Raw genomic sequence first — 57,671 nt, forward strand, 5'->3', positions numbered from 1 at the left:
CTCAAAGCCCCGGACGCCGCTGTTTTTTCCTTATTTTGCAGAGCGGACGAATAATTTCTGCAGCCCCACATATCTCGCACGCAGCCACTGGATCAGCAGCGCTTTTTTCTTCTTCGCCAGCACCGCCAGCCCCGCGAGCAGAGCAAGAACGACGACCGCCCCGAAGGAGTATTGGGTAATCAGATGCAGCAGTTGCTCGATCTTCGCTCCAAAAATATGGCCCACTGTCACATAAGTCATGACCCACAAAATCCCGCCGATCCCGTTGTAAAGCAGAAGGGTGCCGAAGCGGACCTTGAGAATCCCGGCGACATAGCCCGTAAAGTGCCGCAGACCAGGGACGAAATAACTGACCAGAATGAGCTTGTCTCCGTATTTCCCAAACCATTCCGTCAATTGGCGGAGACGCTCCGGCTTAAGGAAGAAGTACTTGCCGTATTTTTCAAAAAACGGAGTGCCGAGCCGTCGGCCCAGCATATAGGTGACGAACGTTCCCGTAATTGCCCCGAGATAGGACACGAGGATAATCGATGTCAGTTGAAACGTGCCCAGAGAAGCCATATGCCCTGCGATGGCCATAGCCAGTTCCCCTGGAAACGGCAGCGCCAGTGATTCGGCGAACAATCCGAAAAATAAGACGAAGTAACCGTACTGTCCAAACATTTGACTAATCCATTCCATGATCAAGCTCCTTATCGACAAAATTCCGTCTGTCTATCAGCTATTTCAAGTATAGCTGGATGACGGACCGTCAATAACGGCCTTAGGGTTAGTTTTGGAACTGGCCTTTGGTCTTGGTAAGCCTGCGACTTAAAGACAGTTAGCAGATTTGCCCTGTCGAAACGACGATGTCCTCTTGATAGCGGATCGCCGCCCCGATTCCTGCCTCCAGCCCTTTGACGATAGCCTCAAGACTCATGCTCGGCTGTCCTTTATGCTGTACGGCTTGTTCCGGCAAGAACGGAATATGAATAAAGCCTCCGCGAACCGCCGTGTTGCCCGTCGTGGCCAGATGATGCATCAAGCCGTAAAACAGATGATTGCAAACGAACGTGCCAGCCGTATGCGATACGGAAGCCGGAATGCCGTGATCGTTCATCTCCTTCACCATGGCTTTGATCGGAAGCGTAGACCAGTAGGCGGCGGGTCCCCCGGGGATGACCGGCGTATCGATCGGCTGCTGCCCGTCATTGTCGGCAATCCTGGCGTCGTTGATATTAATGGCGATCCTTTCGATCGTAATATCCGGCCGGCCGCCGGCTTGACCGACACAAATGACGAGCTTCGGCTTCATTTCCGACACAGCCGCAAGCAGCCGCTCGATCGATTTATCGAATACGGTCGGGATCTCGCGGGTTTCCACGCGATGGCCTTCCACCGTGATTCCCTGCAGTCTCCTGACGGCTTCCAAAGCCGGATTCACCCGCTGCCCTCCGAAAGGATCAAACCCGGTAACAAGAATGGTTTCCACTGTCATATCCTCCTCGCTATATAAAACCTGGTTTTAAAGCTGGAATGTATTTTCATATTTTAATATAATTGAAGCAGCGTTCCGATATACGGAATCAGTTGGAGGTTGCCATGCAGAATAAAAACAAGACCGTCGTCAAAGCCAAAGAGATTCTGGATCTCTTTCTAACCTACGAACAGCTATCTTTGCAGGAAATGTCGACGTTATCGGGACAAGCGAAAACGACCGTGCACCGCATGATCGGGTCGCTCGAGGAAATGGGCCTGCTCGCCAAAACCGCAGAAGGAAAATACGAGCTCGGCTTTATGTTCCTGCAATTCGGCCAGTTGGTCAAGGAGCGTCTCGATATCCGCAAAATCGCCCTGCCGGTCATGAAGCAGCTGCGGGACGATGTGGAAGAGGCTGCCAATCTGGTCATCCGGGAAGGAAACGAAGCGATCTACATCGAGAAGGTGGATACGACCCAGCCGGTAAGGGTGTTCACCCAAATCGGCCGCAGAGCCGCTCTATACGCCGGAGCCTGTCCGCGGATTCTACTCTCGTTCATGCCGCAGCAGGAGCTGCAAACATATATTGAAGAAACGCCCCTCGTCGCCTACGCGGACGGCACGATCACCGACAAGCCGAAGCTTCTCGAATCGATTCAAGAAGCCAAAGCGCGCGGCTACACGATCAGCCATTCGGAGCTGCGCAATTTTACTTCGGCCGTAGCCGTTCCTATTTATAATTATAGCGGACAAGTGATTGCGGGGCTAAGCATCTCCGGATTGGAAAACCGCTTTACCGAGCAGCGTCTGCCGGAATTAATCGAGAAGACCGTGACCGCAGGCAAAGCGATTTCCAAAAATATGGGATATTTAGAGCATTGATACGATGTGCGTCGGACAGCCGCTAAAAAGCGAGAACATACATCAGTACGATATTGGCCGCCAACAAAATCAACGCTGTCGGCACTTGGGCCTTGATGACGCTATACTTGGGCAGATCGAGCAAAGCGGCCGGTACGATGTTAAAGTTGGCTCCCATCGGCGTCATCAGCGTCCCGCAGTAGCCGGACAGCATGCCGATGGCGGACATGACCGCCGGATTGGCCCCATGCATGCCTACGAGCAACGGAAGGCCGATGCCCGCCGTCATGACCGGGAACGCGGCAAAAGCGTTGCCCATGATCATCGTAAATACGGCCATCCCGATGGAATAGGCGGCTACGACGAGCAGACGGTTGTCTACCGGAATGGAAGAACCGACCAGCTCCGCGATCACTTTGCCGACGCCCGCTGCCGAGAACAGCGCCCCCAAGCTCGCGAGCGTTTGCGGGAGCACGGCAGCCCAGCCGATCGAATCGAGCAGGCGCCGCGATTCCTTCACCGGGACGATGCTTTTTTGTTTGGTCAGCGTAATGGCCGCGACGAATGCCAGCACACACGCTACGCCAAGGGCTGCCAGCGTTACGTTGGACTTGTCCAGCAGCCGCAAGCCGCCGATGGTCACATCCTTGAGCAAAGTGGCTCCGATCAGCGTGAGGAGCGGAATCATCAGAATCGGCAGGAACAGCTTGTTTTTATATTTCGCCGCCGAAGCCGCCCGTTCTTCATCCGCCACTTGCTTATGCTTGCCCGGTCGAACGCCCCCAAAGCCTGCGATGACCGCCATAATAATGACGATGATTCCCATATACATCGGAGGAATAAGCTTGCCGAAAGCGAACGATACGGCGAAAAGCGCCCAAAACGCCGCCGTCAGCAGCCGTCTCGGATTGCTTGTATCCTTCAAGCTGAGGCCTGCGATAACGATCAAAAAGACCGCGGCTACATAATAAACGTATTCCAGATTAACGAGCATGGCTCTGCACCTCTTCCAAGGTTTCTTCGGACGAGCCGGACGGCTCCGAATCGATCATCTGCTTGATTTTACGGTCCAGCAGGTACAGCCTTGTGCCATGAATGAGAAACGCCGCGATTGCCGTCGGGATCCCCCAGACGGAGACGTGCAAAGGCTCCACTTGAACGCCATTTTGCGCTAAGAAGCCTTGGATCAGTAATACGGCGCCAAAAGCGATGAATACGTCTTCTCCAAAAAACAGGCCCACATTGTCTGTCGATGCGGAATAAGCTTTGATCCGGTCGGAAACGTTTTTGGGCAAAGGCCCGTGTCTGTGCGCGGCCGCGCCTTCGGCCATCGGAGAAACAAGCGGACGAACCATCTGGGCGTGCCCGCCAAGGCTGGTCAGCCCAATGGCCGCGGTCGCTTGGCGGATCACCAGGTAGACCAGCAGCAGCCGGCCTGTCGTGGCCGCTTTAATTTTGCCGATCAACTGCTGCGACTGCTCCTTCAGACCGTACCGTTCCAGCAGGCCGACAACCGGGAGCGTAAGGATAAACAAGGACAAGTAGCGGTTGGAAACGAAAGCATTGCCGAAGGTTGTCAAAATTTCGCCGAAGGACAGATGGCCGGCAATTCCCGTTACAATCCCGGCCGCGCAAACGACAAGCAGCGGATTAAAGCGCAGGGCGAAGCCGACGATGACGATCAGGACTCCAAGCAGCGTCAACATAAATGTATTCCTCCTTTTAGATGTTGCGGTTATCGTGAGCCGGCACTAGTGTAATTCCTTCGGCTTGGAGCATGTCCCGTATGCCGCGGGCGAACTCCACGGCATGCTTCCCGTCGCCATGGATACAGATCGTCTCGGCCAGGATGGGAACATCCGTCCCCTGCTGCGATCTGACCGTTCCTTCCTTCACCATGGTCATAATTTGCTTGACGGCGGCCGACGGATCGTTGATCATAGCGTCCTGTTGGCTGCGCGGAGTCAGGCTTCCGTCCGATTGATAGGTCCGGTCGGCAAACACCTCGCTTGCCGTCAGCAAGCCGAGCTTGGCTCCCGCGCGAATCAGCTCGCTTCCGGACAGGCCGTACAAGATCAGCTGCGGATTCACTTTATAAACGGCTTCCGCAATCGCCTCGGCCAGCTTGGCGCTGCGGGCCGCCATATTGTATAATGCCCCGTGCGGCTTGACGTGACGCATCACGCCCCCTTCTGCTTGGACGAAGCCGTTCAGCGCCCCGATTTGGTAGACGACCATATCGAACGCCTCCTGCGGCGAGATCTCCATATTCCGCCGGCCGAAGCCGATTAAGTCCGGAAGCCCCGGATGGGCGCCGATGGCCACCTTGTTATCCAGCGCGGACTTGACGGTTTGACGCATCGTGCCGGGATCTCCGGCGTGGAAGCCACAGGCGATATTCACCGACGTGACAAGCCGCAGCATTTCCTCGTCGTTTCCCTGCTTATAGGCCCCGAAGCTTTCCCCGAGATCGCAATTTAAATCCACCACATACATAGGCTGCGCCTCCTTTCAAATTTCAGCGGATAACGCACCGCCGGGCGTCACTCATCGGGCCTTCAAATAAAGCTTTATCGCCCTGGTCAATCGTTCGAATTCCAGCTCTTTCCGGATATAAAGCTCCTCGGCCTCATGCAAAGAAACTTCGGCGAAACGGATGCTGTCTCCGGGCTTGGCTTGGGCCAAAACCGGAAGATCCGCCGTGATGACCTGCGCGATTCTTGGATAGCCTCCGATCGTTTGCCGGTCCGCCATCAGCACAATCGGATTCCCTTCGGGCGGCACCTGCACGGTACCGAATGAAACCGCTTCAGAAAGTGTCTCCAGCGATTCCTTAAAAGCCAGCGCCTCCCCCTGCAACCGGTAGCCCATCCGGTCCGACTGCGGCGTAATCCGGAAGGGCCGGGTGACAAACGCGGTTTGGCTTTCTTCCGTAAAAGCATCGTATTCCCGGCCCCGGATCACTCGGATCACGGGTTCTTTAGCATAGGCGGGGAGCGCTTCGTTCCCGATAAACCATTCCGCTGCCAGCCACCTCCTCGCACGTAGAGCAGACTGCCGGGCTTTCAGATACCCGGTTGCCAGTTCGGTTGGAAGACCGAGGCCAAGCCGGTCGCCGGCCTTCAAGGCTCTCCCTTCGTGCCCTCCGATTTCCGCCCGAAGGTACGTGCTGCGGCTGTGCATCACCGGCGGAACATCGATTCCGCCCGCTACCGCCAAATACGCGCGGGCGCCCGACCGGCACGGCCCGAATTCGAGCGTTGAGCCTTGTTTGATCAAGAGGGGCCTCCATAAAGGAAGCGGCTCTCCTTCAATTGTGGGCGATAAATTTCCGCCACAGACGGAAATGAGCGAATCGGCTTCAAAGCAGATGGCCGTTCCCATTAACGTGACTTCCAAGGCAGCTGCGTTCTCTTCGTTGCCGACCAACACATTCGCCGCCCGAAGCGCGAACGTATCCATAGCCCCGCTGACGATAACTCCCTGCCGTTGAAATCCGAACCTCCCTTTATCCTGTATCGTGGTCAAGAGTCCCGGATTGACGATCTGCATGCTCATGTGCTGTCCTCTTTCCACTCTTCGAATTGTTTAAGCCCGATCGGCTGAAATCGCACGATATCTCCCGCCTTCAACAAACTGGGCGAAGAATCGTCGGGGCGAAATAACGGCAGCGGCGTTCTTCCGATCAACTGCCATCCTCCCGGCGTGGAGATCGGATAAATTCCGGTCTGGTTTCCTCCGATGCCTACCGTTCCCGCCTCAATCTGCAGCCGCGGCGTGCCTCGCCGCGGGGTGGCGATACGTTCGGACAGCCCGCCTAAGTAAGGAAAGCCCGGAGCGAACCCGATCATATAGACCAAATAATCTTGCGACGAATGAATTTCGATGACTTCTTCGGGAGTCAATCCGTGATATTCGGCTACGCTGTTCAAATCCGGCCCCAATTCGCCTCCGTAGCATACAGGGATGCGAACAATATTCGAAGCGCTTTCAAAGGTATTATCCAAATTAGCGGCCGCCCGCTTGACGATGCCTCGGACGATCTCATACGGGGAGCGGAACCCGTTGCCGTCTCGTGCTCTGCAGCTTTCCCCCGTTAACGGGTCCATCAGCTTCAAGGGATCGTAAAAAACGGTAACCGTCACAAAGGCTGGAACGATTTCGATCAGCCCCGGAAACGGATGCCGCTCAAAATAGGCGGCCAGAGCTTGAACTTGGCGGTGCGTCTTCGGATCGATGCCGCTGCCCAATTGGACGGAAACCGCAGCATCGCCCAGTGGATATATTTCCGGCTCCATCCGCTCTTCGCGCTGGTTGTCAGGCATGCTGCCCACCTCTTTTCATCGATGTTCGTTCGCGGGTCGTTCCGGATGGATTTCATGCGTTTCCAGAAACTTGGTATCAAAATCGCCCGATACGAACGTCTCGTGCTCCATCAATTGCCGATGAAACGGAATCGTCGTCTTAATCCCGTCGATCACAAACTCGTCCAGGGCCCTTCTCATACGGCGAATGGCATCCTGCCGGTCTTTGCCCCATACAATGAGCTTCGCGACCATGGAATCGTAGAACGGCGTAATCTGGTAGCCAGCATACACCGAGCTGTCGACCCGAACGCCGAAGCCTCCCGGAGGCGTGTAAGCCGTAACTTTGCCCGGCGAGGGCATGAAATCTTGCGCCGGATTCTCGGCATTGATCCGGCATTCCATCGCCCATCCGTTGATGCGGATGTCCTGTTGACGGAACGAAAGCGAGCATCCTGCCGCTACGGTCAACTGTTCTTTGATGAGGTCGATCCCGGTGACCATTTCCGTGACCGGATGCTCGACCTGAATGCGGGTGTTCATTTCCATAAAATAAAACCGACCATGCCGATCCAGCAAAAATTCCACGGTGCCTGCGCCACGATAACGGACCGCTTTGGCGGCGGCGACGGCCGCAGCGCCCATTCGCCCCCGCAATTCGGCGTCGATCGCAGGGGACGGTGCCTCTTCCACCAGCTTCTGATGACGTCGTTGAATCGAACAATCCCTCTCGCCAAGATAGACGACTTGGCCCTCTTGGTCGGCCATAATCTGCACTTCGACGTGCCTTGGACCTTCCAAATATTTTTCCAGATAGACGCCGGAATTGCCGAAAGCCGCGTCCGCTTCTTTCCGCGCTTGCTGGATCACCTCGGCCAGTTGCTTTTCGTCCTGGGCGACCCTCATCCCTTTGCCTCCGCCGCCGGCGGTTGCTTTTACGATCACCGGATAGCCGATTTCCGCCGCCATCCGAAGGGCGTCTTCCACCCGATCGATGATGCCGTCCGTACCCGGAACGACCGGAACGCCTGCCTCCCGCATCGTTTCTTTGGCCACGGCCTTATCGCCCATCTTGCGAATCGCTTCCGCGTCCGGTCCGATAAACGCGATGCCGTATTCTTCGCATGTTTCCGCAAAATCGGCATTTTCGGACAGGAATCCGTAGCCGGGATGAATCGCGTCGGCCCCCGCATGCAAAGCGACGGCGATCAGACGGACCACATTCAGATAGCTGTCTTTGGCGGCCGTCGGCCCGATACAGTAGGCTTCGTCCGCCATGCTCACATGCAAGGAAGACTTGTCCGCTTGGGAGTAAACTGCAACCGTTTTCATATCCAGTTCTTTACATGCCCTTATAATGCGAACGGCGATTTCTCCGCGATTGGCAATCAATACTTTCTTAAACATGAGATGCTCCCTTCCGTCCGTTTGATTCACGCGATTACTCGGGTTTGACGATAAAGAGCGGCTGCCCGTATTCTACGAATTGCCCGTTCTCGACGGCGATCTCGACGATTTCCCCCGATACCTTGGCCGATACTTCCGTAAACAGCTTCATGGCCTCCAGCACGCAAACCACTTTCTCCGGAGTGACCTTGTCTCCAACCTGCACGAAAGGAACCGCTCCCTGCTCGGCGGACGTATAAAACGTGCCGACGGTTGGCGCGACGATCTCGATGAGCTTGGGAGCATCCGGCTCCGCGTTCTTTTCGGCCATGGCCGTCTGCGCGCCGTCGGGTTCCGAAGGCTTCGCACCCGCAGCTTCCGCATGCTCCGCCATGGGCTCCGACGCCGCTTTCGTGCTGCGTTTGTCCGCTTTTGGCGGTAAGGCGGCGTTGTCTTTCACAATTAGTAATTGTGCCGTCCCATCCGAATATTTAAACTTCTGAACGGGTGACCGGCCAATCAGTTCGATGATGTCTTGCAGCTCTTGCTTCGTAAACACGTTGCCGCCTCCTTGAAAGGAATTCGTCGAAATGATGAGTCAAACTTTTGTTGTACCGAATTTCGGAATTTGAATTCCGTTTTTTAATAGTTTGATTGTAACAACATCTTTCTAAAAAAACAAGATGCTATGTGATGTTTTTTAACATCATTAAATCAAAAATTTTTTGGTTCGAATTCACCAAAAAACATAAAAAGAGCTTCAAACCCGCCGATAACCTCGGGCTTGAAGCTCTTGATTTTTTAGTTCACGGGAACGACCCGCTTCACCATATGATCGTATAAATGGCCGCTGACCTCCAACTGACCGTCCGCTTCGTAGCCTTTGGCCTCGTACAACCGTCTCGCTTTGTCGTTGCTTTCCTCGACGATCAGCGATACCTTGTCGTATCCCCGCCTTGCGGCTTCCGCTTCGAACGCCTCCATCAAAGCTTTGGCAATGCCCTGCCCCTGATGGGCCGGATCGACGGCAAGCGAATCCAAATAAAATTCGTCGTCCCGCGCTTCTTTCGTAAGCTTGACGTCGAGTTGACCGATCCCGGCCAGCCGCTCGGCGAGCGGCCGGTCCAATTCGTCCGTACGGCTGCCGTGGTAGAACAAAATAAAGCCGACCGGACGACCGTCCCGCTCCGCAACGAGCGTATTCTCATAGCTGAGGCGGTTGTCCCGGCGCTCATAAAATTCGCGCAATATTTGCTGCGCCTGCTCCGGGTCGGTGGTACCCGTCAAAGTAAACGCAATATCGCCGATGGCGGAATAAATGAGCGGTATGACGCAAACGGCGTCCCCCGGTTGAGCTTGTCGTATCATCGGAATCCTCCTCAGGCTTCGGCCGTGCAAGTCAGTCTTACACGGACTGCAGCCAAACATTTTTGAAATCGATCCAGCCGAGCGAATTAATCGTTACCCCGCGCAAGGACGGGTCGTGCACCGTCTGGAGCCCTTTGAACAAGAGGAACAGCGCCACATGCTCATGATTCAGAAGCGCCTCCAGCTCCTGCATCCGGTGCTTGCGGTATTCGGGCGAAGGAGAGGCCAACAGGTCGGACGCAATTTTGTCTACGCGCGCGCTCAATTCTTCGTCCATGACGAGGCGGATGTAGCTGTCTTCGCGCAAATACAGCTCCAGCAGCGACACTTCTCCTTCGTCGATCACGAATTGATGCAGCAGCGCCTCCGCGTTCAAAGTACGGTCCCGGACACGCCGGGCCAGCTCGTCGATCTCGTAGCAGACGACCTCCGCCTCGATCCCGAACTCCCGGCAGCGGTCCCGCAGCCAGTGCGCGTCCGCCAGATGCTTCCAAATAGCTGCGATCCGAAACGGCTCTCCCGTATACCCCATCTCGTCCAAAAGCTTCCGGGCGACGGACGGATCAAACGCATGATCCTCCTGCCCCAAATAATTGTGAGGCTGCATTCCGGTTGCGGGAAAGCGGCGGTTTTCGCCCAACTGCTCCACCATGCTCTTCCGGTCGACCAGATGATGCAGCGCTTTGCGAAAGCGAACGTCCTGCTGCGGTCCGCCCTGCTGCATATTATAGGACAACATCGAACAGCCGTTGTTCAGCAGCTCGATACGCTCCCAGTGATGCCGCACCGGATAGGTGACGCCGTCATGATTGCATAGCATTTTTTCGGAATCGGTAACTTGAAAGCTGTGCAATTCTTCCGGAGGCAGGAACACCACCTCGACCCGGTCCAAGTGCGCCCGGCCCTCGAAATAGGAGGGGTTCGCCGTCAGCACGCACCGATTCTCGTTCCACAGCTCCAAGCGGAACGGGCCGCTGCCGACCGGAGCCAGCGTGAACGCCTCTTCCCTGCCGTCCACCAGCTCTTCGGGCAAAATGCTGGTGGCAGGGAAGCACAAATAGCGAAGCAGCAAATGATTCGGCGAGCGCAACCGGATTTCGACGACCCGCTCGTCCAGCACGCGCACTTCGTCGAAGCCTTGAACCAGCCAGCGCTGCGTCAAAGGGTCCGTCTCGCGCATGAGCCGCCGCAGCGAAAAGGCGACGTCGTGAGCCGTTAATTCCCGACCATGGTGGAACATAATGCCTCGCCGTAAGTAAAATTTCCATGTGAGGTGGTCCGGACTGCACTCCCAGTAGTGGGCAACCTTCGGCTCCACCGTCTGGCGCTGCTCGTTAAAGATGACCAGCGTATTATACAGCTGCTTCATCAAATGCACCTCGAACGCATAGATCATCCGCCCGGGATCAAGGGTCAGAATGGACCGAAACACCGGGAAGCGCAGCGTTTCAACCGGCTTGCTGTCCGCTGTTTCCTTCTTGTAGCCGAAATAATCGGACAGCCACGCCATGAACCGTTCCTTCGTATCCGTTCCCTGGCCGAACCGATCCAGCCACTCCAGCGCGTCATTCAGCCGGCCTTCCTGCATCGCCCGTTTGGACAGCTCCAGCAGCAGCTCCTGCGGTTCCATAAGAAACCGGATCCGGGATACATGCCCGCGGCCACGGCCCGGGCTCCACTCGATCCAGCCGGCGCTTTCCAGCTTTTTAAGAACTATTTTCACATTCCGCTCCGTACAAAGCCAGAGCCCTGTAAGGTTGGCCACCGACACTTCCGGCCAAGCTTCCCCCGGCATATGGAAGGTACGATGCAGCTCAAAGTATTGGATTTCCAGCATGATCGTTTCAGCCGCTTTCGTTTGGGTTAAGCTTATTGTACTTCTTTTTGGGCTTGGGGTGAACCCGGGGGGGAATGCTTGCGGGATGCGGGGGCTAGACGAGCTGGGCCTTGGCCCGGTGAAACTGCTGGAAATCGCTTGTCAATCGGTACAGCTTGGCTTCGGTTTTTTTCACGAATTTCGGATTGGTGCTCTCCAATATTTCGTCGATATGCCAGTCCAGCTTCCCTTTTAGCTCGACAAGCCAGGAAGCGGGACGATCCTGCCGGAGCCGCCGCAAATCGTCCGCGAAAGCTTCGGATAAAAAACGGAGCTTCGGCGGCTCCAGCCAGCCACGGACGGCAAAGTGGCGCGGGGTCGTATCATACCGGAACTGCTGCCCCGGCACTTGATCCCAGAACTCTTCCCATTCCCGGATCAAGTCGGCTTCGTAATAGATATACTTCAAGAAACCGCACAACCAAGCCGTACAGCTCGTATTACGCTGTCCGCAGCCGACGCCGTCTTCCAAAAACGGGCAGCCTGAGCAGCAGGAGCCGCCGCCCGGAATGCAAACTTTACAGATCAGATCCGCTCCCACACCTTCGAGGTAAGCCAAACCCGCTTCGATCACTTCTTGTTTGGTCGTCGGGCGTGCGAGCTCTTTTTGTTCCCAAGTCCAAAAACCGGACATACGCCATCGCCTCTTTCTACGAATAACCGCTCAAATCTTTGATTATTTGAATATAACAATATTATACGCTCACGGTTTGTTTTACAACCGGCTTCTTTTCTGTGGTATGATATTCATATATTCAGACGTTCAACGTTTTAAGGGGCTTAGATCCATGAATCGTGAAATCCAGCAGTTTAAAGCGGAGTTTTTCAAGGCGTTGGCGCATCCTATGCGCATCCGGATTCTTGAGGTACTGTGCGAAGGGGACAAAAACGTCAACGAGCTGCAGGCTATTCTGGGAAGCGAAGGCTCCGCCGTGTCGCAGCAGTTGGCCGTGCTCCGCAGCAAAAATGTGGTCAGCGGGACCAAAGACGGAACCTCCGTTATTTATTCTTTACGCGATCCTCTGATTAAAGACCTCCTCGGGGTAGCCAGACAAATCTTCGATAATCATTTGGTGGACGCCATCTCGCTGCTTGAAAACATACGCAACGAATAATTATGCCGACGAACGATTGCAAATGTCAAAAAACCGGTATCCTTGTGCTTGCAAGGAGCCGGTTTTTTGGTCGTTATCCGTTGATGCGGCGATAAACCTCGTAGCTGCGCCGGGCGCATTCCGAAATCGCGATCGGATGAAAGCCGTTTATTTCCGAATATAACGTATCGTTCAGCTTCGCGGTCCAACGCTCCGGCAGCCGCTTCGCCCCGTCTATCGCGCCCATGATCGAACCGACGGTCGCGCCGTTGCAGTCGGTGTCCCAGCCGCCGAGCACCGCTGTCGTGACCGCGGTCTCGAAATCGCCGCGGCCGAAGACGAGCGCTGCCGCGCATAAGGCGGCGTTGTTGTTCGTATGCACCGGATGGTAATGCTTGAACGCTTCCCAGATCCGGTCAACCAGTTCGACCTGGTCTTTCGCTTCCCGGGCGATCGCCACCGCTTGACGAATATCGCTAGCCAAGCGGCAGTGCTGCGGAATTTCGCTCAAGCCGATCTCAACGATCCGCTCCGGGTCGCTTTCGACGAACGCCGCGGCAATCATCGCCGCCACAAACATGGCGCCATAGATGCCGTTCTTCACGTGGGAGAACGAAGCGTCCCGCCAAGCGAATTCGGCGGCCAGTTCGGGATGCCCGGCCGCACCGTAGGCCAATCCGTCCACGCGAATTTGCGCGCCGATCCATTCTCGGTAAGGATTCAAATGCATCCGCACCCATTCCTTTTGCGCATCGGAATCCGTTTCCCGCTGCCACCCCATCTGGCTGTTCAGCACCGTAAAGTTGACGTAGGACCGCGCCTCGGCGGTGAACACCTTATGAAACGGCAAATGCTTAAGCCACAAGCCGCCGACGTCCCACGAGTCCCATTCCTTCCCCTTCTCCTCCAGCAGCAGCAGACCGAGCACCGTATAGCGGATATCGTCGTCCGTTTCCATATACCGGATACGCTCCAGCTCGCTTTCCTTTCCGTAAGGGGCAAGTGCGAGACCATATCGCTCCTGCGCCCGCGACTGTCCCGGCGTGTAATCTCGAATCGGCCAAGCATCCGCTCCTTCGAACCACAGCTTCACGTTGGCCCAGCCGGGATGACTATCCGTGCCGTACAGGAACGGCCCAATCTCCAGCGGTTTGCCAAGCGCGCAGCCGACGCTTCGTCCGAGCCACGCGCCATAAAACTTATCCTTCCACTGCTCCTCCGTCCAATCCGCTTGCAGCTTGCGCGGACCTTCCGGACGTGTCGCCCGGATCTCGTCCAGCCCGTTCGGCTCCGTATACGGGAAATCCGCCGCGATCGGCAATGCGGACAATTCCTCGTAAACGGCCGTCAGTCTGACGGCATCTTCCCCAGCCTCCTCCAGCTTCGCTTGAAAACCCTCAACGTCGCAGCCTTCTTCCTTCCGCTGCTTGATTTCGTCACGCAGCAAGCCTTGCAGCGCTTGCCAGCCCCAACCTGCCATTTGCTCTCCCCATTTCCGTATCGAATGTACACCTGCCTGACCTAAGTTGTACTTTCATTGTAATCGGCGGGAGAGCGCGTCGTCGTCTTATTTTCACCCGAGTCATTCTCAAAAACGGCTAACTTCCTCGATAGCTCGCGATATTCCAGCGGAGCGGCGCCGACGATTTGCCTAAACGCACGGTAAAACGGCGCATGGCTCTGGAAGCCGCTTGCAAACATCACCTCCGCCATCGGCAGCTCGGTGCTTGCCAGCAACCGCTTGGCTTCGTTCACGCGCAGCCGGAGCAAATACTGCTTAAACCCGACGCCCAGCTTCTCCTGAAAAAGATGCCGCGCCCGGGACGGGCTTAAGCCAAGCCGGGCAGCCGCGTCTTCCAGCGTCAGCGATTCTCGAAAACGCTCGTCGATATAATCGAGCGCCGGTTTGATCCGGTAGTAGGACGAGAGGGTTCGGTTCCATTCCGCAGACGACGTTTGTTCGCTGTAATGCCTGAGCAGCAGCGCGCAAATCTGCAAAATTTTCCCCCGCATCATGCCATGATAGCCCGGCCGCTTGTCCCGCTGCTCGTCTGCGAGCTCATGGAACAGCCCTCCGATTCGGCGGGCCACGTCCAGTTCCCCTGGAATGCGGTTCTGAAACTTCGTCGGCAAATAAACGAACGGCAGCAGCAGCTCCATATCCGCCTGCTCGATCACCATCGGGTCAAAATATAAAAACAGATAATGGCTTGGATTGTCCGCATCCGACGCGGCGGCATGCCGCTCCAGATGGTTGACGACGAAGACGTCGCCTGGCTGGGCCGCATAGGCTTTTTGCCCGAAGTAAAAGGTGCCACTGCCCGATAAACAATAACCGATCTCCAAATGGTCGTGGGTATGAAACGGATCGATATGCACGCGCGGGGACCATTCGAATAGATGGATTGCCGGCTCTTTTCGCATACTTTTCATGTCGCTCCTTGCCTCGCGGGCTATTGTGCCCTGTAGGGGTTTCGTTCCTTTCATTATACCTGAGATGATGCAAAAATCGGCACTTGTCCGCCCATTGACAAGAACGGATTCCCGGGTGTATATTCCCCATATATTCAAATAATCAAATATATGAAAAGAAGGTCTTGTCATGAAGCGGTCGGGTAGATTTGACGGGTACAGCGCAAATGATTTTCGCCGGGATCTGATCTCAGGCTCGATTGTCGGGGTTATAGCCATTCCTTTGGGGATGGCTTTTGCCATTGCGGCCGGAGTCAAGCCTCAGTATGGCATTTATACGACGGTGATTGCCGGATTTCTCATCTCGCTGCTCGGCGGCTCCAAATTCCAGATCGGCGGGCCGACAGGCGCGTTCGTTCCTATTTTGTTCGCTATTGTGATGCAGTACGGTTATGAAAATTTGCTGATCGCCGGCGGACTGGCGGGAATCCTCCTTGTTTTGATGGGGGTATTCAAGCTCGGCGCGCTGATTCAGTTTATTCCCCGTCCGGTAACGATCGGCTTTACCGCCGGAATCGCCGTCATCATTTTCACCGGCCAAATCTCGAATTTTCTGGGGCTGAGCGGCATCCGCAAGCATGAGGATTTTATATCCAATATGAAAGAGATCGGGCTGCACCTGTCGACGGTAAACCTATACAGCGTCCTAACGGCGGTCGTGTGTCTCGCTTTGTTATTGGTGACCCCGAAGCTGCTGCCCCGGGTGCCCGGATCGCTCGTCGGCCTGCTGGTATCCAGCGTGCTGTCGGTCTTGCTGTTTGAGGGCCGGGTCGATACGATCGGGTCGACGTACGGCGCCATTCCCGGGACGCTTCCCCAGTTTCACGTGCCCGAGGTAACGCTTGAGAAGGTGATCCCGCTTCTTGGGCCGGCCTGCATCATCGCAGCACTCGGAGGAATCGAGTCGCTCTTGTCGGCGGTCGTAGCCGACGGCATGACGGGAAGCCGCCATCACAGCAACCGCGAGCTGATCGGACAAGGAATTGCGAACATCGTCACTCCTTTGTTCGGCGGAATTCCAGCGACGGGTGCGATTGCCAGAACCGCGGCGAATATTAAGAACGGTGCGGCGAGTCCTGTATCGGGGATGGTGCACAGCGTCTTCGTCCTGCTCGTGCTGATTGTGCTAGCCCCCTTGGCTTCTGCAATTCCGCTGGCCAGCATGGCGCCAATCCTGATGATCGTGGCCTGGAATATGAGCGAGCGCAGAGAGTTTGCTCATATTGTGAAAACAAGAACAGCCGATTCCGTCGTCCTGATCATTACTTTCTTGCTCACTGTGCTGACCGATCTGACGACGGCTGTGATCGCCGGATTGATTCTTGCAGTTGTCCTGTTCGTCCGACGAATGAGCGGCATGCTCAAGGTGGCCAAAGTTTTGCCTGATCCGGCTTCGCACCGCGGGAAAGTGGCTTCTCATATCGTAAACGACAGCCATGACTGCCCGCAGATTGCCATTATTTCGGTGGAGGGAGCGTTGTTTTTCGGAGCGGGAACGCTGTTTGAAAAATCGATTTCGGGGACGCTCGACGAACGGCCGAAAATTGTGATCCTGCGCCTCGGAAAAGTGCTGTTCATGGACACGACGGGGGAATCATATTTGGCCGGCGTGGTCCGGGATATCGTCCGGCAAGGCGGCGTCGTTCTCATCTCGGGCCTGCAGTCGCAGCCCCGGGACGTGTTGAAACGAACCGGACTCGACGAACTGATCGGAAAAGAACACTTTTTTGAACATACGGGCGAGGCGATTAACTACGCTTTGACCCGGCTGGAGCAACGGAAATGTCTGGGCTGCCGGCATTTTGCCTTTCGGGAGTGCGCCGCCTTGTCTCAACCGGATATTGCAAGCGAGCGTTAAAAAAGCAGCCCTGCCAAGTCGAGCTTGGCGGGGCTGCTGCATTATTGAACAGCTTAACCTTCTATTAAGCTGTTCAACGGAACCTCTTGCTCTTGCTCCGGCTGATCGAGCGGATAGATTCTGGCGGACTCCCGTTCTTCATCCACATGCTGGATATAAATCGGAACTCCTTCGTACGTCACGTTCGCCATCACCGGCGAAGCGGCGATTTCCTGGGCGCGCTGCTTATTCATGGCTATGACCTCCTTAGATTAGGTGACCGTCATAGTATGCGCCCAAGCGGCTGGAATATGCTTCCCTACTTCCCCGGCTACCGGATAATGACCGCGTATACCTTGCCCGGACCGTGGATGCCGATCGTCAGATCGTTCTCGATGTCGGCACTGCGGCTCGGCCCGGTAATCAAGTTAAGCGACGAAGCATACTGCGCCGGCAGCCGCTTGCCGCGGGTGATCTGCTCGAACGCCTCGCCCATCCGGTACACGAGCTGATCGGCCCGGAAGACGGCGAACAAAATTTCCGTCAACAAGCTCACCGAGCGGCCGTGCTGCGGGGAGCATTGGAGCACCAGAGTGCTCGTATTCGCTACGGCGAAGTCGGGCCAGACGATCCCGAGCTGGCAGCGCTCGGTTCGCTTCAGCAGCTCGCTCCGCTGCGCCCAGTTCGCGCCCCCCGCCGCCTTCGGCCATGCCGCGCTGTCATCCGCTTCCACCGGCCGCCATGGCGCGACGGCGATGCCTGAGGCAGCCAGCGCCTCGTCCAAGCCAAGCGCCGTCAGCCCTTCGTGCTCCCAGCGGGACACATGCGTAACGCCAAGCTCGGCGGCGATGTCGCGCAGCCAAGCGCCGACTTTGTCTGCCGCCTCGGCTTCATCCACCACCAGCACCTTGCCGGTCAAAGCCTGCCAGTTGCGGGCGAACAGCTCGATCTTTTCCTCCGTTGAAGGCTTGATCTGTTTGTAAAATTCCGGCGCACCGCGAAAAGGATGCGCCGGAGCCGCCGCCGGGACCTCCCGGCGTCCGAGCCTCGACGACAAATTCGCGATAAACGCTTCGCGGCCGCGGATCGTTCCGTTACTCATGGCGCCCGCCTCCTTTCGCTGAGCCATCCGCCTCGTCCCGTCCGGGCACAGCTTGCCCGCGGACTGCTCCGGCTTCGCTCCGGTCGGCCTGCTGCTTCAGCTCCTGCTGGAGCGCCTCCCAGCGGTCGCGGAACGACAGCTTCGGCTTCATTGGGAAATGGCGGGACTGCGTCCAGCCTGCTGCCGGACCCGGCGCCTTCTTGATCACGCCCTGACTCACGAAAGGCTTCATCATATAATAGGCGGACTTCGTCGCCATCTTGTACAGCGTGACGTTCCCGAACGTCGTCCGGAACGTCTTGAAGGCGGCGCGCTCCGCCAGCGGCGTTAACCCGAGCCGCACCTTGCGCGCCCGAAGCTGCACCAGCATGTCGTGCAGCGGAATTTTGACCGGGCATGCCTCGTAGCATGCTCCGCACAGGCTGGAGGCGTAAGCGAGCTGCCCCGCTTCCTTCATGTCCTGCTGGAGCAGCGGCGTCAGCACCGCCCCGATCGGGCCGCTGTACACGCTGCCGTAGGTGTGGCCGCCCACGTGACGGTACACGGGGCACACGTTCAGACAGGCCGCACAGCGGATGCAGTGCAGCACCTCCTGAAACACCGGATCGCCAAGCTGCGCCGACCGTCCGTTGTCCAGCACAATCAGATGCAGCTCCTCCGGCCCGTCGAGCTCGCCTTCACGTCGCGGCCCGGTAATCATCGACGTGTAAGTCGTCAGCTTCTGCCCGGTCGCGCTGCGGGCAAGCAGGTTCAGGACGACCTCCAGGTCGTCATAGGTCGGTACCAGCCGCTCCATGCCCATGACGACGACGTGGCACTTCGGCAGCGTCGTCACCATCCGCCCGTTGCCTTCGTTGGACACGAGCGTGATCGCCCCCGATTCGGCAACGCCGAAATTACAGCCGGTCAGCCCGATATCCGCTTCCAGGAAATAATTGCGCAGCCGCTGCTTGGCATACTTCGCCAGCACCTTCGTCTCCGGCGCAAACGTCTCGCCCGCTTCCTCCGAAAAAATATCCGCGATCTGCTGCTTGTTTTTGTGAATCGCCGGAATGATCAGGTGCGACGGCGTCTCCTTCGCGAGCTGCAGGATGTACTCGCCGAGATCCGTCTCGATCGCCTCGATCCCGCGTTCCTCCAAATGACGGTTCAGATGGATTTCCTCCGATACCATCGATTTTCCTTTTGCCACCAGCTTCGCCCGGCGCTTCTCCGCAATTTCCATAAACGTCTTGACCGCCTCGTCCCCCGTCTGGCAAAAATAGACGTGGCCTCCGGCTTTGGAAACGTTATCGGTAAACTGCGTCAAATAATAATCGAGATGCTCCACGACATGCTTCCGGATCTGTCTCCCCCGCTCCCGCCAATCCTCCCAATGGCCGAAATCGTCCGTCACCTGAAGCTTGGCCGTCTTCAGCTTGTCGGTCGTAAACGCAACCGCCTTGCGGAGAAAATCGTTCGCCAGCGCTTCTTCCGTACGCTTTTTTAAGCCCGTGCCGATCAATTCCTTCTCACTTGCCATGCCGCTCACCGCGCTTCACTCCTTCCTCCAGCAGTTGGGCCAGATGCATGACGCGCACCGGCTTGTTTTCTTTATTCAAACGGCCCCCGATGTTCATCAGACAGCCCATGTCCGTCCCGATCAACAGCTCGGCCTTCGTCGCGCAGACGTTGGCGGCTTTCTCGCATACCATCGCTTCCGACATGTCGGCCATCTTGACGGCAAACGTGCCTCCGAAGCCGCAGCAATCTTCCTTGCGGGGCAGCTCGACCAGCTCCAGCCCCTCGATATTCGCCATCAGCTCGCCCGGCTCCTCGCGCACCCCGAGCAAACGCATCGCATGGCAGGACGGATGATACGTCGCTTTGCCCTCGTACACGGCGCCGAGATCTGTGATTCCCAGCACGTTGACTAAAAACTGGGAAAACTCATACGTTTTCCCGATCAGCTTCTCCGCCTTGGCCTTCCACTCCGGCTCGTTCTCGAACAACTGCGGGTAATAATGGTGGACCATTCCGGTACAGGAGCCGGAAGGCGAGACGACATAATCGCTGTGCTCGAACGCGCGGATCAGGTTCCGCGCAACCTCTCGTGCTTCATCCTGGTAGCCGCTGTTGTACGCGGGCTGTCCGCAGCAGGTCTGCATCTGAGGAAAATCAACCTCGCAGCCGTATCGGTGCAGAAGCCTGACAACGCTTTCGCCGACTTCCGGGTAGATCTGGTCGGCCAAACATGTAATGAATAAAGAAACTCGCATACAGGTCCCCACTCCATCCCTCGGATTATGGTTTCTTCTCTTACTTGTCAGGTTATCAGATAAGTTGTTTTTTGAAAAGAGTCTTCTCCGTTAAGAGGCGAAACTTTTTACCGTGGAAGGCGTCGAATGAGGTAACGTCGAAGGGAAATTGAGGTGCTACGACGTTATTTTTCCAAGAAAGGAGTGAATTTCCGATGGGCAATCGTTTGAACAAAATTCTAGGTACGGTCTTCCTGCTCGCCAGCGGCGCCTACTACACCGCCGAGAGGATCGGGGCGAAGATTGCCGCAGCGATTCCTGTAGCCGGGTCGGCAACTCGAGGATCATACGATGCGACGCCGTCCAACCCGGCATTTTTTGAAAACTTTTTCGTATGGTTTTTTATGCTGGTCGGCTTCGTGCTGCTTACCTTCGGCTTTCCGAAAGACAAGGACGAATAGGCCGCTCGCTCGGCAACGGCCGGTCCTTCCCCTTGTCCTACTTTTTCAAATAACGGATCAGCACCTGCTCGACATGAAACAAATGCCGCCGCATCTCGTCCTGCGCAGCCCCCGAATCCTGCCGCTTGATCGCCTCGTACACGGCCTGATGCTCCTGCAGCAGCTGCCAGGACACCGTGCGGTTTGCATACATTTGCAGCCGGCGCGTTTCGCGGATTGCCGTCTGCATCTGCGTCGAGATCGATTCGATCATCCGCGCCATGATCGAATTGTGCGTCGCTTGGGCGAGTACAAGATGAAACTCGATATCCGCCCGCTCGCCTTCCTCTTCGTCGCCCAGATGCTCCTCCATCCGCTTGAGCACCGCCTCGAAGCGCCGCAGGTCGTCCTCCGTCCGCTTCTCTGCCGCCAGCGCCGCATTGGAAACCTCCAACGCTTGGCGCGCTTCGATTAGCTCCATCACCGTGTCCCGGCTCATCAGCAGCGAGTTGAATTCCGGCAAGTCCACGTCCTGCGAATCGATACTGCGCACGTAGCTGCCTTCCCCCTGGTGACTTTCCACTAGACCCATCGCTTTGAGCGCGCTGAGCGCTTCCCGGATCGTGGAGCGTCCCACTTGGTAGCTCTCCGACAGCTCCTTCGTGGAAGGAAGCTTATCGCCCGGCTTCAGCGCACCGCCGACGATCTGCTCTTTGATTTGCTCGGCGATGGCTTCGGAAATTTTGCGCGGCATAATTTTTTGAATATCCACCTTCCCGTCCCCCCGTTCGTCTTGACGCGTCAGTTCCATTATACCCGCTTTGGCAAGGAGCACAACCGGACGCGTCAGCAGTCCGTCCGGGAAGAACGGGAACAACGCGTCCTCCGGCTCATGAACCGATGTTTTGACGGGCCGTCTGCTCGTCCAGCCAATGGAGAACGTCCTGCATCACCGCATCGCGATTGATCTCGTTCAGCATCTCGTGCCGGCCTTGCGGGTACAGCTTGTACGTCACATGCCGCAAGCCCAGCTCCCGGTACAGGCCGGCCAATTCGACAACCCCTTTTCCTCTACGGCCGACCGGATCGAGCTCGCCGGAAAATAAATAGACCGGCATATCGACCGGAATCTGACGCATGTTCCGCTCATCGTGAATCTCTTGCAGCCCGCGGAAGAAATCGATCCAGAAGCCCGCCGTCATCGCAAAGCCGCAATCCGGGTCAGCTGCAAAAAGGTCAACCTCCCGTTCGTCGCGGCTAAGCCAATCGAACGGCGTCCGATTTGGCCGAAACTGGCGGTTATAGCTGCCGAGCGTAAGTCTCATCAGCAGCTCGCTGCGATGCTGATCCCCTTTGCGGGCCGCCAGTCTCCGGGCCAGCGCGCTGCCGATTCCGAGCAGCTTTTGCGGTCCGTTCGTTCCGGACAAGACGATGCCGTCCACTTTCCCGGGAAATAAGTACATATATTTTTGAGTCAAAAACGACCCCATGCTGTGGCCGAATACGTAAAAAGGAACATCCGAAAACTGTACGCGGATCAAATCCGTCAGTTGCCCCATCGCTTCCGCCATGCGTTGAAAGCCGTTCTCGCCAATGACGCCGAACCGCTCCGGGCTGCCGGCCGTCCGGCCGTGCCCTCGGTGGTCGTTGGCATACACCGCATAGCCCGCCCCCGTCAGCACCCCGGCGAATCGCTCGTAACGAGCAGCCGTTTCGGCCATCCCGTGCGCGATTTGTACCACGCCCCTCACCGGCACATCCTCTTCCGGCAGCCATTCGTATACGAATATCGCTTCCCCGTCAGCGTCGGGAAATGTAAATTGTCTGTCTCTCATCGGACTCCTCCGTTCCCCCGAATATGCTACCGTTCTATTATAGGACGAACTCCTCCCTCGGGGAAAGATGTCTCCGTCCATAAGAAAAGCTTCTTGTCGAAGCCCTTTCGAAGAAGATACATTCGTGTTTTAGAGGAAGCTTTTCTTGAAATGATAGAATGGTTCAGCTCCGCTGAAAACTTATACATTGTATCATTATAAAAAAACGCCCGATTTGCTCAGGCGCTTTACCTCAAGTGATTTCGGTCAAAACATTCGTGCAACCGCGTCCCGGCCCTTCATTCCCGGCACGACCCCAAGCGACTCGGCTCCGTAGGTGACCGACTCCAGCGGCGCTTCCAAAAGCTCCTCGATCGTCCGCACGCCCGTCGCCCGAGCGGCGATAATGCCCCGTTCCCTCAGTCGTTCATTCAGCAGTCCCACATCAAGCGCCCCGCACATAATGTACCCTTTGTCGGTCGTCACGACAAGCAGATTCGTCTTCGGCAGTTTCACCTCGATCGCCAGTGCCGTGTGCCCATCCAGCTCCACCGGTTCCATGCGCATCATTGACCCAAGCATCCCCTTTAACACCCGTATGCCTACACTATATGCCTATGGGCTTTCATCCGTGCGCGGGGTCGGGGAATTGTATTGAGACTGGCGAAATTGAATTCCGATCTATCTTAAATTTTTACTACTTTCTTAGCTGCGCAACTGCCCCGGCAATCAAAGCTTTAAACTCTTCAAAAGCTATCCCATATCCGTATTCTTTTAAAGTTTCGTTTACTTCCTCATTGCTCTCCATCTGTTCTATGCTTTCAAGCTGAGCTATTAATTGTTCCACAATAGGTCTCTCTTCCATCGTTTTATAAAGGTCGGCATATTGTTGAAGAGACTCGGAAGAAGGCGGAAGCTCGTAATTGCAGAAATACATCGCCATAAAATGCTCAAATGTGATCATGGATTCGGTCATGGTTATCCCCGCTTCTGTTTAACGTGAGGTTGAAATAAAATTCACGACGCCAATAACAATTAACAGTGAAAAATAAATGACGACCAGCCATAAAATGATTTTGACAATTCTGGCTAAAAGCGACTCTTTCGTTGGAGAACTCATTTTGCGATCAACTCCAATCCCGGACAGTCCCTCAAATGATATAACAATGCCCGATAAGCTGGGCTATAGACAATTTACCATACAATTGCAAATATATCCATAATTACTGAAGAACACAAAAAATTTGACATAGTTCTTTGGATGTAGTATTCTCGCATCATATTTAGTTATTAGGTCCTACCATTTTTATCCTGAACCTAGTTCCAACATACCGCAGCAGCATTCAGTCAATTTTGTCATCACCCGTCGTTCGGCCTTCAAGTTATTTCCATCGTATACGAACAGTCTTAGGATAATAATTCCAGTCTGTTTACTTCTATTTTCCTATAGCAAAAAATGATATAGTAAAGATTACGCAAGCATCAAATGAGGAGGAGCCGCCTGTGGAAGCCAACAAACTGCAAAAACGAAAGTTTTTGTTCAATGTAGACATCATGATTGAGGAAGATACCAACGGGCGAGCCTTGGAAAAGCTGCTGCATCTGCTCAATTCGGAACTTGTCACCGATTATCAAATCAAGCAAGGGGTAGAATTAGGTAAGACCATCGAGGCCTCGCTGAAAGAATCCATTCTCAAAAAAATCGACACGTCTGCAGAGCTGACGAAAAGCCGGCCGAACGCCGCTTCTGCTGAAACCGCCCCGAAAGCTCCATCTGCTGCGAACGTCAAGACAGCCAAGGCTGTGGAGGAAAAACGCCCGGAAGCCGATCCGTTCAAGCAGATCTGGGAAGAAATGAAAGCATTTCAACAAAGCAATACGCTTGTACGTTTGTCCATTGTGAAAGAGAAAGGGGTCAAGCTAAGCATGCCGTGCCGTATTCTAAATACGGACCCGCCCAGCGGAAACCTCACGGTCTATCATGTCGACGAGAAGAAAGTCTACCTGCTTAAAATTAACGAAATTGACGATTTTCAGGCCCGCTGAACCGGGCCTTTTTTAATTTATAGGGGGACTCTCCTCGCCGGCCGCAGCCTGCGCCGAGTAAAGCTTCATTAGATGCTCCGCGTCGGGAACGGCAAGGGGCGGGCTCAAATAAAAGCCTTGAATGAGGTGGCACTGGTTGTCATGCAAAAATCGGAGCTGCTCCTCGGTTTCGACGCCTTCCGCGATCGCTTCCATGTTCAAATGCCGGGTCATGGCGATGATCGAAGCGACGATGGCCGCATCGTTCGGATCGGTCATAATGTCGCGTACGAAGGAGCGATCGATTTTTAATTTGTCGATCGGGAATTTTTTCAAGTAGGACAACGAGCTGTAGCCGGTGCCGAAATCGTCGATGCTGATTTTGACCCCAAGCTTCTTGAGCTCATGCAGCAAATCGCTGGCATAATCGACATCCATCGTGCAGCTCTCCGTAATTTCAAGCTCCAGCAAGCCGGGATCGAGCCCCGTTTCCCGAAGCGTCCTGCCGATTCTGGCACACAGCTGATGCTGCATGAACTGCCGGATCGACAAATTGACCGACACCGGCACAACCTCCAGTCCGGCGTCCTGCCACTGCTTGTTCTGCCGGCAGGCTTCCTTCAACGCCCATTCGCCGATGGGAACGATCAGACCGCTGTCTTCCGCGAACGGAATGAATTCCCCCGGGGCAACCAGCCCGCGCTCCGGGTGCTGCCACCGGACGAGCGCCTCGAACCCGACTATGCGGCCGGTCGCAATATTGATCTGCGGCTGGTAATGCAGCAGCAATTCGTTCTTGGCCAAAGCCCGGCGAAGCTCGCTTTCCAAAGTTAAGCGTTTCAATGATACGGATTTCATCTCGCTGTTGAACAGTTGATAGTTGTTTTTGCCTTTTTCCTTGGCTCGGGTCAATGCCATATCCGCGCATTTCATCAGCGAATCCGCAGACTCGTCCTCCTGCGACAGCAGCGATATGCCGATGCTCGCCGTCAGGTGAACTAAATTTTGCCCCAGTACGAAGGGCTCCTCCAGCAAGTCGAAAATCGCCTTTGCGATCGTTCCCACCGGCTCCGCCTCTTGATCAGACACTTGGAAGAAAAACGCAAACTCGTCTCCTTCCGTACGCGCGAGATAATCGTCCGGGCCGACGCAGCGGGAAAACCGTTCCGCTACCTGCAGCAGCAGCATATCTCCGTAATCGTGCCCGAAGCAATCGTTGACGATTTTGAAACGGTCGATATCGACGAAGAGGACGGCCAGCGTTCGTTCGTGCCAGGACGCGGCCGCCATCGCGGCGTTCAAATGCTGCACGAACAGTCTGCGGTTCGGGAGCCCCGTCATATCGTCATAGTAGGCGAGATGCCGGATTTGCTCTTCCGTTCGCGTAGCAGACGTAATGTCCTGGCAGACGATCAGAACCCCTGTCGTGATCCCCTGCTCCTTCACCGGGACGACTGTCGTATCGAGATCGACGCGGTATCCGTCCTTATGCAAAAGCGACGTTTTGAACGAAAGCGGCGAGCCATGCAGCGCTTCGGCGAAAAAGCTGCCGGTCCTGCCGGACAACTCTTCCGGAAACAGGGTTCGCAGGTGCTTCCCTCTCAGCTCTTCCTCCCGGTATCCGAACATATGTTCCGCTGTCGAATTCCATTGCAGAAAATATCCCCCCGGATCGATCAGCCCTACGGCGCCCGGATGGTGATGGAATAACGCGTTCAATCGGCTGTCCGCCCTGCGAAGCCGTTCCTCCGCCGTACGGCTTCGGGCGTCCGATTCGGACACGGCCCGGGACAGCCGAATAATTCGATCCCACGAATAAGCCACCAACAGGAAGACAGCGATGCCGAATCCCCATAGGATAGCCCCTCCGACCCACCAGCAGACGAGGAATCCGACCGCCGTTCCTCCGCATGCGAACAGCATTGTTCTTTTTTCATCGTGCGGTTGTGTTCCATTTGCTGATTCGTCGGTCCTAGACATGCGGGCCTCCTTTCCCGGAAAGGTACGTTTGTCAGAGTATTCCATTTCCCTATCTTGTCCGTAGAAATTCTACGCACAACTGTCTTTTTCCTGCTAAATCGACAAAAAAAGCGAGTTATTCCAGAAAGGTAGGCATAAAAAAATTCGGCATGAAGACCTGCCGAATCTGGAGAAAGAGGCTTAGGACTTATTTTGCCCGAAGGGCCAGGACCAAGGATAGCCACCCGAACAAAAAGGCCACCCCGCCGATAGGCGTAATCGCGCCCAACTGCTTTATCCCCGTTATACTTAGAACATACAGGCTGCCCGAAAAAACGACGATCCCGACAAACATCGACCAGCCGGCCCGGCGTAAATGTCCGTTGGCCGGAAGCAGGGAGGCAGCAAGTCCAATGGCGATCAGCCCGAGCGAATGCATCATCTGGTACTGGACACCGGTCTGGAAATTCGCCAGCATATCCGCTGTGAGCTTTGCTTTCAGCGCATGTGCGCCGAATGCTCCAAACGCCACCGACAGAAATGCGCAAATGCCGCCAAGAGCCACAAACGTTCTGTTCATCAACTTCACCTCCCTTTCCATGATATAGTATTTTTTCCCCACTGCCAAATGAACAAAATAAGTCCTGCCTTCTCGCCGAATTCGGCTTTGTCAGCAGGACTTCTCACGTTATGCGGATAATGGATGCGTTGGCATTACAGTTGGCCGATATCGTGCTGGCCGACGATCAGCGTAACAGGCTCCAGAAAGACGCGGGTGATCGCAGGCTTCTTGAGCAAGTCAAACTCGATGTCGATGACCTTGAACCGCTCCTGCTTGCCTTCGCGCTTGTCGTACACCACTTCGAACTCTTTTAAGCCGAGCTGGTAGGAAACGACAGAGCAGCCGATCGATAAGGCCGGCGCCTCATGTTCTCCGTGGTCGAAAAGTACTTCAGCCATAATTTCTTCGTTCATGTCCACAATTTTGACTGTTTGGCAAATCGCATATTTCATTGCCATCCTCCTCCGGCAGGGGCGAAGCTGATCGTTGCCCTGTAGTGACGTGCCCCCGTTTCAAATGACGAATTCGACGTTCTGCGTCCAAACTCCTGCTTTTTTCCAACCGGATGCGGGACAAAAGTTCGTTATTTTTTTGAACGAATCCCGCCGCCGTCAGCAGGTTACACCGTACGCGGTCCCGATTCGCGGGCGCTTCCCCGCATTTTCCGCTCTTGCCGGGCCCATTGGAACACGATAAAGAGCAGCACGAGCAGCTGCGGAACGAACGTCTCCCAAGTCGGGTAGACGCCGAGCCAATTCCAGGAGGGAAGATAGCCAGGCACGTGCGCAGGAACCTGTCCGGCGATTTGCAGGGCGTGAATGCTCTGGCCCAAAAATTTGAAGACCAGATAATAGATCAAAACCGTGGCTCCCAGAAAAAACGGGCGGATCGGCAGCAGAACGCTTCCCCGGACGATGACGAAGCCGAGCAGGAACAGCAGCACGGCGGCCGAGCCGATGCCCAGCGCAAGCTGCGCGGGATCGATAGAAGGGGCCATACCGATATAGAAGATAGCCGTCTCCGCGCCCTCCCGCAAAATCGAAAGCGCCGCAACCAGAAAGAGCGACCACAGGTTGCCGCTGGCCAGAGCCATGCCGACCTGATTATTAATATACCGATTCCACGTATCAATATGGGATTTGCGGTGAAGCCATGCGCCCACGGTTAGCATCAGAAACACGGATACAAGGCCCATGACGCCCTCCAGCAGCTCGCGAGTGCTTCCGGAGGCCACATTGGCAATTGTGAAAGTAAGCACGACGGCCAAGACGCCGCTGGCAAGCAGCCCTGCCGCTCCGCCGCTCCATACCCATCCTTGCTTGGAGGCGTTGCCGGTCCGGCGCAAAAAGGCGAGCAGCGCGGCCAAAACGAGCAGCGCTTCAAGTCCTTCCCGCAGCAGGATAATCGCGGCATCCCAAGCCGAATAGCTCGTTTGCGCCGTGAACGGCTGAAGCTCCGTCTGCATCCCCGAGACGATGCGGCCCGCTTCCTCCGGCTGCGGCGGATTGGACAGCAGCCGGCTGGCCGCCTCCGTCATCTCCCGTTCGATCCGGTCATACGTGTCCGGAGCTCTTGTGCGAACTTCTCCTTCCACGGAAGGCCAGATCCGGATAAAGGCTTGAAGCTGATCGGCCGCTTCCTCGTTGCGGCCCGCGCCGATGGCGTCCGCGGCTTTTTGCAGAATCGCCAGCGCATCGGCTACCGATTGCTTGTCGGAAGCGGCGGCGTCCTCCCGGAGCTTGCCGCTGGCGTAATCGTCGATCAGTTGGATCAATTCGCGTATGCCCTTGTCGGCCGCTTCCGCCTTCGGCGGCTCCGCTTGCAGCGCGATCCGGATCAGGCTTAGCTTCGTCTCGATCTCGCCGTACACGCCGGACGGGTCCGACCGGATGGCCGCTTCGTTCTTGGACCACTGGCTGTCGAACTGCTTATAGTGGCTCCGTGCTTTATCCCAGTCGCTTTTTTGTATATCCGTCTGCGTCTGCCGCAGGATGGGAAGCAGCGCGCCTGCCGCTTGTTTCCCGTCCGCTTTCGACTCCTTTTTCGCTCCGGCCCCGACGAAACCGCCGACCGCCTTGGTCAGCTTGGACACGGCCTGGTACGCCTCGTCAGGCTTGGAAGCGGCGTCGGTCACCGCCTTCTTCGCTTCGGCCAGAGCCGACGCGACGCTATCCGCCGCTTCGCTGGATGGCGCGTTCTGCTTGCGCCATTCCGCCTCGAACTTCTCCAGCTCCGCGGCCGTTTCCTGCCACTTGTGCTCGCCCGCATGAACCAGCGCTCCGCCGACGAGCGGCATCAGCGAGTCGGGTGCCGCCGCTTCGGCGAGCGTGCGGCCGCTCCAGCCGAACAGAAGCACGACGGCAGCCAGCAGAAGGACGAAGAAGCTTTGTCTCCCGTGAGAGCATATCCCGTATGCTTTTTCCACCTTCATCCCCCGGATCACTCGAACAGTCCCTCCCCGATGTAGCCGCCTTGCCGCGCACCCGGAAAACAGGCAAACAGCGCGCTGCCGACATGCACGATATATTCGTTCAGCTTGTCGCGCTTCGCGAGACGCTGCTGGATCGGGACAAACTGGGTTCTCGGGTCCCGTTGGTAGCAGACGAACAACAGCCCGGCGTCCAACTGCCCCGTTTGACGGTCGATGCCGCTGGAATAGGAATACGAACGGCGCAAGATTTTTTCCGCCGGCTGCTCGCCATGCGCCAGACGGGCATGCGCGGTGAGCGGGACGAGCGGCTGACCGGCCGCGTCCTTAGCGTCCAGCGGCAGCGGGTCGAACTCGTTCTTCGCGCCCAGAGGCGCTCCGCTGCTCCGGTATCTCCCGAACGTCGCCTCCTGATCGCTGAGCGTGGAACGGTCCCACACCTCGATACGCATCCGGATTCGCCGGACGACCATGTAGCTGCCGCCGCTCATCCATGCCGGCTGCTCCGAAGGCTGCACCCAGACGATATCGTTCATCGCTTGCTTGTCATGAATATCCGGGTTGCCCGTTCCGTCCTTGAAGCCCAGCAAGTTGCGGGGCGTTTCGCCGGCCGGACCGGACCCGCCCGTCCGCTGAAAGCCTTCCTGAGTCCAGCGCAGCACGGCGACACCGCGGGCAAGACGCGTCAGGTTGCGCAGCGCATGGAAAGCGACCTGCAAATCGTCTGCGCACACCTGCACGCTGATATCCCCGCCGCACCATTCGGGCCGCAGGCTGTCTCCACCAAAGCGGGGCAAATCCGCCAAAGCCTCCGGCCGCTTGGCCCCCAACCCGAATCGCGCATCGAACATGGAGGGGCCGACGCCGAACGTAATCGTCGTCCGGCACGGATGCAGACCCACCGCTTCGCCCGTATCCGCGGGCGGCATACTTTGCTGGTCCTCCTCGCCGCCGACCGGCTGCCCCGCCGTCATTTTCGCTGCGGCATCCGTCCAACGGCGGAACAGGTCCTTGACTTCGGACAGCTTCACGGTCGTCAGATCGAAGGCGGCAAAGCAAATAAAATCCTGCGACGGCGTCACAATGCCCGCCTGGTGCGCATCGTAGAACGGGATAACCTGCTTAGGACCCGGGTTTGCCTCCGTAGAAGCAGCGGGCGCCGCCAGCTTGGCTTTTCCCGCCCATACGCTGCCGACGCCAACCGAGCCGAGCAGCAGTCCGACTCCTCCGGCTCCGGCCAGCTTGAGCAGGTCGCGGCGGCTGATGGACGAAGGGTCCTGTCCGTCGTGCGGCTTTTTGTCTTCCTGGCCTTTTTCCGTCACTTGTTTATTCGCCTCATCCATGAATTACGCCCCCAACAGCTTGCCCATGCCCGACAGCGGCTCCGCCAGTGCGTCGATGGCTTGGCTTAGCTTCTTGGTCTGCTCTTGCGTCAGTTCCGTGTACGTCACATAGCCGCTGCCCTTCTTGAAAGGCGCAAGCGCTTGGTTCAATTCCGCGAAGCGCGTTTCGATCGTTTTCGCCAGATTCGCGTCCTTTTTTTCCAGCTCCGGCTTCAAGAGCTCGAAAATTTTGTTCGCTCCTTCGACGTTTGCGGCGAAATCGTACAGGTCCGTATGGGAATAACGCTCCTCTTCCCCCGTCACCTTCGTAGCCGACACTTCGTTCAGCAGCTCCACGGCGCCGGTGACCAGCATATTGGCCTCGATTTCCACGGTCTCGACTTTCGCCCGCAGCAGCTTGCTGTCACTCAGCAAACGGTCGGCCGTTTCTTCCTGGCCCTTGGTCGATTGCTCGACCCAGAGCGCCTTCTCGAGCCGGTGGAAGCCCCGCCATTCCTTCTCGTCCACATCGCCTTCCCTCGCATCGATGTTCGGATCCAGGTCGCCGAGCGCCTCGGCAATCGGCTCGATCCGTTCATAAAACATCCGCGTCGGAGCGTACAGCTCCTGGCTCTTTTTCAAATCGCCGGATTTGACGGCGGCCGTGAATTCGCCGGTTGCTTTGACGAACGCATCGCACTGCTCAATGACAAACTTCCGGTACTGCTCCGTCGCGTTTTTAAAATCTACCGCCGCCGCTGCCGGTTTCGCACCCGCATCGCTTGCAGACGGCGCAGAGGCCGGCTGGGCTTCTTTCTTGGTATTCCCGCCGCATCCGGCAAGCAGCAGTGCGGAGCAAAGCACGATAGAGGAAACAGCCGTGAACGTCTTAGACATAAATTCAATCTCCCTTTTATCCAATCATTATGGAACTATTTCCATGATAATGATAATTATTCTCACGGATAAATTATCATAGAAGTCGATGTTTTTCAATGAAAATTTTTAGTAGTAAACATTTTGTCAACATTTGCAAAAAAAAGCCCCAATCTTCTAAAATTCCGAAGATTGAGACTCCGTTTCAACTTGCGATCTGTTCGCTTATCCGGCGTCGGCCGACGGATTGGCATGCATCTCGGCATACAGCCCCCGCAGTGCCAAAAGCTGCTCGTGCGTCCCCCGCTCGACGATCTCGCCTCCGCGCACGACGAGAATCAGGTCGGCTTCCTGAATTGTGCTGAGCCGGTGGGCGATGACGAAGCTGGTCCGCCCTTGCATGAGCGCCTTCATCGCTTCCTGAATATGCATTTCCGTGCGCGTATCGACGCTGCTGGTCGCTTCGTCCAATATCAGAATGGACGGATCGGAAAGAATCGCCCTGGCAATTGTCAGCAGCTGCCGCTGCCCGTGGCTCAGATTGCCGCCTTCCGCCGAGAGCGGCGTATCGTACCCTTGAGGCAGCTTGCGGATGAAGCCGTCCGCGTTCGCCAGCTTGGCTGCCGACCGAATCTCCTCCTCCGTCGCATCCAGCCGCCCGTACCGGATGTTGTCGCGAATCGTGCCGGAGAACAGGTGCGCGTCCTGCAGCACCATGCCGAGACGGCTTCTGAGGCTGTTTTTGTCCCACTCCCGGATATCTTTCCCGCCGATCCGGATCGTCCCTTCGGAAATATCGTAGAAGCGGGTGAGCAGGTTCATGATCGTCGTTTTGCCCGAGCCGGTCGGACCGACCAAGGCAACCACTTGCCCCGGTTGAGTGGCGAACGATACGTCCCGCAGAACCGGCGTATCGCCGTAACCGAACGTCACATGATCAAACTCGACTTCCCCGCGGACGGCTTCTTGCGGCTTTCGGCCGCCTATGGTGCCGAACTCCGTCTCGGTATCCAGAACCTCAAACACCCGTTCCGCCCCGGCCACGCCGGATTGAATCATATTGTACTGGTTCGCCAGCTCGTTGACCGGGCCGCTAAACTGCTTAGAGTAATTGAGAAAGCTGACGATGACTCCGATCGTCGTCCAGCCGTTGTACGCCATCCAGCCTCCGGCCACCGCCAGCAAAATGAAGCTCGTATGGTTCAATAGGTTCATAAACGGGCCCATCATGCCGGAAAAAATTTGCGCCCGCGTCCCCGCCTGCCGCAGCTTGGCGTTAATCTCTTGAAACTGCTGCGCCGCCAGCTCCTCGCGGTTGTAGATTTTGACGACCTTCTGTCCGGATATCGTCTCTTCGATGAAGCCGTTCAGCGCGCCGAGATGGCGCTGTTGTTCCTTGAATTGGCTTTTGGTTCGCTTGCCGATTTGCCGGGCGACCCCGGTCACGAGCGGAATGATCACAAGCGCGACGAGCGTCAGCCAGCCGTTCAGCAGCAGCATCATCGTCAGCGAGCCGAGCAGCGTAACGACGCTCGTGATGAGCTGCAGCAAGCTTTGGTTCAGCGTGTTCGAGACGTTGTCGATGTCGTTCGTCGTGCGGCTCATCAGCTCTCCGTGGGGCGTTTTGTCGAAAAAGCGCACCGGGAGCTCCTGCATATGGGCAAACAGGTCGCGCCGCAGCTCCCACACCGTCCGTCCGGCGATGCCGGACATAACGTACGTCTGCAGCCACGAAACGGCGCTGCCGCCAATATAGACGGCCAGCAGAAGAGCGCACAGCCGCATCAGGCCGTTCGGATCGCGAAGCGCAATATAGCGGTCGATTGCCGTCCCGATCAGATATGGTCCTGCGAGCGATAGCGCGAGCCCGAGCAGCACAAGCGCGATGACGCCGGCCAACGCGGCCCGCTGCCGCTTCAGATACCCCCACAGCCGCCGAATGGTAGCCCGGGTGTTCTTGGCCCTGACCTTGGGCACCGGCTCGCCCCGGCGTCCGAATCCGAACGCGCCCGCCGGAAGGTCCGCTGGTTTTTTCCCCTCAGGACGGGCTGAGGGTTGAGCTTGCGGTGTCACGGACGCTCGCCTCCTTTCCGTGCTGGGAGCGGTAAATATCGCGGTAAATCGCGCTGCTCCGCAGCAGTTCCTGGTGCGTGCCCCAGGCGGCAATCGTGCCGTCCTCCAGCACAAGGATCAGATCCGCCTCTGTCACCGATGCAATACGCTGGGCGATGACGATGCAAGTCGTTTCGCTCATCAAAGCTTCCAAAGACTCGCGGATACGGGCTTCCGTCACCAAATCGACGGCGCTCGTACTGTCGTCGAGAATAAGAATTTTAGGCCGGAGCAGCAGCGCCCGTGCAATGGATAAACGCTGCTTTTGGCCGCCCGACAGATTGACGCCCCGCTGGCCCAGCTCCGTATCGTAGCCGTCCGGCATACGTGCGATAAACTCATGAGCCTGCGCCGCCCGGGCCGCCGCCTCGACTTCCTCCTGCGAAGCGTCCGGCCGCCCGTAGCGGATGTTGTCGCGAATTGTGCCGCTGAACAAGATTGCCTGCTGCAGCACGATGCCGACTTGACTGCGCAAATGCTTGGAATCGATGTCTCTTACATCGGTTCCGTCGATCAATACCCGGCCCTCCGTCGCATCGAACAGCCTTGGGACCAGGCCGACCAAGGACGATTTGCCCGAGCCGGTCGCACCTAGAATGCCGACCGTCTGCCCCGGCTCGACAGCGAAGCTGACGTCCTTCAGCGCGAAGTCGGTCTTCCCCGGATCGTACGAGAACGATACCCGATCGAACCTCACGTGCCCCGCCCGGATGGCGCCGGCGTTGGCCTGCTTAGCTTCCGCGATGCCCGGCTGCGTCTCCAGCACTTCGCAGATGCGGTCCGCAGACGCTTTGGCCCGGGAGAACGAAATTAGCAGCATACCGACGGACAGTAAGGAAAAGAGAAGCTGCGACATATAGCTGAGGTACGCGATCAGGTCGCCCACCGGCATCGCGCCTTCCCACGTCTGCGCGCCTCCGTACCAGAGTACGGCCACGATGCCTGCGTTCAGCACCAGCATCATCAGCGGCATATTGGCGGCAACGGTCCGCGCGGCTTTCAGGGCGACTTCCAGGTGCTCCCGGTTCGCCTTCCCGTAGCGCTCACGCTCGACGGCGGAGCGGACGAACGCTTTCACCACGCGGATGCCCTTGAGGTTCTCCTGAAGCACCGTGTTCAGCCCGTCCAGCTTTTCCTGCACCCGGCCGAACAGCGGAACCGACAGCCGGATCAGCGTGTACAAAATGATAATCAGGAGCGGCACCACCGCAAGCTGCATCAGCGAGAGCCGCGGACTGAGCGCGATCATCATCGCGATGCTGCCGACCGCCAGCGACGCGCTGCGAACCATGGCGCGCAGCAGGATCTGAATCTGGTTCTGCACCTGCATGACATCCCCCGTCAGCCGGGTTACAAGCGATCCCGTCGTTAGCCGGTCCAAGTTGTCGAACGAAAAGGTCTGTACTTTTTGAAACAGGCTGAGACGCAGATCCGCCCCAAAGCCAAGCGCCGCCCGGCTGGAAAATATCGTGCAGCCCATGCCGCCGAGCAGTCCGACGAGCGCAGCGCCGATCATCAGCAGGCCCGTATGCCAAATGTGCGCCAGATCGCTGCGCACGACGCCTTCGTTGATGACGCTCGCCATCAGCCTCGGCTGCAGCAGATCCATGCATACCTCCAGCACCATAAACAGGGGCGCCAGCAGCGCTGCCCATGTATAAGGCTTCAAGTAGCTTCTAAGCTTCCACACGTTTTAATTTCCTCCGATTGAGTTGTCCTCCGCTTGTTTGCCGGCTAACGATTCATCCTTGAAATTTCGTTGAAACGTCTCCAAGTCGTCGCGGACCTGCCACAGCAGCCGGCGGAACAGCATTTTTTCCTCCGGGCTGAAATGCTCGAAGCATTTCGCCTCCAGTACCTGCAGCGCTTCCTGAACGCCGGCGGCGGCTTGCCGTCCTTTCCCGGTCAAGTAGACGCGGGACACGCGCTGATCGTCCGGGTCCGGCTTCCGCTCGACGAGCCCCGTCTTCTCCATACGGTTGATCATTACGGTTAACGTAGGCGGCTTGATGAGCATGCTGTCCGCCAGCTCCTTCTGGCTCTGCCCGTCCCGTTCCGACAACCTCATGAGCAGAGGAGGCTGTCCGGGAAAGACGTCGTATTTCTGAATCATCAGATCGACGCTGTGCCGGTGAAGCTTGAGTACATACCGCATCAGGCGGGTCAACGAATCGTCGTGCGACATCGGGGAGTCCTCCATTTAGTTTGTCGGCTAAATAAATTCAGGTTAGGGGAATTTGGCGTCTCTGTCAATGGGGATTCTCCAAAAAAAAGGACAGCCAGTTGGTCATTTACCAAACGAGCTGTCCTACATAGTCATGGTTTTACTTAATAATTTCGACGGAGCGGATGTGCTCCACGCTATTATCGTAGGCGTTGCCTATTCTTAAATCGCCATAATAGTTTTGTCGATGTGTAAATTTCGCATCCGTTACTTTAAAAACCGCTTCCTTCCACGTACCAGTCCCCTCTTTTTGAATCTCCAGCCCTTTGTAAGCATGGTCGACAGCATTGTACTGAAGGAGGATCTTATCCTTTCCGGCATCGAAATAAGACACTTTAATCGTTAATTGCGTGTCGCCTTCGCGAACGAATCCGTCGGATACTTGAAAATACAAATATTTATTGTCCGCTATTACTTTTCTGGCTTCCAGGCCTCCGACGGTTTCAACCTCGGAATAAGTTTCTTGTTTCGGATCGTCGGACTGAATTTGTTCCATCAGCGTGTACAGGTTGTCTTTTTTCAGAATGACCTTCGCTCTGTTGCTTTGTTTTTTCACCTTGATTTTACCGATGTGAATGACTCCGCTTCTCGACCATATGCGAAAATCGGAGGACACGTTTTGCCGATTGTCGAATTTCGCGTCGTTCAGCGTAAAGCTTTGCGTCTTCCACTCTCCCGTATTTCCCAAGACGACCTGAGCGGTCTGGGTGTAAGGCCCCTTTTGGCCGTCATACTGGAGGAACCAAGACCCGCTTCCGCTATCCCGATAGGTGACCTCCACTTGAACGGTCGGATCGAGACCTTCGTTAGCATTGCGCAGCCATAGATCGTTCAATCGAAAATAAGCGTATCTGCCTGAGTCAATCTCGATATGCGAACCATAATTTTTTACTCCGCTATCCCCCGGGGAGGTATTCAAAGACAAAGTGAGCGCTTGGTTCATTTCAGTTCCGAAGAAAGTTTCCGCTCCATTTAAAGCTTGATAATGATAAAATGCCTTCAGCGGAGTTAAGTCTTGCTTGACAAGCCCGTAGTTGTCTTCCGTGACGTCACCCACATTCGCATTCCGGTAATTGTACCAAAAGACTTTGGCGATATTCGGCCATCTTTTATTCATCACATAGACTTGATCCACATAATTCGCTTGCTCGTAAAGCTTCGTCCCCTCGGAGGTTAAGCCGGTTTCCGTAATCCAGACCGGTTTGCCGCTCAGGCTGGAGCTGTGCTTACGCACGATTTCCATCATGCCGTTATATTTCTTCACAAGCTCTTGCGACGGTCCGTAGGCATGATAATTGATAACGTCGAAATAGCTTCCCGCCCCGAGATCCATCAATTGATCGAACCAGGCGCCAACTCCGTAGTTGGCGTCCCGCCCGTACGCCAATGCGAGCCCCCCTATCAACACTTGGTTGGTTGGGTCAGTCGCTTTGATCTGGTTATATGCCTTTTGGAGCAAAGTCAAATAATCACTTGTACCGCTTTTCCAAAATATCGAATAATCGGGTTCGTTCCATACTTCCCAATGATGAATGACGCCTTTATATCTGGCCGTAATAAATTTTACATAGCTTTCCCAGTCTGCCCAGTTCGCCGGCTTATAGCGCGTGCTCTCCGGATCGCCCGGCTTGGAGGAAGCCCAGGGCGCAGTATACGCCAATATCCAAACGATGTTGATGCCTTTGTCCGTCAACCGCTTGACGATATCGTCCATTTTGGCCAATACGTTGGGATCGTACTTCCCTTTGGCCGGTTCGAGGGCTCCCCACTCGGGCGAAATGCGAATCCATTTGACCTGCGAAGCGGCCATTTGGTCGATTAAAGCCGGATAATCCGCATAGCGGTGCGGATGCTCGTTCACTCCGAAATAGTCCGCGTCCATTGCTTTGGCCTGCGGAATCGGAAAGCTATACAACAATACTAAGCAAACGATCAGAACAACCACAGTCTTCTTCATAGATCATAAGCTCTCCTCTCGGCTCTTCGGATAAATGACGTCTGTTTCCTCAAGGAACCGCTGCGGGTGGCGTCGTCACCGTTACGGTGTTGTTGGGCGCGGATTCGTTCAGAATATACTGAACCGCCTCGCCCGGTTGCAGCGTTTCGGTTAGGAGCACGGCCGGATTCGCCTGAAGAGTTACCTTCGAATATGCCGATGCATAAGAGGTTCCCGGTCCAAACCGCTCTCCGACATAAGTTCCCGATTGCGGCATCGTCACACGCACCTGCATCGTCTGGGGGATTTTATCGAAATTCACAAAATTCAGCAAAACTTTATCCGCTTTCGCTCCCACGACGGATGCAGGTAAAGCTGAAGTATCGACCGCTCGAAAGTATACCTTTTTGTCAGCAGCGCCCGTCCGGTTTACATAGTCGTATGCCAGAGGCCGTCCATGTGTGGCGTAAGCGAGAGCAAGCCTCCGGAATGTCGCAAGACGGTAATCGTTCGCTTCGTTGACGTTCTGCCAGGCAACCACCTGTTCGGGCTGCAATATATTCCAGTCGACAGTGGGCTTGAACAGACTGTAGGAAACGCGGCTCGAGTCGGTATAAAACGCGGCATGCTGCATAATATGATCCGCATACCCGATATTGCTGCGGAGCTCCCGGTCAAAGATGGCCTTATATTTATTCCCGCCGCTGTGCGTGCCGAATCGCGGATCGCCGTCAAAATGCGTGTCGTTCGCGCCCGTTTCGCTCATGACCATCTCTTTCCGCAGCCCGTCCCCGGTGTAATCATCATAGGTCAGCAAATTCTCAATCAGCGCTCCTCCTCTTTTGCCCAGAGCACCGACTCCGGTCGTTCCGTAGCTGTGGCCGTTGGTCAAATCCGCGTAATCTTCGACTTGTCTGCGGGATTTCGGATCTCTTTCCCAGCCTTCCGGAATCCCTTTTTTCTCGTTATAGGACCAGCCGGGCGCGACAATTTTCAGATTCATCTTCCCCCCCGGGGAGTCCCGATGTTCTTTCAAAAACTTGGCCAAGGCGACCGTACCGGCCAAGCTATGATTGTATCCTCCGGGTTCGTTGTCAACTTCGACATACTGAAACAAATCTCCGAAATCCGTAATAAACTTTTCATAGTATTGCTTCACCCAGGGTGGGACGTTACCGGCGGCGATATCCGGATCTTTTACCGTAATGTTGCTTCCGAAAATATCGACCAACGGTGTCAAATTCAGCTGCTTCATCGTCTCCAATACGGACCTGGCATGGGGTCGCCACTTGGATTGGGTATCGGACCAGAAGCCTACTCTCATCCAGTTGCCGCTGTACGCGATCCCCATCCACTTGGTAAGTTGGGGATACTGTCGGATCACGTCTTCGTCGTATGCAAAATTATTCAGCATATTCGTCCCGAGATGGACGTATCTGCCATGAACAGGCTCCACTGCCGGCCGCTGCAAGGCGTCAAGCTGCAAGTAATCCCAAACCCACCAAAGGTAAGGGTCGCCGGTCGAATCGGCCAAATGGCCACCATACGCTTCCAGCTTTATGGTATTTGTTCCCTTTTGCAAAAGCGACGGCGGGATAAACAAACGGTAAGTATTCTTGTACGCCAACGGCTTTCCGGCCGAATCTACAGCCCCGCTGCCGTTTATGCCGGCGATTTGGATGAGTCCTGCCATGATCTGGTTGGAGAAGACCGCCATCTGCGGGATGGACCTGTAGGCGTCCAGAATGCGGAAATGAAGCTCCGCTCCTTCGCATGGCACTTCATTTAATGTAAACGAAAGCGATAGTGTCGGGTTTACGCTTGCGTTCAAGCCTTTGGATACGCTTGTCCAATCTGTTTTGGCTTTCCAATCGGAAGGAATCGAAAAAGGAGCCGGTTGTGCTTTATAATTCGAAAATTCAGCCGAGCTCCCGTCGTTTTTGCCGATTCTCCACAGCGTAGAATCCGACCCATCCGACGGCTCCAATACGGTAATGGAAATGTCGTCAAAAAACACCTTGGTTCCGGACGGCTGTTTTCCAGCGAAGTTTAACACCTGTATCTCGAAGCGGATATCGTTGATGGTCCCTCCGTTCTTCGGTTGAAACCGGCTGTCCGTCCCGTAGTAATAAAACGTCTCGAGGTCTCCGTTTTTTTGCGTATTGGATACCGTATCTGCGCTGCCGTCCGTCCACTGGACCCCTGCCGTCGAATTCGTCGACCAATAGATTCGGGTGCCTTGCCCGCCGCCCCATCCCTCCGGCTGCCAACGTCTGAATTGCACCCGTACGAGCCGATCGGGCTTATTCATAAACTCCGCCAGCTCTGAAGAGGTAAATCCAAGCGAGCCGACCGCGCTCTTGTAAGCGGTGCTTGCATCTCCTATGGTGACGGCAAGCGCGGGATTGGCCGCATTGTGCGGATTGCTCTCCCATGTCGCGTTAATTCCGTTCCATGGATTTCCGCTGCTTTCAAACGACCATCGTTTATCGATGGAGGTTGGTTTCCATTCCCGTCCGCCATAAGTAACAATGGGAGCACAGCTGGCTCCCGAATTCGCTTCTGCAGCCGATATTTCCGGCAATGGGGAGGCGAATCCTGCAAGCCACAGCGTTATGGCGACAAAGACAATCAAGCCCGATTTTAGCTTATTGCGCACAACATCAACCCTTTCTCCAGAATGACGGAATCCGTCAAAACCTCAGTTTTAAGAAATTGCCTTTGAAACATATTGTATCATGCAAAATATGACATATCAAAGGTCAAGTTTTGTCGATAAATTGTTAAAAAACGCGACGATCAGCCAACCCGGTGACCGATGGCAATTGCCGCGGTGCGTGAGGGTTGCGCAGATCGTCGCGCTTTTCGAAGAAAGAACCGATCTTACAATGGTAATTCGTTAAGCAAACTCGTGCGGAATTTTGCGTGCCACGCCGGTTTCCACTGCGGCTTGGGTTACTTTTTTTCTAACCGCTTCTACGACCCGGCTGTTAAAGACGCTCGGAATGATATACTGCTCGTTCAATTCGTCGTCCTCCACGGTCGAGGCGATCGCGTAAGCGGCGGCGAGCTTCATTTCCTCGTTAATCGTCGTCGCCTGGCAATCCAGCGCCCCTCTGAAAATGCCGGGGAAGCACAGCACGTTGTTTAACTGGTTCGGGTAATCCGACCTTCCGGTTGCCATGACGCGAACGTACGGCTCCGCAATTTCCGGCAGAATCTCCGGCGTCGGATTGGCCATGGCAAAGACGATCGGGTCATTGGCCATTTTTTTCAAATCCTCGACGCCGATCACGCCCGGACCGGACAGGCCGATAAATACATCCGCATCCTGCATTGCGTCCGTTAAAGTGCCCGCAATGTTATCCGGGTTCGTATGCTCGGCATACCATTGAAACATGGGATTGCTGTACGCTTCACCCCGGCGAATAATCCCGACGGACCGCGAAGCGCCGATGATATGCGTCACTCCGGCTGCCATCAGCATCTTGGTGCATGCTACTCCGGCGGCGCCGACCCCGCTGAAGACGACTTTAATGTCCGTCAGTTTTTTGCCGACCAATTTCAGGGCGTTAATCAGTCCCGCCAGCATAACGACGGCCGTTCCATGCTGATCGTCATGAAATACCGGGATATCCAGCTCCTGCTTCAACCGCTCCTCGATTTCAAAGCAGCGCGGAGAGGAAATATCCTCCAGATTGATTCCGCCGAATGCCGGCGCAATGGCTTTCACGATCCGGATAATTTCTTCCGTATCCTTCGTATCCAAACAAATCGGAAACGAGTCGATGCCCGCCATTTCCTTGAACAGCATCGCTTTTCCTTCCATCACCGGCATCGCCGCGATCGGCCCGATATCTCCGAGCCCGAGGACGGCCGTCCCGTCGCTGACGACCGCGACCGTATTTCTTTTGATCGTCAGCGAATATGCCTTGGCAGGGTCTTCGTGCAGCGCCATACAGACGCGGGCTACACCAGGAGTGTACACATGGGAGAGATCGTCCCGATTTTTGATCGGCACTTTCGAATGGACCTCAAGCTTGCCGCCCAGGTGCATCAAGAAGGTGCGGTCGGAAAAGTTAATGATTTTAATTCCCGGCACTTTGGTCACATTTTTAATCAAGGAAGCTTCGTTTTCCGCATTGGACACATTCACCGTAATGTCGCGGATCGTCGTATTTTTACTCCGGTTCACGTTATCGACGGCGACAATCTCGCCCCCGGTTTCGTGAATCGCATTCGCGATATGAATGAACGGCACATTCGGTTCCGTCTCCATCCGCAAAATAATCGTATAGCTCCCGCTTGTTTGAACTCCCATGACAAATTCTCCTCCCTGATATCCCCTGCAAGTGGATCGACGTTTTTAATGTTATATCACATATGAGAAATAACCCCTCATTAATGCGTACTATTAATATATATGATACAACCTTATTCGTAAAGAGTATGATTGTCAAATCATAGCGAGCAGCGGGATGAAGCCCGATTACTCGTTACATCTTCCCATCACGATGGTGTTGTAATAGTTGCCGTCGGAAAGAATTTTGTCGTTTTTCAATAGGCCTTCAACTTCAAACCCAAGCCTTTTATACAGTTCAATCGCTTTGTCGTTGGTTTCCAGGACATTCAAGGTCATTTTTTTAATGCCATTCGCGTCAGCCCAAGCAATCGATTCTTTTAAAAGATTTTTCCCGATGCCATTTCCCCAAAACTCCTTTAATACGCATACTCCAAATTCGACTTTATGAGAGAATCGCTTCAAATAAGCTCCTTCGCATCTTGAAAATCCGACGATCCGGTCCTGAACGGCGGCAACTAAAAATAAGTTTCTTGGTTGCTCTGTATCGATTTTAATGATCTGCTCGAAGCCTGCCGGATCGATGAACGCCTCCCCTCTTTCTCGGTCCATATTTTCGGTTTCTCCGTCAATCTGCAATCTTACTTCGGACAATTGTTTTGCGTAATTTTCGATTGCGGATCTGATCGTATAATTTAATCCGTTGATATAAAACTCTTGTGTGTTCGCTAGCATGTAATAGGCTCCATTTCTGTTTAGTTGATTCTTCCTATGCTTTGTTCAATAATACGCGCTTCAAAAGAAGAAAGCCCCGATATTGAAAAATCCATATCGAGGCACCTGCATGCAAGCAAAACATTCTGTTGACCTATTCTATCATAATTTCCATAAAAACCAAAATATCATCGAACCGATAAAGGTTCGATTGACGATGCGAAAATGACAATCGTCACCAAGATCGGATTACTTCTTTCACTGTTTGACAACTCCCCGATGAGAGATACTTAATTTACAAATTGATCGAAGGAGTGTTGTTACCATGAACGCAACTGTATCTTTAGGAATTTCCGTATTGATCTTTCTTCTCATTATTCGCGGGCAATTCCGGGGCATGAGCACCCCCATCAAGAAGTCGGGGATTTCCTTATTGCTGCCGATTTTATACATCTCGACCTCGTTATTTCAATTAATGGACCCGAATCTGCATCTGCAGTCAGGCCAGGTTCTCATCGCGCTGCTCATCGGTCTGGTCATTTCCGTTCCGCTTATTATGACGACGAATTTTGAAGTCCGAGAGAACGGATCGGCGTTTATCAAGCGCAATAAAATCGTGTTTGTCATCCTGATCGTCGTCTTTGCGCTTCGGTTCGTGTTTGTTGGCACGGTTAAGGTTATCGATCCGAGCACGCTGGGCTTTTTGTGCAACTTGGTCACCTTCGGTTATGTGGCTTGCTGGAGAGTCGTAAGCTTCATCAAATTCCGCAATGTGCTCAAATTGGCTTAGCCGTCACCGGATCTTCTCCCGGTACTGTCCCGGAGTTATCCCCTTGATGGACTTGAACATTTTGGTAAAATACTGCACGTCCTCATACCCGACCCGGCGCGAGATTTCATAAATCTTCAGCGTCGGGTCGCTCATCAATTCCGCCGCTTTATTGACCCTGAACTCCATCAAATATTTCGTATACGAAACGCCAAGCTCCTCTTTGAAAATTTTGCTGAAGTACGACGCATTCAAGTAAAAGCGCTCGGCCACCGCGTTCAGATTCAGCTCCTCCGGGTAGTGAAGCTCCATATATTCCAACGCTTTATCGATCACCTTGCGCCTCCTTTTGCTCTGCGAATGCTCCAGAAAGTCGATGATTTTCGTGATGGTATCGCCGAGCAGCCCATGAATTTCGTCCGTCGATTGCGACTGCTGCAGCAGCTCGAAAAAATGCAGGCTGAAATTCGAAAAGTCTTTCCCCGCCCAACTGCTCTCCACAGTGGTCCTGACGATCGAATTGACGATATCGATATAAATAAACTTCAAATCGATCGGGCGGATGTTCCCGTTCTCCCGCACGATCTGATCCAGACTCGCCAAGGCTGCGGCCTTGTTCCCTACCCGGATATGGTTGATCAGCGCTTCCGTATCATAGAGCCGGTATCCTCCCGTTTTGTGCGGTCCGGCCGCGCTCTTCGTCTCCTTGCTCCGCCCCGTGTCCAAATAGCCGTGGAGCAGCATCTGCTTCGCCTGCCGGTAGGAGGCGGAAACGTCGAGCAGGTCTCCGACCGCCCCGCCTAAGCCGATGATGATGGTGCTGCCGATGATTTTATGAACGATTTTGCGGATATCTTCGAACATCGTCAGACAGGCGCGGGCTAGCTCGTCATCCTCCTTGAAGGAGGAAACGATGCACACCACCTCGTCCGCATGGACGAAGACGATCTCGTTCTCGCACACGTTCGGCAAAAAATCTTGCAGCAAATTGCGCAGCACGAACTGGGTAAAATTCGCTTCCGGCTTATTTTCCGTCGGAAACGCTTGCGGCTCCGGCACCTGAAGTACCAAACACGCATGGCGAAGCCCCTTGTTCTTCAACCCGAAATCGTTCAGCGCCTCGCGCAATTTTGGCTCGTCGGGCTTGTGTCCCATAATTAATTTCGAAAAAAGCATTTCCTTTAATAAAGGCAGCCGCTTGTTGACCTGATCGTCGGCTTTTTTCAGCAAAGCTTCCTTTCGCCGATCCGTCTCGATCTGCTCCAGGCAACGCGCGACCACGTCAAGCAGATCGTCGTCCTCCACCGGCTTCAGAATATAATCGGAAGCGCCCAGGGAAAGCGCCTTCTTGGCGTACTCAAAATCGCTGAATCCGCTGATGATGACCACTTTGGCGGCAAGCCGCTGCTCCTTGATCCGCTCGATCAATTCCAGCCCGTCCATGCGGGGCATGCGGATATCGGTCAGAATGAGATCCGGCTGCACTTCCCCGGCAAGGGCAAGCGCTTCTTCGCCGCAGGTCGCTTCATGCACGAAGCCGATGTCCAATTTGCCCCAATCGATCGTATGCACGAGCCGTTCGCGAATCCATGCTTCGTCATCGACTACGATCATGCGGTACATCCGAATCTCCCCTCTCCATCGTAATGACAGGCAGCTTGACGGTCACGCGGGTGCCTTGCCCGTAGACGCTTTCCAGCGTAACGCCGTAGGCCATCCCGTATTTTAAACGAATTTGCCGGTTCAGGTTGCGCAGCGCGAAGCCGGAAGATTCCCCCGGATTGTTCCCGTCAAGCATGCTTTGCAGCTTCTCCAAAGCGGCAGGCTCGATGCCGATGCCGTCATCCTCCACGTACAGGAACAAGGCATGCGATTGCGTTACAGCGGAGATGGTCAGACGGCCCCCGCCCTTGCGCCGTTCGAGCCCGTGGTAGACGGCATTTTCCACAATGGGCTGCAGCAGCAGCTTTGGCACCTGGCAAGCGTACAGCTCCTCGGGAATATCCAAGCCAAAATTAATCGCGCCTTTATACCGGATATTGAGGATCGTCAAGTAGTTGATCACGAGCTGCACGGCTTCCTTCAGCGTCACAACCTCTTTGCCCGAGCTCAGGCTGATTCTGAAAAATTTGGACAGCGCGGCAACCATCTGCGAGATCTCGTCCACTTTTTTGATCCTGGCGATACTGTAGATCGAATCGAGCGTGTTGTATAAAAAATGCGGATTGATCTGCGCCTGCAGCAGCTTGATTTCCGCTTCCTGATTTAAAATTTTTTCATTCTCCAAATCCCGGATCAAGACGTTCAGCTCGTCGACCATATCGTTAAACCCTTGATACACCCGCTTGTATTCGTCCCCGCGGTTATCCTTGATCTTGAAATCAAGCCTGCGGTTCTCGATTTTTTGCATGGCCAGGACCAATTTCTCCAAAGGCTTGTAAAAGAAGCGGGACAGCAGCAGTGTAATACCGAAGATCAAAATTCCGGTTACCGAGATGACGATCAGCATAAATTTTTGCATTTCATTGACTTTCCCCAAAATCTCCGAAGCCGGAATCACAACCACATAGCTCCAATTGGTGTAGTCCGAAACGGAATAAACGGCAAACTTCTCCTCGCCCTGCACGGTGATAAAGAAGCTGCCGCTCTTGCTTTTCATGTTTTGGATCGTATCGCTCATATAGGAATAATCCGCGGTCCTGGTGCCGACGAGCCGGCTGTCCGGGCACGCCACCACCGTGGAGCTTTGGTCCAGCACGACGAACTCGCCGGGGATGCCGCGCTGAATTTTTTTATAATAATCGCGGATAAAGCTCTCGTTGACATTCGCCGCCAATACCGCGATATCGTGGCCGCCCTCGTCAGTCAACGCCGTCGTAAACGAGATCTGCTTCGCGGTTTCGAGCCGCGTTTCGATGCCGTTCAACGAATCGTAATTGACCGGTGCGGACACGAACCAACGGTCCTTCCATTGCCCGCTCTTCGCTTGCTGCACAAAATCGACATGGTCCACGTTGATGTCCTCGTAATAGGTCGACTTGGAGTCCATGATCGTATTTTGTTTCACCAAGTACAAGTAGAACGAGTCGATGCCCTCCAATATATTCATCACTTTAATCCGTGTAATGAAAAAGCTCAGCAGATCCATGATGCCGTTATATTTTTCGTTTTTCTCTTCCGGCTTCAGTGGTTCGCCGCGCTTGGCGATGGCGATCAGCCGGTTTTCGGTCAGCAGCATCTTGCTCATACCCGCCACGTTTTCCAGCGCGGAATCGATATTGGTCACGGCAAATTCGATGCTGCTGATGACGACTTTGGAGGTCTGGTCCGTGATGGCCTGCTCCGACCATTTGAACAGAATGGTGCTGACCAGAATCATCGGAATGAGAATGACGATAAACATGATCACGAACATTTTCAAGCGAAAGCTCATATTTCGAAGGGCCATGGTGTCTTCGTCCTTTATTCATCGTTCGTATCCACATTATACCGCGGCGATTCCGTTTGCGCTTACCCCTTTTTCTTCATGTATTGAATCGAGGCGATGAGGACAGCGACCAAAATCAGCAGCCCGCGCACGATATACTGCACATATTCGTTCACGTTGAGCAGCGTCATGGCATTGATCAGCACCCCGAGGAAAATAAGGCCGATAAACGTTCCCCGTACTTTCCCGATCCCGCCCATTAAGCTGGTGCCGCCGATAATGACGGAAGAAATCGCCATCATTTCCCATCCTTTCCCGAAGGAAAACGAGCCGGACATGACTTGGGAGGACACGAGGACGCCGCTGAGCGCCGAACACAGCTGCACCACGACCATGCAAATGATTTTCACCCGCGACACATGAATGCCCGACAGCCGCGCCGATTCCGGATTGCCGCCCACGGCGTAGACCGAGCGTCCGAATTTCGTATAGTTCATCACGATATATACGACGGCGAAGACGAGCAGCAGCAGGATGGCCGGAATCGGAACGGACAAAAATTCGCCCGAGCCCAGCTCGTTGTACCACGAGGGCAGCGTCGTCACGGGGAAGCCTTTGGAGACGACCGCCGCCAGCCCGTAAAAGACGTTCAGCATCGCCAGCGTGACAATAAAGGACGGCATTTTATACCTGGTCATAATCCATCCGTTGAACAGCCCGATCAGCCCCGCTACGACAAAAGACAGCACGATGCCGACGACGACCGCCTGCTCCATCGGCATGATGCCCGAGCTGCTGAGCCACCCGGTTGTAAGACCGATGATGACCCCCGTAAGAGCGACGGTCGAGCCGATGGACAAGTCGATCTCCCCGGCGATAATGACCATCGTCATTCCGAAAGCGATACAGCCCTGCAGCGCGATGTTGCGAAGAATGTTCAGCAGGTTCTCCGACGTCAAAAAGCCGGGAGACGCGAAGGTCATGGCGATCACGATCACAAGCAACATAAGTTCGAGCACATATTTGTTCAAGCCTTTGCGGATGTCGATACGGGAACCTTTGTTTAATTCCAGCGTTGTCGATTTCATGCGGTTTCTCCTCCCATACTTAACGCGTACAGCTCGTCGATCTTCAGTTCCTCGGGGACGTATTCCCCTTCGATGCGTCCGTCCCGCAGTATCAAAATCCGATGGCACACCTCAAGCAGCTCCTCCAGCTCGGAGGAAACCATAATGCTCGATATGCCCTTGCGCGACTGCTGCCAGATGACCTGAAAAATCTGCTGCTTGGCGTTCACGTCGATCCCGCGCGTCGGCTCGTCGAAAAACATAATCCTCGGGTCCGTATTCAGCCAGTTGCCGACTACGACCTTCTGCTGGTTGCCGCCGGACAACGAAGACACCGGATGCTCGACATCGGCTGCTTTGATCTGCAGCTCTTCCATCTGACGACGCACGAATTCGGCCTCCGTTTTCTTGCGAATCATCGGGCCCTTCGCGATCCGGTCAAGGCTCGCCACACACAGATTGTCGCGGATCGAAGCGAGCTGGATCAGACCTTCGTGCTTCCGGTCCTCCGGCGTTAGGGCCAAGCCGGCCTTCTTCATCCTCGCGGGAGTCGGCGAATCGATCCGCTGCCCGCAGCAATAAATTTCGCCGCTGTCGAGCGGGTCGGCGCCGAAGATCGATTTCAGCAGCTCGGTGCGCCCGGAGCCCAGCATGCCGGCGATGCCGAGAATTTCTCCTTTTTTCAGCTGGAAGGAAATGTCGCGGAATTTGTTTTCTCGCGTCAGCCCTTTGACCTCCAGCACCACCTCGTCGGTCACACGCAGATCTTCCGGACGCGTCCGGATCTCCACGTCGCCGAACATCATATGGATCAGCTCTTTCCGGGTGAGACCGGCCATCGGAGCCGTGCCGATAAAATGCCCTTCGCGCAGGACGGTGCACGTATCCGCAATCTCCCACAGCTCATGGAGACGGTGCGAGACGTAAATGATGATGACGTCTTTTTTCTTCAGCTCGCGGATCATGTTGAACAACGAATCAATCTCGTTTTTGGCCAAAGCCGAGGTCGGCTCGTCCAGTTGAAGCACCTTCGGCTTGAACGTCAGCGCTTTCACAATCTCGATCATTTGCGCCTGCCCGACGCTCAAATTCGCCACCAGTTCGTCCGCAGCGATATCGATGTTGTATTCGTTCAGCAGCTCGCGGGTCATGCTGTAGGCTTTGTTCCAATCGATAAACGGACCTTTCATCGGCAGGCGTCCCAGGAAAATATTTTCCGCCACCGTCATGCCGGGGACGAGACTGAGCTCTTGATAAACGGTGGCGACGCCTTGGGCGAACGCGTCACCGGGATCTTTGAAGCGCAGCACTGTTCCGTCCAGCACAACTTCTCCTTGCGTCGGCTGAACAGCGCCGGAAAAAATTTTGAGCAAGGTCGACTTGCCGGACCCGTTCTTGCCGAGCAGCGCGTGCACCTTGCCGCTCTCAAACGACACCGTCACCTGATCCAAGGCGACCGTGCCGGGGTAATGCTTCGTAATGCTGCGGGTTTCCAATACGCTCATATACCTTCCCTCGCCATCTCTTCTGGGCTTTTATCTGCCATCCGAGCTGCCGCAGCAGCCCCTCCGTCTCCCGATGCGGTGAATAGTCATATTACTTGCTCTTGCTCATTTTGGCATTCAAATCCGCTTCGAACTTGGCGAGGCCTTCGGGATTGGATCGGCTCAGCAAAATCCCGTCGACGCTCGTCGTCTTCCCTTTGTTCGCGCTTACATCTTCGCCCTTCAAGCCCTTGATCAGCAGCTCCATCGCTTTATATCCCATGCTGTACGGATCTTGACCCGCAATCGCCTGCAAAATATTGTCTTTCTCCTTCAACATCGCGATCAACTGATAGCTCGCATCGGTGCCGAACACATACACCTTGCCCGATTTGCCCGCATTCTTCACCGCCATCGCCGCTCCGATCGTGCCGCCCTCGTTAGCCGCCCAGATGACGTTCACGTCCGGGTGAGCCGTCAAAATATCGCCGACGACGGAGACGGCCTTATCCTGCAACCATGCGTCTTGATCGGCCACAACCTGCACATCGGGGTTTACTTTTTTCACTTCTTCCAAAAAGCCGTTGACCCGGTCGGTACTTTGCTGCGGGAGCTGGGACTTGTATTGCAGCACGGCGATTTTCGCTTTACCTCCCAGCTTTTCCTGGATGAAGCGGGCCGCTTCTTTCCCGGTCACTTGGCCGATATTTTTATTGTCCGACGTATAGCCGCCGACGATGAACGGCGCGTTGGTCAAGGAAATGTTCGTGACGGAAACCTTCACGCCCTTGTCGTCGGCCCGTTTCAGCGCAGCCACCGAAGAATCCTGATTGAGCGGCGCTATGGCGATCCCGTCCAGCTTTTGCCCGATATACGTGTTGATCAGCTCGGTTTCTTTGCCCTGATCGTTCCCGGTATTTCCCGTCAAAATTTTGACGCCGGACGCATTCGCCGCATCCTGATAGCCGAGCGACAGCAACTTCATAAACTGGTCTTCCTGAAAGACGACGCCGGCAACAACGAGATTCGCTTTTTTCTCTTCTTTTTGGGCCGCGGTTTTCTCTTCTTTTTTCCCGGAATCGCTCGCCGCCGGCGTCTGCCCGCAAGCCGCTAACGAGAGAGCCAACGTAAGCAATGCCATGGAAACCAGACCTTTTTTCAATCTTTTCATATTCAGCACCCCTGACTTTATTGTGGATTTATTCCTGCGGTGCATGCGGTCCGCAGGACCGAAACCGGCTTTGCCAAGGCCGTCCGGCTTCTGTTTTTATTCTAAAATGGACGAAGAAAGCCAACAACAAGACTGTTTTTTTATTTGTTGTATTATTTTTGTTTCTTTGGAGATTCATCACCCGGCACGGTGACCAAACGGGCAGGCCGCTCATAAAATGCATCATCCAAGCCGCGGGAGATGAAGACTGTGAGTAAAGCGAAAACCAAAAAGAACGTCCCGGCGTCGTCCATCGACAAAACTAAGTTCAACATGAAGGTGGTGACCTCGGACGTGTGCGCCCGCTGCCGCAAATGCGAGCGCGGACTGCGGTATCTCGAGAAAATGTCCCAACCGGGCGCCGTCGGCAACGGGGTACCGTGCATCCTGACCAAAGGCAAGGCTTACGCTTAGCGCGATGCCTGTATGACGAATCGGCACCGGCGAAACGAAAAGGGCAAGGGACGTTCCGGCTGTTCCGGAATTCGTCCCTTGCCCTTTTAGTATAATAGCTTGCGGTTGACTACCTGTCCGTTGCTCGTCGGCAGGCTTCTTCTATCTCTTCAGCACGTATGTCCGCCCGCCTTCCGCCTCGAACGTGAGCACGCCGTCGCGGACCTCGAACGTCACCGCTTCGCCGTCCGCCACCACGGCCGACACCGCCGTCTGCGTCCGAACCCGGCAGGTGCCGCTGTTTCCGGCGCGAATCGCCGCTTCCGTCAGACGGTGGTCGTCCCAAGTCAGGCCGACCTCGTAGCCGCCGCGCGCCCGCAGCCCGTAGACGCGGCCCGACGGCCACGCCTTCGGCAACGCCGGCAGCAGCGCCAGCTCGCCTCCGTGAGACTGCAGCAGCATTTCCGCGATCCCGGCCGTGCCGCCGAAGTTGCCGTCAATCTGGAACGGGGGATGCGCGTCGAACAGGTTCGGGTACGTCGATTGGGCGAGCAGCGCCGCTACGTTGTCGTACGCCTTGTCTCCTTCCCCAAGCCGCGCCCAGAAGTTGATAATCCACGCCCGGCTCCAGCCGGTATGCCCTCCGCCGTGCGCGAGACGTCGCTCCAGCGTCCGCTTGGCCGCTTCCGCCAGCTCCGGCGTGCGGTGAAGGTGAATCATCTCGCCGGGATGCAGCGCGAACAGCTGCGAGATGTGACGATGGCCCGGATCGGCTTCCTCGTAATCCTCCAGCCACTCCATGATCTGACCATGCCGTCCGATCTCGGGCTTCGGCAGCTTCGCCATGGCTTCCGCAAGCTGTTGGCGGAACCCCTCGTCCAGACCGAGCACTGCGGCCGCTTCCCGGCACGCCTCGAACAAGGTGAAAGCGATCTGCGAATCCATCGCAGGCGCCGTGCATAGATTGCCCGTGACTCCGTTCGGCAGCACAAACTTGTTCTCGGGCGATATCGACGGTCCCGACAACAGCCGTCCTTGCCCGTCCTCCAGCAAATAGCCCAGCAGGAACTGCGCCGCTTCCTTCATGACCGGATACGCCCGGTCCGCCAAGAAGGACCGGTCAAGCCCGAAGCGGTAGTGCTCCCACAGATGAAGCGACAGCCAAGCTGCGCCCATCGGCCAGATCGAGGCGCTGACCGGAATGCCCTCCACATGTGTATCGCCCCACAGATTCGTGTTGTGGTGCGCCATAAAACCGCCGCAGCCATATACCCCCCGCGCCGTGACCCGGCCGCTTTCGCGCATTCTCTCAATCAAATCGAACAACGGCTCGTGGCATTCCTGTAGATGGCATACTTCCGCAGGCCAATAGTTCATCTGTGTGTTGATATTAATCGTATACTTCGATTCCCAAGGCGGCGTATAGTTATCGTTCCATATGCCCTGCAGCGTAGCTGCGAGCGAGCCAGGACGCGAACACGACAGCAGCAAATATCGCCCGAATTGGAAAAACGTTTCCACCAGCCCCGGATCGTCCTGCCCCTCCTTCACGCGCTGTAGCCTTTCATCCGTCGGCAGAAACGCCGCCTGATCCGGCTCCGGCTTCGCCAGCTCCAATCCGACCCGCCGGAAATAGCGGGCGTAATCTTCCGTATGCGCACGCTTCAACTCTTCGTACGGCAGCGATGCCGCCCTTACTATCTGTTCCAGGCAGACACCCTTCGGATCTTCATGCCGGAACGTCGTGCCCGCCGCAAGCAGCAGGGTCACCGCATCCGCGCCCTCTACCGAAATAAAGTCACCGATCGGCTTCACGCTGCCGCCCTCGGCAATCGCTTTCAAGACCGCGCAGAACTGGACGCCTTCCGAACCGCACTCGCCGTACATGATCATCGTGTCTTCGCCGTATTTTTGGCTGCCCATATCGAACGGCCGGCGCATCATATGCGTACTGAACGTGAGGCTTCCCGGCTGGTCCGCCGTCAGTCGGACGGCCAGCACCTGATGGACCGTGCTGCTGAAATATTCCCGGGTATAGCAGACGCCGTTCATTTCATAACGGACCTGTACGAGAGCCTGCTCCAGATCGAGCTCCCGCTCGTAGGCTTGCGGCGGCTTATCGTGCCCGAGCATATACAGGAGCAGATCGCCGAGCGGCTGGTACGGATGCAAATATTTAGGCGCCGACATCAACGCCATCCGGGCCAAATGCTCCGCTTCCTGCTGCTTGCCTTCCATCAGCAGCCGCCGGATTTCCGGCACGTTCGCCCGCGCGTCGGGATTGTTCGCTTTTTTCGGTCCGCCGTACCAGACGGAATCTTCGTTTAATTGAATTTTATCCTGCCCCACCGTGCCGAATACCATGCCGCCGAGCCGGCCGCCTCCGATAGGAAGCGCCTCCTCCCACATGCGGGCCGGAGCCGAATACCACAGCGCCAATCGGCTGGAACGTTCCTTCATCCGTCATCCCTCCCCTATATTCTATTTATTGTAGCCGATCGCTCGGCGCGGGGATATGTACTTTCTTACGCTTCATTTGGACAAAAATAAGGTCCGGATCAAGGGAACGCCCGCAATCCGGACTTTCGCACGGCATGATGTCAAAGCGACACTTGCTGCTCGCTCAGCCACGCCGTGATATGCTTTTTGAACTTTCGCGCAGCCGGAGAAAGGTGCTTGAAGGATACGGCCGCGAGCACGATCGTGCGGTACGGGTCGCCTTCGAGACCGATCATGTGAATGCCGTCCAACGCCTCGTACAGCACCATAGCAGGCAAAATGCTGATCCCGAGTCCGTTTTTCACCATCGCCATGATCGCCTGATCTTCCAGCACTTCGTATTTGATGTTCAGCGACAGCCGGTTGATTTTGATGATGCGCAGCAGATCGCTTTCCTTGCCCCACTTCGGCATAATGAACGGCTCCGCTTGCAACTGAGCAAGCGACATGACGGTCATCTCCCGATAAGGGGACTCGTCCGGCACGATACAGAGCAAGTTGTCCTTGGTCAGCGGAATGATGTCGAAAGGCCGGGCCGCCGTTAACGAAACGAAGCCGAAATCGACCGCGCCGCTCGTAATCCAATCGTTAATTTCGTCGTAGTCGCCCTCCAGCAGCTTAATCTCAATGGCCGGGTGCTCCGCCTGGAACCGCTTCATGATGCCGGGCAGCCATTGGGTGGAAATACTTGTGAAGGTGCCGATCCGCACCGTACCGGTCTCCAACCCCTGAATCGAAGCGACCTCCTGCTTGAGCAGCTCGCTTCGCTGGATAATGTCCCGGACATGCTTCAACACGCGCGTTCCGTTCGGCGTCAGACCGATCCCGGCGCGTCCCCGGGTCAGCAGGGCAAAGCCCCACTCGGACTCCAGACTGGCGATGGCATGGCTGACCGCCGATTGGGTCAGTCCGAGCTTCTCGGCCGTCCGGGTCAGGCTCCCTAACTCAACGACCGTGCTGAATACTTCGTATTTGGCCAATGACATGGATCATCTTCCTTTTCATGAAAATAATTCACATAATATATGATAAACATTCATTTTTCTTATTCATAGTGTACCGTTATACTAATCGATGTGTAAATACATATCGTGTTGGGAGCCGGACAGATGAGAACGGAAGTTAAAGCGGATTTGATGATGCTGGGAGCGACGATGCTATGGGCGTCCTCGTATTTGTTCACCAAAGTCGGATTGCAATCGTTAGAGACATTTAATCTTATTGCTTTGCGGCTGCTGATTGCATTTCTGCTGTCGGCGCTTGTTTTTCATAAGCGGGTGCGGAGCGCCAACTGGTCGACGTTGAGTTCGGCTTTTGTGCTGGGCTCGCTCTTGTTTCTCTGCTTCGTGTTCATCACTTTCGGAGTCCGGTCGACCTCCGCTTCGAACGCAGGCTTTCTTGTCGGTCTCTCGGTGATTTTCGTTCCGATCTTGTCGATCCTTTTCCTGAAAAAAAGACCGGAGGCGCGCCTTCTTCTGTGCATCGGACTGGCCATCGTCGGGATCGGCCTGTTAACGCTGACCTCGTCGCTGACGATCAATCAAGGGGATATTTACTGCTTGCTCGGCTCGCTGCTCTTCGCCGTGCATATGCTTGTTACAGGCTCGGCCGTCAAACAGGGAGATGCGATCGCCCTCGGCGTACTGCAGCTCGGGTTTGCCGGACTGTGGGCGCTGTCCTTCTCCTTCCTGATGGAGACGCCGAAGCTGCCGGATACGTTCGATGCGTGGACATCGATCCTAGGCCTAAGCGTCTTATGCAGCGCCGTCGCTTTTGTGCTGCAGGCCACCGTGCAAAAATACGCCTCGCCTACGCGGACGGCGCTAATTTTCGGAATAGAACCATTGTTCGCTGCGATTTTCGCTTTTGTTTTTGCAGGGGAAACGTTGACGTCCAGAGGGTACGTCGGTGCGGCGCTGCTGCTGCTCAGCGTATTTCTCGCGCAAACCGATGTGAAGAAGCTGCTCGACGGGAAACGGCTCGCCGTCAAGAAGCACCGGCCGGTAAGCAAGTAGCTTTGAAAAATATAGAGGAACGCAGATGTCTTATCGACATCGAAACCCCATTGATTTGAAAAATAAGACATCTGCGGTGCGTTAACATGAATGTACGAGGACAAAATTGTATTTTTCGACACACATAGAGGAACATACGTTCCTCTATCATTCGCGATCTCAGGCAAAAAGGTACGATAGCGCATCCGGGTTCCTCTAATTTTCGCAACGCTCGCTTTCTGGCCACGGCGTCACGGCCCCGCATGGTGGCGATCAGTCCCATTAATCACGCCCCGCGCACTCTCTCAAACTACAAGATCCCGCCTGCTCCTTCTGAGAGCATGTGCGGGATCTTTTCATTTCGCCTCAAATCTTAAACCGGTACCCTGCGCCCCAGATCGTATCGATATACTGGGGATTGGACGGGTCCTGCTCGATTTTGTCCCGCAGCTTGTGGATATGCACGGTGACGGTCGCGATATCGCCGACCGAATCGTATCCCCAAATGTGCTCGAACAGCTGGTCCTTGCTGAACACGCGGTTCGGATTGGAAGCGAGAAACGTCAGCAGATCGAACTCCCGGGTCGTAAACGTCACTTCCTGATTGTTCACGAACACGCGGCGGGACGACTTGTCGATGAGGAGGCCGCGGATGCGGATTTCCTCCGTCTGCGGAGCCCGGCTGCCGAGCAGCCGCTCGTAGCGCGACAAATGCGCCTTCACGCGGGCGACCAGTTCACCCGGACTGAACGGCTTGATGATGTAATCGTCGGCGCCAAGGCCCAGGCCGCGGATTTTGTCGATCTCTTCCTTTTTCGCGGACACCATCAGAATCGGGATATCGTGCTTGTCGCGGATTTTACGGCAAATTTCGAAGCCGTCCACTTTGGGCAGCATCAGATCGAGAATGATCAGATCGTAATTCCCTGTGAGCGCCTTCTTCAGCCCCTCATCCCCGCTGTGCTCCATATCGACCTGATATCCGTTAATTTCGAGATAATCCCTCTCCAGTTCGGCAATGCTTGTTTCGTCTTCGATAATTAAAATATTTTTCATCGCTCAGACCTCGCCACCCGTAGTTTGATGGAGCGTAAAATAAACGCTCGTGCCTTCGCCAAGCGTACTTTTGGCCTGAATGACGCCGCCGTGTTCCTCGATAATATGCTTCGCAATGGCAAGTCCCAGCCCGCTGCCTCCGGTGCCGCTGTTCCGCGACGGGTCCGCCCGGTAAAACCGGTCAAAAATATGCGGCAGCGCCTCCGGCGGAATGCCTTGCCCGTTGTCCCTGACTTCCACGATGACCCGTTCGCCGTCGGACCGCATCCGAAGCGTAATGAGTCCCTCATCCTTATCCATATATTTGATGGCGTTGCCGATCAAATTGACCAGCACCCGCTTCAGCTTCTCCCGGTCGGCCGTAACCCATACCGGAGCTTGCGTCTCCGGAGCGTCGAACCGAAGCGTGACGCCTTTCTTTTCAATGTCGGCGTGCAGTTGCATGTCGAGGGTGCAGTCCTGCAAAAAAGCGTTCAAATTCACCGGTTCAAAATGAAACGGCAGCTTCTTCAAATCCAGCTTGGAGAACAAAAACAGCTCGTCGATCAGATGATCCATCTGAACGGCTTTGGCATAAATCGTCTTCAAATATTTATCAAGCTTATCCGGCGAGTTCGATACGCCGTCCATAATGCCTTCGACATAACCTTTTATGGCCGTCACCGGCGTTTTCAGATCATGCGAGATGTTGGAAATAAGCTCCTTGCGGTTCTCTTCGTACTTGAGCTGCACTTCGACGGATTGCTTCAGCCTCCGGCGCATCTGCTCGAAGGACACCGCCAGTTCGCCGATCTCGTCCTTCGCCTGCGGATTGACTTCAAAGTCAAGATTGCCTTCGCGAATTTCGCCTGCCGCCCGCTGCAATTGACGAAGCGGACGAATCACGCTGCGCGACACCCAATACGTCAATAAGCCGTTGGTCAACACGAGAATAACGAGCAGCGAAATAAAAAACGCCGAGGTGTAGGTGCGGGCAAACTTGCCGATAAAATTCATGTCTGTGGCGACAAAAATACTCCCCGGAATGCCGTCCTTAAACCGGAAATCGTACTGCCGGGATAAGAA

At 55.4% G+C, this 57,671-nt stretch carries 52 protein-coding genes (1 of these 52 running past the window's edge); 8 read left to right on the forward strand and 44 right to left on the reverse strand.

The window, feature by feature from the left end; genetic code table 11:
* Positions 1–30 precede the first annotated feature (30 nt).
* The gene (locus tag QMG93_RS20890) at positions 31–681 is read right to left on the reverse strand and encodes a DedA family protein (protein WP_281939803.1); all 651 of its coding nucleotides are present in this window, start codon (positions 679–681) and stop codon (positions 31–33) included.
* A 139-nt stretch (positions 682–820) separates the two neighbouring features.
* Positions 821–1,471: a pyroglutamyl-peptidase I gene (gene pcp / locus QMG93_RS20895; protein ID WP_281939805.1), complete on the reverse strand. Its 651-nt coding sequence runs from the start codon at positions 1,469–1,471 to the stop codon at positions 821–823.
* Between the two features lie 110 nt (positions 1,472–1,581).
* Between pcp and QMG93_RS20900 the strand changes: the two genes are divergently transcribed.
* Entirely contained in the window at positions 1,582–2,340 is a 759-nt protein-coding gene (locus QMG93_RS20900) for an IclR family transcriptional regulator (protein ID WP_281939824.1), read from the forward strand.
* A gap of 22 nt (positions 2,341–2,362) precedes the next feature.
* Here QMG93_RS20900 and QMG93_RS20905 read toward each other — a convergent pair whose 3' ends face one another.
* The 10 genes from QMG93_RS20905 to QMG93_RS20950 all read right to left on the reverse strand — a co-directional run bounded on the left by QMG93_RS20905 (position 2,363) and on the right by QMG93_RS20950 (position 11,887).
* The gene (locus QMG93_RS20905) at positions 2,363–3,313 is read right to left on the reverse strand and encodes a DUF979 domain-containing protein (protein ID WP_281939826.1); all 951 of its coding nucleotides are present in this window, start codon (positions 3,311–3,313) and stop codon (positions 2,363–2,365) included.
* A complete protein-coding gene (locus QMG93_RS20910; RefSeq protein WP_281939828.1) occupies positions 3,303–4,025 on the reverse strand; it encodes a DUF969 domain-containing protein in 723 nt (240 codons plus the stop codon). Before QMG93_RS20910 ends, QMG93_RS20905 begins: the two co-directional genes overlap by 11 nt.
* Before the next feature lie 16 nt (positions 4,026–4,041).
* Positions 4,042–4,815: a LamB/YcsF family protein gene (locus QMG93_RS20915; RefSeq protein WP_281939830.1), complete on the reverse strand. Its 774-nt coding sequence runs from the start codon at positions 4,813–4,815 to the stop codon at positions 4,042–4,044.
* 51 nt (positions 4,816–4,866) lie between these two features.
* Positions 4,867–5,877 carry a biotin-dependent carboxyltransferase family protein gene (locus tag QMG93_RS20920; protein ID WP_281939831.1) on the reverse strand — a complete coding sequence of 337 codons (1,011 nt, stop codon included), beginning with the start codon at positions 5,875–5,877 and terminating at the stop codon, positions 4,867–4,869.
* Entirely contained in the window at positions 5,874–6,644 is a 771-nt protein-coding gene (gene pxpB / locus QMG93_RS20925; RefSeq protein WP_281939833.1) for a 5-oxoprolinase subunit PxpB, read from the reverse strand. The genes QMG93_RS20920 and pxpB overlap by 4 nt, the downstream gene beginning before the upstream one ends.
* A gap of 15 nt (positions 6,645–6,659) precedes the next feature.
* Complete coding sequence (gene accC / locus QMG93_RS20930; protein ID WP_281939835.1) at positions 6,660–8,030, reverse strand: acetyl-CoA carboxylase biotin carboxylase subunit; 1,371 nt, start codon at positions 8,028–8,030, stop codon at positions 6,660–6,662.
* 34 nt (positions 8,031–8,064) lie between these two features.
* Complete coding sequence (gene accB, locus QMG93_RS20935; protein ID WP_281939837.1) at positions 8,065–8,568, reverse strand: acetyl-CoA carboxylase biotin carboxyl carrier protein; 504 nt, start codon at positions 8,566–8,568, stop codon at positions 8,065–8,067.
* A 242-nt stretch (positions 8,569–8,810) separates the two neighbouring features.
* Positions 8,811–9,377 (reverse strand): GNAT family N-acetyltransferase, encoded by a 567-nt coding sequence (locus QMG93_RS20940; protein WP_281939839.1) that lies wholly within the window; start codon positions 9,375–9,377, stop codon positions 8,811–8,813.
* 37 nt (positions 9,378–9,414) lie between these two features.
* Entirely contained in the window at positions 9,415–11,214 is a 1,800-nt protein-coding gene (locus QMG93_RS20945; RefSeq protein WP_281939841.1) for an ABC transporter substrate-binding protein, read from the reverse strand.
* 94 nt (positions 11,215–11,308) lie between these two features.
* Positions 11,309–11,887, reverse strand: a complete 579-nt coding sequence (locus tag QMG93_RS20950) for a hypothetical protein (protein ID WP_216793521.1) — start codon at positions 11,885–11,887, stop codon at positions 11,309–11,311.
* A gap of 154 nt (positions 11,888–12,041) precedes the next feature.
* Here QMG93_RS20950 and QMG93_RS20955 point away from each other — a divergent pair, with 154 nt between their 5' ends.
* Entirely contained in the window at positions 12,042–12,368 is a 327-nt protein-coding gene (locus tag QMG93_RS20955) for an ArsR/SmtB family transcription factor (RefSeq protein ID WP_281939844.1), read from the forward strand.
* Between the two features lie 73 nt (positions 12,369–12,441).
* Here QMG93_RS20955 and QMG93_RS20960 read toward each other — a convergent pair whose 3' ends face one another.
* Together QMG93_RS20960 and QMG93_RS20965 are read right to left on the reverse strand one after the other, a co-directional pair.
* The gene (locus tag QMG93_RS20960; RefSeq protein ID WP_281939846.1) at positions 12,442–13,827 is read right to left on the reverse strand and encodes an ADP-ribosylglycohydrolase family protein; all 1,386 of its coding nucleotides are present in this window, start codon (positions 13,825–13,827) and stop codon (positions 12,442–12,444) included.
* 41 nt (positions 13,828–13,868) lie between these two features.
* Entirely contained in the window at positions 13,869–14,771 is a 903-nt protein-coding gene (locus QMG93_RS20965; protein ID WP_281939848.1) for an AraC family transcriptional regulator, read from the reverse strand.
* Between the two features lie 178 nt (positions 14,772–14,949).
* Here QMG93_RS20965 and QMG93_RS20970 point away from each other — a divergent pair, with 178 nt between their 5' ends.
* Entirely contained in the window at positions 14,950–16,677 is a 1,728-nt protein-coding gene (locus QMG93_RS20970) for a SulP family inorganic anion transporter (protein ID WP_281939850.1), read from the forward strand.
* Positions 16,678–16,730: 53 nt separating this feature from the next.
* Here QMG93_RS20970 and QMG93_RS20975 read toward each other — a convergent pair whose 3' ends face one another.
* From QMG93_RS20975 to QMG93_RS20990, 4 genes are all read right to left on the reverse strand, one after another.
* Positions 16,731–16,910 (reverse strand): small acid-soluble spore protein H, encoded by a 180-nt coding sequence (locus tag QMG93_RS20975; RefSeq protein WP_054976951.1) that lies wholly within the window; start codon positions 16,908–16,910, stop codon positions 16,731–16,733.
* A gap of 77 nt (positions 16,911–16,987) precedes the next feature.
* Positions 16,988–17,758: a LutC/YkgG family protein gene (locus tag QMG93_RS20980; RefSeq protein WP_281939852.1), complete on the reverse strand. Its 771-nt coding sequence runs from the start codon at positions 17,756–17,758 to the stop codon at positions 16,988–16,990.
* On the reverse strand, positions 17,751–19,280 hold the full coding sequence (locus QMG93_RS20985; RefSeq protein WP_281940101.1) for a LutB/LldF family L-lactate oxidation iron-sulfur protein: 1,530 nt from the start codon (positions 19,278–19,280) through the stop codon (positions 17,751–17,753). The genes QMG93_RS20980 and QMG93_RS20985 overlap by 8 nt, the downstream gene beginning before the upstream one ends.
* On the reverse strand, positions 19,270–20,016 hold the full coding sequence (locus QMG93_RS20990) for a (Fe-S)-binding protein (protein WP_281939853.1): 747 nt from the start codon (positions 20,014–20,016) through the stop codon (positions 19,270–19,272). Before QMG93_RS20990 ends, QMG93_RS20985 begins: the two co-directional genes overlap by 11 nt.
* Positions 20,017–20,210: 194 nt before the next feature.
* Between QMG93_RS20990 and QMG93_RS20995 the strand changes: the two genes are divergently transcribed.
* Complete coding sequence (locus QMG93_RS20995) at positions 20,211–20,456, forward strand: hypothetical protein (RefSeq protein WP_281939854.1); 246 nt, start codon at positions 20,211–20,213, stop codon at positions 20,454–20,456.
* 37 nt (positions 20,457–20,493) lie between these two features.
* Here the strand turns inward: QMG93_RS20995 and QMG93_RS21000 are convergent, their stop codons facing one another.
* From QMG93_RS21000 to QMG93_RS21015, 4 genes are all read right to left on the reverse strand, one after another.
* A complete protein-coding gene (locus QMG93_RS21000) occupies positions 20,494–21,246 on the reverse strand; it encodes a FadR/GntR family transcriptional regulator (protein WP_413789317.1) in 753 nt (250 codons plus the stop codon).
* Positions 21,247–21,325: 79 nt separating this feature from the next.
* Complete coding sequence (locus QMG93_RS21005) at positions 21,326–22,270, reverse strand: alpha/beta hydrolase (protein ID WP_281939855.1); 945 nt, start codon at positions 22,268–22,270, stop codon at positions 21,326–21,328.
* Between the two features lie 246 nt (positions 22,271–22,516).
* A complete protein-coding gene (locus QMG93_RS21010; protein ID WP_281939857.1) occupies positions 22,517–22,819 on the reverse strand; it encodes a YunC family protein in 303 nt (100 codons plus the stop codon).
* 127 nt (positions 22,820–22,946) lie between these two features.
* Entirely contained in the window at positions 22,947–23,225 is a 279-nt protein-coding gene (locus tag QMG93_RS21015) for a hypothetical protein (RefSeq protein ID WP_281939859.1), read from the reverse strand.
* A 527-nt stretch (positions 23,226–23,752) separates the two neighbouring features.
* Here QMG93_RS21015 and QMG93_RS21020 point away from each other — a divergent pair.
* Complete coding sequence (locus QMG93_RS21020; RefSeq protein WP_281939861.1) at positions 23,753–24,295, forward strand: hypothetical protein; 543 nt, start codon at positions 23,753–23,755, stop codon at positions 24,293–24,295.
* Between the two features lie 12 nt (positions 24,296–24,307).
* On the opposite strand, the gene QMG93_RS21025 is transcribed toward QMG93_RS21020, so the two are convergent.
* The 13 genes from QMG93_RS21025 to QMG93_RS21085 all read right to left on the reverse strand — a co-directional run bounded on the left by QMG93_RS21025 (position 24,308) and on the right by QMG93_RS21085 (position 42,728).
* Positions 24,308–26,254: a putative bifunctional diguanylate cyclase/phosphodiesterase gene (locus tag QMG93_RS21025; RefSeq protein ID WP_281939863.1), complete on the reverse strand. Its 1,947-nt coding sequence runs from the start codon at positions 26,252–26,254 to the stop codon at positions 24,308–24,310.
* A gap of 187 nt (positions 26,255–26,441) precedes the next feature.
* Positions 26,442–26,813 (reverse strand): DUF423 domain-containing protein, encoded by a 372-nt coding sequence (locus tag QMG93_RS21030; protein ID WP_063181755.1) that lies wholly within the window; start codon positions 26,811–26,813, stop codon positions 26,442–26,444.
* A 134-nt stretch (positions 26,814–26,947) separates the two neighbouring features.
* Positions 26,948–27,247, reverse strand: coding sequence for a hypothetical protein (locus QMG93_RS21035; protein WP_010492289.1), 300 nt, complete (start codon positions 27,245–27,247; stop codon positions 26,948–26,950).
* Between the two features lie 167 nt (positions 27,248–27,414).
* The gene (locus tag QMG93_RS21040) at positions 27,415–29,238 is read right to left on the reverse strand and encodes an FTR1 family iron permease (protein WP_281939867.1); all 1,824 of its coding nucleotides are present in this window, start codon (positions 29,236–29,238) and stop codon (positions 27,415–27,417) included.
* Positions 29,235–30,566, reverse strand: coding sequence for an iron uptake transporter deferrochelatase/peroxidase subunit (gene efeB, locus QMG93_RS21045; RefSeq protein WP_281939869.1), 1,332 nt, complete (start codon positions 30,564–30,566; stop codon positions 29,235–29,237). Before efeB ends, QMG93_RS21040 begins: the two co-directional genes overlap by 4 nt.
* Before the next feature lie 3 nt (positions 30,567–30,569).
* Positions 30,570–31,442, reverse strand: coding sequence for an iron uptake system protein EfeO (gene efeO / locus QMG93_RS21050; protein ID WP_281939871.1), 873 nt, complete (start codon positions 31,440–31,442; stop codon positions 30,570–30,572).
* Between the two features lie 204 nt (positions 31,443–31,646).
* Positions 31,647–33,494 carry an ABC transporter ATP-binding protein gene (locus QMG93_RS21055; protein ID WP_413789315.1) on the reverse strand — a complete coding sequence of 616 codons (1,848 nt, stop codon included), beginning with the start codon at positions 33,492–33,494 and terminating at the stop codon, positions 31,647–31,649.
* The gene (locus QMG93_RS21060; RefSeq protein ID WP_281939873.1) at positions 33,460–35,223 is read right to left on the reverse strand and encodes an ABC transporter ATP-binding protein; all 1,764 of its coding nucleotides are present in this window, start codon (positions 35,221–35,223) and stop codon (positions 33,460–33,462) included. Before QMG93_RS21060 ends, QMG93_RS21055 begins: the two co-directional genes overlap by 35 nt.
* Before the next feature lie 3 nt (positions 35,224–35,226).
* Entirely contained in the window at positions 35,227–35,718 is a 492-nt protein-coding gene (locus QMG93_RS21065) for a MarR family winged helix-turn-helix transcriptional regulator (RefSeq protein WP_281939876.1), read from the reverse strand.
* A 139-nt stretch (positions 35,719–35,857) separates the two neighbouring features.
* Positions 35,858–37,714 (reverse strand): cellulase family glycosylhydrolase, encoded by a 1,857-nt coding sequence (locus QMG93_RS21070; protein ID WP_281939878.1) that lies wholly within the window; start codon positions 37,712–37,714, stop codon positions 35,858–35,860.
* A gap of 49 nt (positions 37,715–37,763) precedes the next feature.
* Positions 37,764–40,352 carry a polysaccharide lyase family protein gene (locus QMG93_RS21075; protein ID WP_281939880.1) on the reverse strand — a complete coding sequence of 863 codons (2,589 nt, stop codon included), beginning with the start codon at positions 40,350–40,352 and terminating at the stop codon, positions 37,764–37,766.
* Between the two features lie 240 nt (positions 40,353–40,592).
* The gene (locus QMG93_RS21080) at positions 40,593–41,972 is read right to left on the reverse strand and encodes an NAD-dependent malic enzyme (protein WP_413789318.1); all 1,380 of its coding nucleotides are present in this window, start codon (positions 41,970–41,972) and stop codon (positions 40,593–40,595) included.
* A gap of 210 nt (positions 41,973–42,182) precedes the next feature.
* On the reverse strand, positions 42,183–42,728 hold the full coding sequence (locus QMG93_RS21085; protein WP_281939884.1) for a GNAT family N-acetyltransferase: 546 nt from the start codon (positions 42,726–42,728) through the stop codon (positions 42,183–42,185).
* A 304-nt stretch (positions 42,729–43,032) separates the two neighbouring features.
* On the opposite strand from QMG93_RS21085, the gene QMG93_RS21090 reads away from it, so the two are divergent.
* Positions 43,033–43,497 (forward strand): CcdC protein domain-containing protein, encoded by a 465-nt coding sequence (locus QMG93_RS21090; protein ID WP_281939886.1) that lies wholly within the window; start codon positions 43,033–43,035, stop codon positions 43,495–43,497.
* A 3-nt stretch (positions 43,498–43,500) separates the two neighbouring features.
* On the opposite strand, the gene QMG93_RS21095 is transcribed toward QMG93_RS21090, so the two are convergent.
* The 5 genes from QMG93_RS21095 to QMG93_RS21115 all read right to left on the reverse strand — a co-directional run bounded on the left by QMG93_RS21095 (position 43,501) and on the right by QMG93_RS21115 (position 50,625).
* Positions 43,501–45,099, reverse strand: a complete 1,599-nt coding sequence (locus tag QMG93_RS21095) for a response regulator (RefSeq protein WP_281939888.1) — start codon at positions 45,097–45,099, stop codon at positions 43,501–43,503.
* Positions 45,074–46,924, reverse strand: coding sequence for a sensor histidine kinase (locus QMG93_RS21100; protein WP_281939891.1), 1,851 nt, complete (start codon positions 46,922–46,924; stop codon positions 45,074–45,076). Before QMG93_RS21100 ends, QMG93_RS21095 begins: the two co-directional genes overlap by 26 nt.
* Before the next feature lie 62 nt (positions 46,925–46,986).
* Entirely contained in the window at positions 46,987–47,991 is a 1,005-nt protein-coding gene (locus QMG93_RS21105) for an ABC transporter permease (RefSeq protein WP_281939893.1), read from the reverse strand.
* The gene (locus QMG93_RS21110; protein ID WP_281939895.1) at positions 47,988–49,475 is read right to left on the reverse strand and encodes a sugar ABC transporter ATP-binding protein; all 1,488 of its coding nucleotides are present in this window, start codon (positions 49,473–49,475) and stop codon (positions 47,988–47,990) included. The genes QMG93_RS21105 and QMG93_RS21110 overlap by 4 nt, the downstream gene beginning before the upstream one ends.
* A gap of 91 nt (positions 49,476–49,566) precedes the next feature.
* Positions 49,567–50,625 carry a substrate-binding domain-containing protein gene (locus QMG93_RS21115; RefSeq protein WP_281939898.1) on the reverse strand — a complete coding sequence of 353 codons (1,059 nt, stop codon included), beginning with the start codon at positions 50,623–50,625 and terminating at the stop codon, positions 49,567–49,569.
* A gap of 240 nt (positions 50,626–50,865) precedes the next feature.
* Between QMG93_RS21115 and QMG93_RS21120 the strand changes: the two genes are divergently transcribed.
* On the forward strand, positions 50,866–51,078 hold the full coding sequence (locus QMG93_RS21120) for a hypothetical protein (protein WP_281939900.1): 213 nt from the start codon (positions 50,866–50,868) through the stop codon (positions 51,076–51,078).
* Between the two features lie 141 nt (positions 51,079–51,219).
* Here the strand turns inward: QMG93_RS21120 and QMG93_RS21125 are convergent, their stop codons facing one another.
* Together QMG93_RS21125 and QMG93_RS21130 are read right to left on the reverse strand one after the other, a co-directional pair.
* The gene (locus QMG93_RS21125) at positions 51,220–53,517 is read right to left on the reverse strand and encodes a glycoside hydrolase family 95 protein (RefSeq protein ID WP_281939902.1); all 2,298 of its coding nucleotides are present in this window, start codon (positions 53,515–53,517) and stop codon (positions 51,220–51,222) included.
* Between the two features lie 140 nt (positions 53,518–53,657).
* Positions 53,658–54,542, reverse strand: coding sequence for a LysR family transcriptional regulator (locus QMG93_RS21130; protein WP_281939904.1), 885 nt, complete (start codon positions 54,540–54,542; stop codon positions 53,658–53,660).
* A 123-nt stretch (positions 54,543–54,665) separates the two neighbouring features.
* On the opposite strand from QMG93_RS21130, the gene QMG93_RS21135 reads away from it, so the two are divergent.
* Positions 54,666–55,571, forward strand: a complete 906-nt coding sequence (locus tag QMG93_RS21135; protein WP_281939906.1) for a DMT family transporter — start codon at positions 54,666–54,668, stop codon at positions 55,569–55,571.
* A 345-nt stretch (positions 55,572–55,916) separates the two neighbouring features.
* Here QMG93_RS21135 and QMG93_RS21140 read toward each other — a convergent pair whose 3' ends face one another.
* Together QMG93_RS21140 and QMG93_RS21145 are read right to left on the reverse strand one after the other, a co-directional pair.
* Positions 55,917–56,606 (reverse strand): response regulator transcription factor, encoded by a 690-nt coding sequence (locus tag QMG93_RS21140; RefSeq protein ID WP_010492322.1) that lies wholly within the window; start codon positions 56,604–56,606, stop codon positions 55,917–55,919.
* A 3-nt stretch (positions 56,607–56,609) separates the two neighbouring features.
* Positions 56,610–57,671: the 3' portion of a sensor histidine kinase gene (locus QMG93_RS21145; protein WP_281939910.1), read on the reverse strand. The gene runs 423 nt beyond the window's last position; only the last 1,062 of its 1,485 coding nucleotides appear in the window; its start codon lies beyond the right edge, outside the window; its stop codon occupies positions 56,610–56,612.

Origin of the sequence: Paenibacillus tyrphae (assembly GCF_027925525.1) — a bacterium.
GTDB classification, from domain to species: domain Bacteria; phylum Bacillota; class Bacilli; order Paenibacillales; family NBRC-103111; genus Paenibacillus_G; species Paenibacillus_G tyrfis_B.

Bases quoted from the DNA above. Each gene is read 5' to 3' on its own strand.
- QMG93_RS20890 (WP_281939803.1), bottom strand. From the start codon at position 681: ATGGAATGGATTAGTCAAATGTTTGGACAGTACGGTTACTTCGTCTTA.
- QMG93_RS20900 (WP_281939824.1), top strand. From the start codon at position 1,582: ATGCAGAATAAAAACAAGACCGTCGTCAAAGCCAAAGAGATTCTGGAT.
- QMG93_RS20905 (WP_281939826.1), bottom strand. From the start codon at position 3,313: ATGCTCGTTAATCTGGAATACGTTTATTATGTAGCCGCGGTCTTTTTG.
- QMG93_RS20910 (WP_281939828.1), bottom strand. From the start codon at position 4,025: ATGTTGACGCTGCTTGGAGTCCTGATCGTCATCGTCGGCTTCGCCCTG.
- QMG93_RS20915 (WP_281939830.1), bottom strand. From the start codon at position 4,815: ATGTATGTGGTGGATTTAAATTGCGATCTCGGGGAAAGCTTCGGGGCC.
- QMG93_RS20920 (WP_281939831.1), bottom strand. From the start codon at position 5,877: ATGAGCATGCAGATCGTCAATCCGGGACTCTTGACCACGATACAGGAT.
- pxpB (WP_281939833.1), bottom strand. From the start codon at position 6,644: ATGCCTGACAACCAGCGCGAAGAGCGGATGGAGCCGGAAATATATCCA.
- accC (WP_281939835.1), bottom strand. From the start codon at position 8,030: ATGTTTAAGAAAGTATTGATTGCCAATCGCGGAGAAATCGCCGTTCGC.
- QMG93_RS20940 (WP_281939839.1), bottom strand. From the start codon at position 9,377: ATGATACGACAAGCTCAACCGGGGGACGCCGTTTGCGTCATACCGCTC.
- QMG93_RS20945 (WP_281939841.1), bottom strand. From the start codon at position 11,214: ATGCTGGAAATCCAATACTTTGAGCTGCATCGTACCTTCCATATGCCG.
- QMG93_RS20950 (WP_216793521.1), bottom strand. From the start codon at position 11,887: ATGTCCGGTTTTTGGACTTGGGAACAAAAAGAGCTCGCACGCCCGACG.
- QMG93_RS20955 (WP_281939844.1), top strand. From the start codon at position 12,042: ATGAATCGTGAAATCCAGCAGTTTAAAGCGGAGTTTTTCAAGGCGTTG.
- QMG93_RS20960 (WP_281939846.1), bottom strand. From the start codon at position 13,827: ATGGCAGGTTGGGGCTGGCAAGCGCTGCAAGGCTTGCTGCGTGACGAA.
- QMG93_RS20965 (WP_281939848.1), bottom strand. From the start codon at position 14,771: ATGCGAAAAGAGCCGGCAATCCATCTATTCGAATGGTCCCCGCGCGTG.
- QMG93_RS20970 (WP_281939850.1), top strand. From the start codon at position 14,950: ATGAAGCGGTCGGGTAGATTTGACGGGTACAGCGCAAATGATTTTCGC.
- QMG93_RS20975 (WP_054976951.1), bottom strand. From the start codon at position 16,910: ATGAATAAGCAGCGCGCCCAGGAAATCGCCGCTTCGCCGGTGATGGCG.
- QMG93_RS20980 (WP_281939852.1), bottom strand. From the start codon at position 17,758: ATGAGTAACGGAACGATCCGCGGCCGCGAAGCGTTTATCGCGAATTTG.
- QMG93_RS20985 (WP_281940101.1), bottom strand. From the start codon at position 19,280: ATGGCAAGTGAGAAGGAATTGATCGGCACGGGCTTAAAAAAGCGTACG.
- QMG93_RS20990 (WP_281939853.1), bottom strand. From the start codon at position 20,016: ATGCGAGTTTCTTTATTCATTACATGTTTGGCCGACCAGATCTACCCG.
- QMG93_RS20995 (WP_281939854.1), top strand. From the start codon at position 20,211: ATGGGCAATCGTTTGAACAAAATTCTAGGTACGGTCTTCCTGCTCGCC.
- QMG93_RS21000 (WP_413789317.1), bottom strand. From the start codon at position 21,246: ATGGAACTGACGCGTCAAGACGAACGGGGGGACGGGAAGGTGGATATT.
- QMG93_RS21005 (WP_281939855.1), bottom strand. From the start codon at position 22,270: ATGAGAGACAGACAATTTACATTTCCCGACGCTGACGGGGAAGCGATA.
- QMG93_RS21010 (WP_281939857.1), bottom strand. From the start codon at position 22,819: ATGATGCGCATGGAACCGGTGGAGCTGGATGGGCACACGGCACTGGCG.
- QMG93_RS21015 (WP_281939859.1), bottom strand. From the start codon at position 23,225: ATGACCGAATCCATGATCACATTTGAGCATTTTATGGCGATGTATTTC.
- QMG93_RS21025 (WP_281939863.1), bottom strand. From the start codon at position 26,254: ATGTCTAGGACCGACGAATCAGCAAATGGAACACAACCGCACGATGAA.
- QMG93_RS21030 (WP_063181755.1), bottom strand. From the start codon at position 26,813: ATGAACAGAACGTTTGTGGCTCTTGGCGGCATTTGCGCATTTCTGTCG.
- QMG93_RS21035 (WP_010492289.1), bottom strand. From the start codon at position 27,247: ATGAAATATGCGATTTGCCAAACAGTCAAAATTGTGGACATGAACGAA.
- efeB (WP_281939869.1), bottom strand. From the start codon at position 30,566: ATGGATGAGGCGAATAAACAAGTGACGGAAAAAGGCCAGGAAGACAAA.
- efeO (WP_281939871.1), bottom strand. From the start codon at position 31,442: ATGTCTAAGACGTTCACGGCTGTTTCCTCTATCGTGCTTTGCTCCGCA.
- QMG93_RS21065 (WP_281939876.1), bottom strand. From the start codon at position 35,718: ATGTCGCACGACGATTCGTTGACCCGCCTGATGCGGTATGTACTCAAG.
- QMG93_RS21070 (WP_281939878.1), bottom strand. From the start codon at position 37,714: ATGAAGAAGACTGTGGTTGTTCTGATCGTTTGCTTAGTATTGTTGTAT.
- QMG93_RS21080 (WP_413789318.1), bottom strand. From the start codon at position 41,972: ATGGAGACGGAACCGAATGTGCCGTTCATTCATATCGCGAATGCGATT.
- QMG93_RS21085 (WP_281939884.1), bottom strand. From the start codon at position 42,728: ATGCTAGCGAACACACAAGAGTTTTATATCAACGGATTAAATTATACG.
- QMG93_RS21090 (WP_281939886.1), top strand. From the start codon at position 43,033: ATGAACGCAACTGTATCTTTAGGAATTTCCGTATTGATCTTTCTTCTC.
- QMG93_RS21095 (WP_281939888.1), bottom strand. From the start codon at position 45,099: ATGTACCGCATGATCGTAGTCGATGACGAAGCATGGATTCGCGAACGG.
- QMG93_RS21100 (WP_281939891.1), bottom strand. From the start codon at position 46,924: ATGGCCCTTCGAAATATGAGCTTTCGCTTGAAAATGTTCGTGATCATG.
- QMG93_RS21105 (WP_281939893.1), bottom strand. From the start codon at position 47,991: ATGAAATCGACAACGCTGGAATTAAACAAAGGTTCCCGTATCGACATC.
- QMG93_RS21110 (WP_281939895.1), bottom strand. From the start codon at position 49,475: ATGAGCGTATTGGAAACCCGCAGCATTACGAAGCATTACCCCGGCACG.
- QMG93_RS21115 (WP_281939898.1), bottom strand. From the start codon at position 50,625: ATGAAAAGATTGAAAAAAGGTCTGGTTTCCATGGCATTGCTTACGTTG.
- QMG93_RS21120 (WP_281939900.1), top strand. From the start codon at position 50,866: ATGAAGACTGTGAGTAAAGCGAAAACCAAAAAGAACGTCCCGGCGTCG.
- QMG93_RS21125 (WP_281939902.1), bottom strand. From the start codon at position 53,517: ATGAAGGAACGTTCCAGCCGATTGGCGCTGTGGTATTCGGCTCCGGCC.
- QMG93_RS21130 (WP_281939904.1), bottom strand. From the start codon at position 54,542: ATGTCATTGGCCAAATACGAAGTATTCAGCACGGTCGTTGAGTTAGGG.
- QMG93_RS21135 (WP_281939906.1), top strand. From the start codon at position 54,666: ATGAGAACGGAAGTTAAAGCGGATTTGATGATGCTGGGAGCGACGATG.
- QMG93_RS21140 (WP_010492322.1), bottom strand. From the start codon at position 56,606: ATGAAAAATATTTTAATTATCGAAGACGAAACAAGCATTGCCGAACTG.